Origin of the sequence: Lentzea sp. NPDC058436, assembly GCF_042721515.1 — a bacterium.
Classification (GTDB): Bacteria; Actinomycetota; Actinomycetes; order Mycobacteriales; family Pseudonocardiaceae; genus Lentzea.
In genome coordinates this window covers 53,876-108,811 of the sequence record NZ_JBHXLF010000009.1, presented here as the reverse complement: position 1 = coordinate 108,811, position 54,936 = coordinate 53,876, and the positions used below count along the sequence as shown (strand labels likewise).

The 54,936-nt window shown below is 68.8% G+C and carries 57 protein-coding genes, 1 tRNA gene and 1 pseudogene (2 of these 59 only partly in view); 28 read left to right on the top strand and 31 right to left on the bottom strand.

The window, feature by feature from the left end:
* On the bottom strand, positions 1-68 hold the beginning of the coding sequence (locus ACFWN2_RS28495) for a GntR family transcriptional regulator (RefSeq protein WP_382432482.1). 619 nt of this gene lie to the left of the window's left edge; 68 of the gene's 687 nt are visible here — the first part of the coding sequence; the start codon lies at positions 66-68; the stop codon falls past the left edge of the window.
* Positions 69-154: 86 nt separating this feature from the next.
* Here ACFWN2_RS28495 and ACFWN2_RS28490 point away from each other — a divergent pair, with 86 nt between their 5' ends.
* Positions 155-934, top strand: coding sequence for a LamB/YcsF family protein (locus ACFWN2_RS28490; protein WP_382432480.1), 780 nt, complete (start codon positions 155-157; stop codon positions 932-934).
* A 148-nt stretch (positions 935-1,082) separates the two neighbouring features.
* Here ACFWN2_RS28490 and ACFWN2_RS28485 read toward each other — a convergent pair whose 3' ends face one another.
* The 9 genes from ACFWN2_RS28485 to ACFWN2_RS28445 all read right to left on the bottom strand — a co-directional run bounded on the left by ACFWN2_RS28485 (position 1,083) and on the right by ACFWN2_RS28445 (position 14,958).
* Positions 1,083-1,982 carry an ROK family protein gene (locus tag ACFWN2_RS28485; protein ID WP_382432478.1) on the bottom strand — a complete coding sequence of 300 codons (900 nt, stop codon included), beginning with the start codon at positions 1,980-1,982 and terminating at the stop codon, positions 1,083-1,085.
* Between the two features lie 11 nt (positions 1,983-1,993).
* Entirely contained in the window at positions 1,994-4,159 is a 2,166-nt protein-coding gene (locus ACFWN2_RS28480; RefSeq protein WP_382432476.1) for a hypothetical protein, read from the bottom strand.
* A gap of 67 nt (positions 4,160-4,226) precedes the next feature.
* Positions 4,227-6,335 (bottom strand): pentapeptide repeat-containing protein, encoded by a 2,109-nt coding sequence (locus ACFWN2_RS28475; protein ID WP_382432474.1) that lies wholly within the window; start codon positions 6,333-6,335, stop codon positions 4,227-4,229.
* 4 nt (positions 6,336-6,339) lie between these two features.
* Positions 6,340-7,107: an amino acid ABC transporter ATP-binding protein gene (locus tag ACFWN2_RS28470; protein WP_382432472.1), complete on the bottom strand. Its 768-nt coding sequence runs from the start codon at positions 7,105-7,107 to the stop codon at positions 6,340-6,342.
* Positions 7,104-7,901, bottom strand: a complete 798-nt coding sequence (locus ACFWN2_RS28465; RefSeq protein WP_382432470.1) for an amino acid ABC transporter permease — start codon at positions 7,899-7,901, stop codon at positions 7,104-7,106. Before ACFWN2_RS28465 ends, ACFWN2_RS28470 begins: the two co-directional genes overlap by 4 nt.
* A 72-nt stretch (positions 7,902-7,973) precedes the next feature.
* Positions 7,974-8,792, bottom strand: a complete 819-nt coding sequence (locus ACFWN2_RS28460; protein ID WP_382432468.1) for a basic amino acid ABC transporter substrate-binding protein — start codon at positions 8,790-8,792, stop codon at positions 7,974-7,976.
* 241 nt (positions 8,793-9,033) lie between these two features.
* A complete protein-coding gene (locus ACFWN2_RS28455; protein WP_382432466.1) occupies positions 9,034-11,688 on the bottom strand; it encodes a glucosidase in 2,655 nt (884 codons plus the stop codon).
* A gap of 83 nt (positions 11,689-11,771) precedes the next feature.
* On the bottom strand, positions 11,772-13,469 hold the full coding sequence (locus ACFWN2_RS28450) for an ATP-binding protein (protein WP_382432464.1): 1,698 nt from the start codon (positions 13,467-13,469) through the stop codon (positions 11,772-11,774).
* Positions 13,470-13,539: 70 nt separating this feature from the next.
* Positions 13,540-14,958: a M20/M25/M40 family metallo-hydrolase gene (locus tag ACFWN2_RS28445; protein ID WP_382432462.1), complete on the bottom strand. Its 1,419-nt coding sequence runs from the start codon at positions 14,956-14,958 to the stop codon at positions 13,540-13,542.
* Positions 14,959-15,313: 355 nt separating this feature from the next.
* Between ACFWN2_RS28445 and pdhA the strand changes: the two genes are divergently transcribed.
* From pdhA to ACFWN2_RS28430, 3 genes are read left to right on the top strand one after another with little or no spacing between them, the layout of a single operon-like run.
* Positions 15,314-16,510: a pyruvate dehydrogenase (acetyl-transferring) E1 component subunit alpha gene (gene pdhA / locus ACFWN2_RS28440; RefSeq protein ID WP_382432460.1), complete on the top strand. Its 1,197-nt coding sequence runs from the start codon at positions 15,314-15,316 to the stop codon at positions 16,508-16,510.
* Positions 16,510-17,535 (top strand): alpha-ketoacid dehydrogenase subunit beta, encoded by a 1,026-nt coding sequence (locus tag ACFWN2_RS28435; protein WP_382432458.1) that lies wholly within the window; start codon positions 16,510-16,512, stop codon positions 17,533-17,535. The genes pdhA and ACFWN2_RS28435 overlap by 1 nt, the downstream gene beginning before the upstream one ends.
* A 14-nt stretch (positions 17,536-17,549) precedes the next feature.
* On the top strand, positions 17,550-18,953 hold the full coding sequence (locus tag ACFWN2_RS28430; RefSeq protein ID WP_382432456.1) for a dihydrolipoamide acetyltransferase family protein: 1,404 nt from the start codon (positions 17,550-17,552) through the stop codon (positions 18,951-18,953).
* 61 nt (positions 18,954-19,014) lie between these two features.
* Here ACFWN2_RS28430 and ACFWN2_RS28425 read toward each other — a convergent pair whose 3' ends face one another.
* On the bottom strand, positions 19,015-19,581 hold the full coding sequence (locus tag ACFWN2_RS28425) for a hypothetical protein (RefSeq protein WP_382432454.1): 567 nt from the start codon (positions 19,579-19,581) through the stop codon (positions 19,015-19,017).
* A gap of 272 nt (positions 19,582-19,853) precedes the next feature.
* Here ACFWN2_RS28425 and ACFWN2_RS28420 point away from each other — a divergent pair, with 272 nt between their 5' ends.
* Positions 19,854-20,774, top strand: a complete 921-nt coding sequence (locus tag ACFWN2_RS28420) for a MerR family transcriptional regulator (RefSeq protein WP_382432452.1) — start codon at positions 19,854-19,856, stop codon at positions 20,772-20,774.
* Between the two features lie 66 nt (positions 20,775-20,840).
* On the top strand, positions 20,841-21,167 hold the full coding sequence (locus ACFWN2_RS28415) for a hypothetical protein (protein ID WP_382432450.1): 327 nt from the start codon (positions 20,841-20,843) through the stop codon (positions 21,165-21,167).
* Here ACFWN2_RS28415 and ACFWN2_RS28410 read toward each other — a convergent pair.
* From ACFWN2_RS28410 to ACFWN2_RS28395, 4 genes are read right to left on the bottom strand one after another with little or no spacing between them, the layout of a single operon-like run.
* On the bottom strand, positions 21,164-21,553 hold the full coding sequence (locus ACFWN2_RS28410) for a hypothetical protein (protein WP_382432448.1): 390 nt from the start codon (positions 21,551-21,553) through the stop codon (positions 21,164-21,166). The two genes, ACFWN2_RS28415 and ACFWN2_RS28410, sit on opposite strands and share 4 nt — an antisense overlap.
* A gap of 23 nt (positions 21,554-21,576) precedes the next feature.
* Positions 21,577-21,981 carry a hypothetical protein gene (locus ACFWN2_RS28405; RefSeq protein ID WP_382432446.1) on the bottom strand — a complete coding sequence of 135 codons (405 nt, stop codon included), beginning with the start codon at positions 21,979-21,981 and terminating at the stop codon, positions 21,577-21,579.
* Positions 21,982-22,000: 19 nt separating this feature from the next.
* Entirely contained in the window at positions 22,001-23,215 is a 1,215-nt protein-coding gene (locus ACFWN2_RS28400) for an acyl-CoA dehydrogenase family protein (protein WP_382432444.1), read from the bottom strand.
* Positions 23,216-23,230: 15 nt separating this feature from the next.
* Positions 23,231-23,860, bottom strand: a complete 630-nt coding sequence (locus ACFWN2_RS28395; RefSeq protein ID WP_382432442.1) for an SCP2 sterol-binding domain-containing protein — start codon at positions 23,858-23,860, stop codon at positions 23,231-23,233.
* A 105-nt stretch (positions 23,861-23,965) separates the two neighbouring features.
* On the opposite strand from ACFWN2_RS28395, the gene ACFWN2_RS28390 reads away from it, so the two are divergent.
* Positions 23,966-24,601: a TetR/AcrR family transcriptional regulator gene (locus tag ACFWN2_RS28390; protein WP_382432440.1), complete on the top strand. Its 636-nt coding sequence runs from the start codon at positions 23,966-23,968 to the stop codon at positions 24,599-24,601.
* Here ACFWN2_RS28390 and ACFWN2_RS28385 read toward each other — a convergent pair.
* Both ACFWN2_RS28385 and ACFWN2_RS28380 read right to left on the bottom strand, forming a co-directional pair.
* Positions 24,590-25,351: a MaoC family dehydratase gene (locus tag ACFWN2_RS28385; RefSeq protein ID WP_382432438.1), complete on the bottom strand. Its 762-nt coding sequence runs from the start codon at positions 25,349-25,351 to the stop codon at positions 24,590-24,592. The two genes, ACFWN2_RS28390 and ACFWN2_RS28385, sit on opposite strands and share 12 nt — an antisense overlap.
* Entirely contained in the window at positions 25,351-26,592 is a 1,242-nt protein-coding gene (locus tag ACFWN2_RS28380) for a 3-oxoacyl-ACP reductase (protein ID WP_382432436.1), read from the bottom strand. The genes ACFWN2_RS28385 and ACFWN2_RS28380 overlap by 1 nt, the downstream gene beginning before the upstream one ends.
* A gap of 47 nt (positions 26,593-26,639) precedes the next feature.
* Here ACFWN2_RS28380 and ACFWN2_RS28375 point away from each other — a divergent pair, with 47 nt between their 5' ends.
* Together ACFWN2_RS28375 and ACFWN2_RS28370 are read left to right on the top strand one after the other, a co-directional pair.
* Positions 26,640-27,845 carry an acetyl-CoA C-acetyltransferase gene (locus ACFWN2_RS28375; RefSeq protein ID WP_382432434.1) on the top strand — a complete coding sequence of 402 codons (1,206 nt, stop codon included), beginning with the start codon at positions 26,640-26,642 and terminating at the stop codon, positions 27,843-27,845.
* Between the two features lie 80 nt (positions 27,846-27,925).
* Positions 27,926-28,186 carry a hypothetical protein gene (locus ACFWN2_RS28370; RefSeq protein WP_382432432.1) on the top strand — a complete coding sequence of 87 codons (261 nt, stop codon included), beginning with the start codon at positions 27,926-27,928 and terminating at the stop codon, positions 28,184-28,186.
* Here the strand turns inward: ACFWN2_RS28370 and ACFWN2_RS28365 are convergent.
* The 4 genes from ACFWN2_RS28365 to ACFWN2_RS28350 all read right to left on the bottom strand — a co-directional run bounded on the left by ACFWN2_RS28365 (position 28,183) and on the right by ACFWN2_RS28350 (position 29,433).
* A complete protein-coding gene (locus ACFWN2_RS28365) occupies positions 28,183-28,395 on the bottom strand; it encodes a hypothetical protein (protein WP_382432430.1) in 213 nt (70 codons plus the stop codon). The genes ACFWN2_RS28370 and ACFWN2_RS28365 overlap by 4 nt on opposite strands.
* A complete protein-coding gene (locus tag ACFWN2_RS28360) occupies positions 28,383-28,565 on the bottom strand; it encodes a hypothetical protein (protein ID WP_382432428.1) in 183 nt (60 codons plus the stop codon). The genes ACFWN2_RS28365 and ACFWN2_RS28360 overlap by 13 nt, the downstream gene beginning before the upstream one ends.
* 74 nt (positions 28,566-28,639) lie before the next feature.
* Positions 28,640-28,819 carry a hypothetical protein gene (locus tag ACFWN2_RS28355; RefSeq protein ID WP_382432426.1) on the bottom strand — a complete coding sequence of 60 codons (180 nt, stop codon included), beginning with the start codon at positions 28,817-28,819 and terminating at the stop codon, positions 28,640-28,642.
* Positions 28,819-29,433, bottom strand: coding sequence for an SIMPL domain-containing protein (locus tag ACFWN2_RS28350; RefSeq protein ID WP_382432424.1), 615 nt, complete (start codon positions 29,431-29,433; stop codon positions 28,819-28,821). Before ACFWN2_RS28350 ends, ACFWN2_RS28355 begins: the two co-directional genes overlap by 1 nt.
* 154 nt (positions 29,434-29,587) lie before the next feature.
* On the opposite strand from ACFWN2_RS28350, the gene ACFWN2_RS28345 reads away from it, so the two are divergent.
* From ACFWN2_RS28345 to ACFWN2_RS28325, 5 genes are all read left to right on the top strand, one after another.
* The gene (locus tag ACFWN2_RS28345; RefSeq protein ID WP_191297794.1) at positions 29,588-30,781 is read left to right on the top strand and encodes an ATP-binding protein; all 1,194 of its coding nucleotides are present in this window, start codon (positions 29,588-29,590) and stop codon (positions 30,779-30,781) included.
* 150 nt (positions 30,782-30,931) lie between these two features.
* Entirely contained in the window at positions 30,932-31,078 is a 147-nt protein-coding gene (locus tag ACFWN2_RS28340; RefSeq protein WP_382432422.1) for a hypothetical protein, read from the top strand.
* Between the two features lie 229 nt (positions 31,079-31,307).
* Entirely contained in the window at positions 31,308-32,159 is an 852-nt protein-coding gene (locus tag ACFWN2_RS28335; protein ID WP_382432420.1) for an NAD(P)-dependent oxidoreductase, read from the top strand.
* Between the two features lie 52 nt (positions 32,160-32,211).
* Entirely contained in the window at positions 32,212-33,579 is a 1,368-nt protein-coding gene (locus tag ACFWN2_RS28330; protein WP_382432418.1) for a S28 family serine protease, read from the top strand.
* A gap of 15 nt (positions 33,580-33,594) precedes the next feature.
* Positions 33,595-33,939 (top strand): NTP pyrophosphohydrolase, encoded by a 345-nt coding sequence (locus ACFWN2_RS28325; protein WP_382432416.1) that lies wholly within the window; start codon positions 33,595-33,597, stop codon positions 33,937-33,939.
* Here ACFWN2_RS28325 and ACFWN2_RS28320 read toward each other — a convergent pair.
* Together ACFWN2_RS28320 and ACFWN2_RS28315 are read right to left on the bottom strand one after the other, a co-directional pair.
* On the bottom strand, positions 33,929-34,702 hold the full coding sequence (locus tag ACFWN2_RS28320) for an HAD family hydrolase (protein WP_382432414.1): 774 nt from the start codon (positions 34,700-34,702) through the stop codon (positions 33,929-33,931). The two genes, ACFWN2_RS28325 and ACFWN2_RS28320, sit on opposite strands and share 11 nt — an antisense overlap.
* A gap of 7 nt (positions 34,703-34,709) precedes the next feature.
* Positions 34,710-35,378 carry a TetR/AcrR family transcriptional regulator gene (locus ACFWN2_RS28315; RefSeq protein ID WP_382432412.1) on the bottom strand — a complete coding sequence of 223 codons (669 nt, stop codon included), beginning with the start codon at positions 35,376-35,378 and terminating at the stop codon, positions 34,710-34,712.
* A 97-nt stretch (positions 35,379-35,475) separates the two neighbouring features.
* Here ACFWN2_RS28315 and ACFWN2_RS28310 point away from each other — a divergent pair, with 97 nt between their 5' ends.
* The gene (locus tag ACFWN2_RS28310) at positions 35,476-36,393 is read left to right on the top strand and encodes an SDR family oxidoreductase (protein WP_382432410.1); all 918 of its coding nucleotides are present in this window, start codon (positions 35,476-35,478) and stop codon (positions 36,391-36,393) included.
* A 26-nt stretch (positions 36,394-36,419) separates the two neighbouring features.
* Entirely contained in the window at positions 36,420-37,088 is a 669-nt protein-coding gene (locus ACFWN2_RS28305; RefSeq protein WP_382432408.1) for a dienelactone hydrolase family protein, read from the top strand.
* A gap of 4 nt (positions 37,089-37,092) precedes the next feature.
* Here ACFWN2_RS28305 and ACFWN2_RS28300 read toward each other — a convergent pair whose 3' ends face one another.
* A complete protein-coding gene (locus tag ACFWN2_RS28300; RefSeq protein WP_382432406.1) occupies positions 37,093-38,145 on the bottom strand; it encodes an NAD(P)-binding domain-containing protein in 1,053 nt (350 codons plus the stop codon).
* A gap of 116 nt (positions 38,146-38,261) precedes the next feature.
* On the opposite strand from ACFWN2_RS28300, the gene ACFWN2_RS28295 reads away from it, so the two are divergent.
* Genes ACFWN2_RS28295 through ACFWN2_RS28285 form a run of 3 tightly spaced genes read left to right on the top strand, consistent with a single transcriptional unit; the run spans position 38,262 to position 40,128 of the window.
* Entirely contained in the window at positions 38,262-38,780 is a 519-nt protein-coding gene (locus ACFWN2_RS28295) for a hypothetical protein (RefSeq protein ID WP_382432404.1), read from the top strand.
* Between the two features lie 22 nt (positions 38,781-38,802).
* On the top strand, positions 38,803-39,696 hold the full coding sequence (locus ACFWN2_RS28290; protein WP_382432402.1) for a pentapeptide repeat-containing protein: 894 nt from the start codon (positions 38,803-38,805) through the stop codon (positions 39,694-39,696).
* An 18-nt stretch (positions 39,697-39,714) separates the two neighbouring features.
* Complete coding sequence (locus ACFWN2_RS28285; RefSeq protein WP_382432400.1) at positions 39,715-40,128, top strand: DUF4259 domain-containing protein; 414 nt, start codon at positions 39,715-39,717, stop codon at positions 40,126-40,128.
* Positions 40,129-40,174: 46 nt separating this feature from the next.
* On the opposite strand, the gene ACFWN2_RS28280 is transcribed toward ACFWN2_RS28285, so the two are convergent.
* A complete protein-coding gene (locus ACFWN2_RS28280) occupies positions 40,175-40,402 on the bottom strand; it encodes a hypothetical protein (RefSeq protein ID WP_382432398.1) in 228 nt (75 codons plus the stop codon).
* A 444-nt stretch (positions 40,403-40,846) separates the two neighbouring features.
* On the opposite strand from ACFWN2_RS28280, the gene ACFWN2_RS28275 reads away from it, so the two are divergent.
* The 4 genes from ACFWN2_RS28275 (at position 40,847) to ACFWN2_RS28260 (ending at position 45,907) form a co-directional block, all read left to right on the top strand.
* Positions 40,847-42,661 carry an NHL domain-containing thioredoxin family protein gene (locus tag ACFWN2_RS28275; protein WP_382432396.1) on the top strand — a complete coding sequence of 605 codons (1,815 nt, stop codon included), beginning with the start codon at positions 40,847-40,849 and terminating at the stop codon, positions 42,659-42,661.
* 36 nt (positions 42,662-42,697) lie between these two features.
* Positions 42,698-42,991, top strand: a complete 294-nt coding sequence (locus ACFWN2_RS28270) for a GroES family chaperonin (protein WP_382432784.1) — start codon at positions 42,698-42,700, stop codon at positions 42,989-42,991.
* Between the two features lie 281 nt (positions 42,992-43,272).
* Positions 43,273-45,069: a VanW family protein gene (locus tag ACFWN2_RS28265; protein WP_382432782.1), complete on the top strand. Its 1,797-nt coding sequence runs from the start codon at positions 43,273-43,275 to the stop codon at positions 45,067-45,069.
* A gap of 46 nt (positions 45,070-45,115) precedes the next feature.
* The gene (locus ACFWN2_RS28260; RefSeq protein WP_382432394.1) at positions 45,116-45,907 is read left to right on the top strand and encodes a DUF1206 domain-containing protein; all 792 of its coding nucleotides are present in this window, start codon (positions 45,116-45,118) and stop codon (positions 45,905-45,907) included.
* Here ACFWN2_RS28260 and ACFWN2_RS28255 read toward each other — a convergent pair.
* Positions 45,871-46,317: a hypothetical protein gene (locus ACFWN2_RS28255; protein WP_382432392.1), complete on the bottom strand. Its 447-nt coding sequence runs from the start codon at positions 46,315-46,317 to the stop codon at positions 45,871-45,873. The two genes, ACFWN2_RS28260 and ACFWN2_RS28255, sit on opposite strands and share 37 nt — an antisense overlap.
* 172 nt (positions 46,318-46,489) lie before the next feature.
* On the opposite strand from ACFWN2_RS28255, the pseudogene ACFWN2_RS28250 reads away from it, so the two are divergent.
* A pseudogene (locus ACFWN2_RS28250) lies at positions 46,490-47,512 on the top strand (Cmx/CmrA family chloramphenicol efflux MFS transporter); the annotation flags it as partial.
* Between the two features lie 74 nt (positions 47,513-47,586).
* Here the strand turns inward: ACFWN2_RS28250 and ACFWN2_RS28245 are convergent.
* Together ACFWN2_RS28245 and ACFWN2_RS28240 are read right to left on the bottom strand one after the other, a co-directional pair.
* Positions 47,587-49,422, bottom strand: coding sequence for an acyl-CoA dehydrogenase (locus ACFWN2_RS28245; RefSeq protein ID WP_382432390.1), 1,836 nt, complete (start codon positions 49,420-49,422; stop codon positions 47,587-47,589).
* A gap of 151 nt (positions 49,423-49,573) precedes the next feature.
* Positions 49,574-50,608, bottom strand: a complete 1,035-nt coding sequence (locus ACFWN2_RS28240; protein WP_382432388.1) for an FAD-dependent oxidoreductase — start codon at positions 50,606-50,608, stop codon at positions 49,574-49,576.
* 81 nt (positions 50,609-50,689) lie between these two features.
* On the opposite strand from ACFWN2_RS28240, the gene ACFWN2_RS28235 reads away from it, so the two are divergent.
* Positions 50,690-51,265 (top strand): TetR/AcrR family transcriptional regulator, encoded by a 576-nt coding sequence (locus tag ACFWN2_RS28235; RefSeq protein WP_382432386.1) that lies wholly within the window; start codon positions 50,690-50,692, stop codon positions 51,263-51,265.
* Here the strand turns inward: ACFWN2_RS28235 and ACFWN2_RS28230 are convergent.
* The gene (locus ACFWN2_RS28230) at positions 51,227-51,865 is read right to left on the bottom strand and encodes a response regulator transcription factor (RefSeq protein ID WP_382432384.1); all 639 of its coding nucleotides are present in this window, start codon (positions 51,863-51,865) and stop codon (positions 51,227-51,229) included. The genes ACFWN2_RS28235 and ACFWN2_RS28230 overlap by 39 nt on opposite strands.
* 277 nt (positions 51,866-52,142) lie before the next feature.
* Between ACFWN2_RS28230 and ACFWN2_RS28225 the strand changes: the two genes are divergently transcribed.
* On the top strand, positions 52,143-53,651 hold the full coding sequence (locus tag ACFWN2_RS28225; RefSeq protein WP_382432382.1) for a sodium:solute symporter family protein: 1,509 nt from the start codon (positions 52,143-52,145) through the stop codon (positions 53,649-53,651).
* Here ACFWN2_RS28225 and ACFWN2_RS28220 read toward each other — a convergent pair.
* A complete protein-coding gene (locus ACFWN2_RS28220) occupies positions 53,611-53,973 on the bottom strand; it encodes a hypothetical protein (RefSeq protein WP_382432380.1) in 363 nt (120 codons plus the stop codon). The genes ACFWN2_RS28225 and ACFWN2_RS28220 overlap by 41 nt on opposite strands.
* A 118-nt stretch (positions 53,974-54,091) precedes the next feature.
* Here ACFWN2_RS28220 and ACFWN2_RS28215 point away from each other — a divergent pair, with 118 nt between their 5' ends.
* A complete protein-coding gene (locus ACFWN2_RS28215) occupies positions 54,092-54,508 on the top strand; it encodes a hypothetical protein (protein ID WP_382432378.1) in 417 nt (138 codons plus the stop codon).
* A gap of 35 nt (positions 54,509-54,543) precedes the next feature.
* Here ACFWN2_RS28215 and ACFWN2_RS28210 read toward each other — a convergent pair.
* Positions 54,544-54,617: transfer RNA gene (locus tag ACFWN2_RS28210), tRNA-Gly, on the bottom strand.
* Positions 54,618-54,690: 73 nt separating this feature from the next.
* Here ACFWN2_RS28210 and dcd point away from each other — a divergent pair.
* Positions 54,691-54,936, top strand: the 5' end (the start) of a protein-coding gene (dcd, locus tag ACFWN2_RS28205) for a dCTP deaminase (protein WP_382432376.1). The gene runs 336 nt beyond the window's last position; the window shows 246 of its 582 coding nt (coding positions 1-246); it begins with the start codon at positions 54,691-54,693; its stop codon lies off the right edge, out of view.

Below are 54,936 nucleotides of genomic sequence, written 5' to 3'. Positions count from 1 at the left end.
TGCGCTGTGCTGGCGCGCTCCAGGTCGGCCTTGCCCTGAGCCAGCGTCGACACCCACGTCTCGGTCACCTGAGAAGTCTATTTGCAGGATCGTTCGATTGCACTATCGTAGAATCGTTCAACAATCCTACAAGCCGGCACCGGGGAGGACGGCCATGGACCTGAACGCGGACCTGGGCGAGGGCTACGGCCACTGGACCCTGGGCGACGACAAGGCGCTGCTGTCCATCGTGACCAGCGCGAACATCGCGTGCGGCCACCACGCCGGCGACCCCGACACGATGCGCGAGACCTGCGCCCTCGCCGCGTCCGCGGGCGTGGCGATCGGCGCCCACGTGGGCTACCTCGACCTGCCGGGCTTCGGCCGCCGCTTCGTGGACGTGGCCCCGGACACCCTGACCAACGAGGTCCTGGCCCAGTTGGGCACCTTGTCGACGTTCGCCCGAGCCGCCGGCACCCGCGTCTCGTACGTGAAGCCGCACGGCGCCCTCTACAACGCCCTGTTCCGCCACGAGGCCCAGGCCGACGCCGTGGTGGACGCCGTCCGCCTGTTCGACCCGACGCTGGCCGTGCTGGGAGCGCCCGGCGCGGTGTGGCTGAAGCGCGCCTCGGTAGCAGGCTTGAGGGTGTGGCACGAAGCCTTCGCAGACCGCGCCTACACGGCATCGGGCGCACTGGTGCCACGCGGCGAACCTGGCGCCGTGCTGCGCGACCCGGCCGAGATCGCGGCCCGCTGCGTGCAGCTGGCGACGGAGGGGTGGGTCCGCAGCGTGTCCGGCCGCCCGGTCCGGATCCAGGCGGACTCGATCTGCGTGCACGGGGACACGCCGGGCGCGGTGGAGATCGCTCGAGCGGTCCGTTCGGCCATGGAGTCTGCGGGGGTGGCGGTGGGCCGCGTGGAGTCGCCGCTCCGCCACACGCGCCAGGCGGTCTGACGCCCGAGCGGCTGGCACCTCAAGGCCGGCCGCACCGGCGCTGCCGTCCTCGCAAGGCCGCACGGCCCCGCCACCTGACTCCGTCCTGCCCGACTCGGCCTACCTGCCCACCAACGCGCACCCCGAGCCCACTCAGGCCAAGCCCCGGTCAGCCGCTCTGACGCACCAGCGCCGCCGCCCCCACCAGCCCGGCCTCGCCACCCAACTCGGCAGCCCGCACCTCGAACCCCTCCAGGAACGACAACCCGGCGTACGCCTTCAAAGTCCGCCGCACCGGCTCGAACAGCAGCTCCCCGGCCTGCGCCACCCCGCCCCCGACGACCGCGAGCTCCAGATCGCACACCGCCGCGGCCCCGGCGATCGCCATCCCCACGGCACGACCCGCACGCTCGAACGCCACCTGCGGGATCTCCTCACCGGCCAGCGCGGCCGCGGCCAGCAGGGCGGCGTCCGCGTCGTCCGGCGCCTGCCAGCCGGCCCGCCGCGCCCAGTCCACCATCCGCGGCCCGCCCGCCACGGTCTCCGCGCACCCGCGCCCGCCACAGGTGCAGGGCTGGCCGTCGGGCTCCACCACGACGTGGCCGATGTGGCCGGCGTTGCCGGTGCGGCCGCCGAACGGGCGTCCGTCCAGCACCAGCCCGCCACCGACACCGGTCGACACGACCAGGCCGACCATGAACCTGCTGCCCTGGCCCGCGCCTCGCCAGTGCTCGCCCAGCGCCATGCACACGCCGTCGCCCGCCAGTTCCACCGGCACGTCCGGGAACAGCGACGCCACCGACGCGCGCAGCGGGAAGTTCTGCCACGTCGGCACGTTGATCGGGGAGACGGTGCCGGTCGTGGTGTTCACCGGGCCCGCCGAGGCGATGCCCACGCCCGCCACCGGGGAGCCCTCCACCACCGACGAGATCACCGAGACGACGGCGTCCCACGTGTCGGTGGACGGCGTCGGCACGCGGGAGGACCGCACCACCGCGCCGAACGGGTCCACCAGGGCGGCGGCGATCTTGGTGCCGCCGAAGTCCAGTGCCAGCACCAGATCAGTCACGATGAACCAGCTTAATCAGCCACTTCGAGGCTGATGGGCGCAGTGGTCCTGACGAGCGAGCCCGCCGTCACGCGCACCACGGCCGACCATCGGCCCGGCGTGGCCCACGGAGGTGCCGAGAAGCTGAAGTCCAACGGCAGACGACCCTGCGCCGGCAGCAAACCGCCCACGCAGAACGGGCCGACGAGCTCCCACGACGAGCGCGGCGACAGCAGCCGGGCCTGCACCGGCAGGTCACCGTGCGCGCCGGACGCCACGACGACCCTGACCAGCGACGACGAGCCCGGCCGCACGGTCACCGAACACGGTGTCGACGCCATCCACAGCACCTCGACGGGGTCGTCGGCGTCCCACTCCGGCACGGTCAGCAGCGCGACGTCGTACACCTCGAACGGCAGGCCCTCCAGCACGGCGCGCACCGGATAGCAGCCAGGAGTGCGTGGCGCCTCCAGCCGCACCTCGGCCGACACGTGACCGCCCGCTGGAATCGACACCGGCAGCGCCTCCCACGACGCCGACCACCCCGCCGGCAGCGAAAGCCGGACGACCCCCGAGAACTCCGGACCGTCCGACACGGCCACGACCCGCAGCCGCCCGGGACCGAGCACCTCCAGCCGGACGTTCGCGGGCAGCCCGCCCAACGGCGCCGGCTCGTGCAGCCAGTAGCGCGCGAACACCGGGGTCACCTCGGGCGCGACCGGACCCAGGTCAGGCCGTTCCGTCGAAGAGGGAGCCACGGAGGGCAACGTGCCGCACGACGGCGACCGCGAGCCGAGCACGCCCACCAGCGAAGAAGGGCCCAGGTGCCCCACGCCGTTCCACAGCACCACGGCCGTGGAGCCGACCATCTTCTCGCCGACCTCGCTGTGCCACACGCTGATCGGCCCGACGAGACGAGGTGCCTCCAACACAGGGCCGTCCACGGCGATGAGGGACGCGATCGGGTCGTACGACAGCACGTAATGAGTGGACGCGATCTCGGTGCCGTAGCCGCGCTTCCAGCCGTGGTCGACCTCGTCCTCGACCAACGAGTAGGTGCGCCATCCGCACCCAGGCACGTCACGCGCCAAGAACGTCACGGTGACGCCATCGACCAACGTCGGCAGCACGACCCCATCACACTCAACGTGCACGTTGCGCGCGCACGGCAGGTGCACGGACACGATGTCGGTGCAAGCGGAAGCCGCCGGGTTCCAGACGACCACCGAAGACTCCACAGTGGACGTCAGCGCCTTCAGAGACCGCGACACGACGTCGGACTGCAGGTCGAAGGCCTCTCGCGGGTGCGCGACGGCAGCGCGTGAGAGCGCGGCGACGGGGAACGCGGCCCCGGTCAGCCGAGACGCGTGCGACGCGAACACGGCAGCAGGCGAGTCGTCCTCCGAAGCGCGAGGCACGGGCACAGAGCCGCGAACGTAGTAGTCGCGCGGCAACGAACACACGACCCGAGGCCACGTATAGCGCGCGCTCCAGTCGTGATGGATCGCGGTCATCCACGGGTTCGGAGCATCACGAGCAACCCCGACCGGCAGCATCACGTGCGGCGCGGCAGCCCCGGACCGCAGCGCCAGGAACGACGAGTACACCGCCCGCTCGGCCTCGCCCAACGACGAACAGGCCAGCGGCGACCCCACCGGCAGGGCGGAGAGCACGGGCGGCACACCGACCACGTTGGACTCCGCCCCGACGACCTCGACCCGCCCCTCCGAGATCAGCCGCAACAACACCGGCCGGTGCTGCGGAAACGTGTCCCAGTAGGGCTGTAGCAACTCCACGGACGTCACCGCGAACCGGTAGGCCGGATCGGTCAGCGCCAGGTCCAGGTGTGCCCGCAGAGCCGAGAACGGCGCGTCGGCCGCAACGTGCCCCACGAGGTGCACCGTCCACCCCGGCGAGCCCACGACCAGCGGGAACGCGCAGGTCTCCTCGCCGGCCGAAGACCGCACCACGACCTGAGCGGGCACCACCGCACCAGGAGAGTGCTCCGAGACGTCAACGCAGAGCTCGTAGCCGAACGGCCCGAGCCCCAGCGAACCGCCGTGCCGCGGCGACCGCAGCCCGGGCCCGGACACGTGGGCGTGCACGGGGCCCACGAGCGCAGGCGAGCTCAGCCGCACCACCTGCAGCAGCGCGGTCCGAGGTCCGACGAACAGCTCGGTCGACTCGGCGGCGATCACCGGACGATCGCACCACTGTTCCGAACCGGGCGGAATTCCCCGATGGTGGCGAAAGCAGCGAAAGGATCTAGCGCTTCAACATCCGGGTGAGACCGGCCGCCACGGTCGTGGCCAGGATCCACCCCGTCACGATCAGCCCCGACGCGATCCACTGCGACGCACCCGGCGTCTGCCAGCGGTTCTTGTTGCCGAAGTCGACGATCGGCACCACCAGGTCGATCGTGTAGAGCCACGCGTTCCACGGCAGGTGGTCGTCGTCGTTGATCTCCACCAGCGGTCCCTTGAACTGGAACCACAGGCTGCCCACGACCCACGCCGCGATCAGCCACCCCAGCGCACGCGCCGGGCGGTAGCCGTAGCCGACCATCGACCGTTGCAGGAAGCTCCACAACAGCACCAACGGCCCGAAGAACCGCATGCCCTCGGCGACCGCCTTGTACCGCAGGCGCTGCTTCTCGATCAGCACGGTCGAGGCGTGCTCCTCGTTGCCGGCCGCGGTCAGCATCTCGGCGAACTGGTCGTACGGGCGCGGGTGGTAGCTGCGCCGCATCGCCTGCCGCAGCCAGCGCAGCCGTTGCTGCACCTGGTCGTCGTCGCGCAGGTCGATGGGGTACGCGAGAGAGTCGTACCGGAAGTCGTCGAGGTCGATGAAACCCGTGGCGTTCCAGAAGTTCTCGTTGTCGTCCAACGACGTGCACCGCGCCTGCCGCAGCGTCACGAGGCCCTTGGGCGGCGACACGACGTTGAGCATCAGCTCCTGCACCTGCATGCCCATGGCGTTCAACGCGTGGCTGTCGAGCTTGTACCCGAGGACGGCGCCGTTGAAGTTCGCCATACGGCCGATCACCGCGCGACGGCACCGCACGCCGCCGTGCGCGACGAACTCCTTGTCGCCGCGTGCGCAGATGAGGTCGCGGCCGATCGTGGCGCCGCCGATGTCGAGCGACGGCTTCTCGCGCGGCTGGTGCCGGTACGTGCCGGGCCTGGTCAGCCTGCTGCCGCGCAGGTCGAGGTTCGCGCCGACGGTGATGCCGCGCAGCTCCAGCCCACCGGAGACGTCCGACTCGCGCACCACGAAGTTGCTGCCGATCTGGGAGCGGTTGGCCAGCACGGCGTCGGCGGCCGGGTTGTCCACGGTGGCCCGTTCGAGCGTGATGCTGCCGCGCACGTGCGTGTCGACCATGCGCAGCTGGCCCTTGATCTTCACGCCGCGCCCGACGACGTCACCGCCGATCTCCGCGCCGTCGACGTGCAACGCGCGGCCCGAACCGGTCGGGTCGGTGCCCACGGCGGGAGGCGAGACAGCATCTAAAACAGCCTCTGCCACCGAGAACGTGCCGGCGATCTGCGCGCTCACCGCGCGCACGGTGCCCTTGCTGGAGAAGCCGCGGTCCAGTTCGAGATCACCCGACACGTGCACGCGGTCCAGGACGAGCGTGGCGGACGGGTCGGCGTGCGGGTCGTTGGTGTCCTTGAAGTCCGAGCCGCGGGAGAGCACCGCGCCGCTCAGGGACAACGTCGAGCTGATGCGCGCGTTGGACAGGAACACCACGCCGTGCGAGGTGAACGCGCCGAGCAGGTTGCCGCCGACCTGCATGCCGTTGCCGTTCAACGTGAACCCGTCGGCGTTCTGCAGCACCGCGCTGCCGAGGTTGACGTTGCCTCCGATGCGCGCGCCCGCGAGCCGCACCTCGCCCTCGGTGACGATCCCGAACCCGAGCACCGCGCCCGCGACCGTCAGCCGGTCACCGTGCAGGCACAGTCCGTCCGGCACGCTGAACCTGGTGCCCCGCAACAGGACCGAGCCCGCGATGTCGGCGTCGGTCAGGTCGGTCAGACCGGACACCGTGCAGTCGAGCAGCGAAACGTCGTTGCTGCTGTTCAGGTTCCGCGCCTGCAGCCCCGGCAGGTCGCAGTCGCTGAACGAGATGCCCGCCAGGTTGGCCTGCCGCAGGTCCGGCGCCGCCTCGAACTGGCAGCGCTCGAACTCCAGCACGTACGGCACGTCGACCGCGCGCAGGTCGAGCACGCCGGTGACCGACTGGTTCTCCACGCGGACGACGGGTGGGGTGCTCGGCTTGCGCCGAGGCAACCTCCACCCGCCACCACCGGAACTCTCGTTCTCCCCCAACAGCCCCCGCAGCACGTCCGCCGCGGCGACCTTCCCCCTCGCCATGCAGCTAGACCGGGTCGCTCGGGCCGTGGTGCGTCGGGTCGAGCACGCGCGCCAGGAACTCCTGGGTGCGCGCCTCCTGCGGGTTGCCGATCACCTCGGCCGCCGGGCCCTCCTCGACGATGTAGCCGCCGTCCATGAAGATCACCTTGTCGGCGACCTCGCGGGCGAACTGCATCTCGTGCGTCACGACCAGCATCGTCATGCCCTCGTCGGCGAGCTGGCGCATCACACCCAGCACGTCACCGACGAGCTCGGGGTCGAGCGCGGAGGTGGGCTCGTCGAACAGCATGACCTCGGGGTCCATCGACAGCGCGCGGGCGATCGCCACGCGCTGCTGCTGGCCGCCGGAGAGCTGCGCCGGCATCGAGTTGGCCTTCTCCTTCAGGCCGACCCGCTCCAGGTTGCGCAGGGCGATCTCCTGCGCCTCCTTCTCGCCGCGCTTGAGCACCTTGCGCTGCGCGACCGTGAGGTTCGCGAGGACGTTCAGGTGCGAGAACAGGTTGAACGACTGGAAGACCATGCCGATCTTCGTGCGCGCCCGGTCGATGTCGACGTCCGGGTCGGTCAGCTCGACGCCGTTGACGACGATCTTGCCGCCGTTCGGCTCCTCCAGCAGGTTCACGCAGCGCAGCAGGGTCGACTTGCCAGAACCCGACGGGCCGATGATGCAGACGACGTCACCGCTGTTGACGGTGGCGTCGATCCCCTTGAGAACGTCCAGCGAGCCGAACGACTTCTTCAGCCCGGTGATCTCGACACTGACTTCGCTCACAGGACGGACACCTTCTTTCCGCCGGAGCGGCGCTCCAGGTACCGGGACAGGTACCCGAGAGGCAACGTGATGATCAGGTAGCAGAGGCCGACGACGAGGATCGGGGTGAGCGACGGGCTGCGGCTCAGCGTCTCCCGCCCGAACTTCGTCAGCTCGTACTGGTCGCGGGCCAGTCCGATGATGTAGATCAGCGAGGAGTCCTTGGTCAGCAGGATCAGCTCGTTGGTCAGCGGCGGCAGGATGATCCGGAACGCCTGGGGGATCACGATGGTGATCATCGCGCGGCCCTGCGACATGCCGAGCGAACGGGCCGCCTCGATCTGGCCCTTCGGCACGGCCTGGATGCCGGCGCGGATGGTCTCGGCCATGTAGGCGGCGCCGACGATGCCGAGCGCCAGCATGACCGTGGAGTAGATGTCGAACTGGATCTGGAACGCGAGCGGCACGCCGAACGCGAGGCCGATGAACACCAGAAGTGCCGGAATACCGCGGAAGAACTCGATGTAGACGGTCGCGATCCAGCGGTACGGCGCGATCGACGAGAGCTTCATCAGCGCGAGCACGAGGCCCAGCGCGAGACCGAACGAGAAGCCGAGCGCCGTGTAGATGAGCGTGTTCTTCAACGCGATGGTGATGACGTTGGGGAACATGTCCCCCATCGTCTTGAAGTTGAAGAACGCCGTGCGGATCTGCTCCCAGTCGGCCAGGAACGCGATCACGACGGCGATGACGACGAGCAGCGTGTACTGCGAGTACCGGAAGTATTCGGCCCGCTTGCGCTTCGACAGCGCCATTCTGACTCCTAGCGGATGTGGTTCGGACGCGAACGGGGCGGCGTCGTCCGCCGCCCCGTCAGCTCGATGTCGCTACTTCTTCTCCGGCTTCTTGCCGAACCACTTCTCGTAGATCTTGTCGTACTCGCCGTCGTCCTTGGCCTTCTTCAGGACGGCGTTGACCTTCTCCGCCAGGGCGGTGTTGCCCTTCTTGATGCCGATGCCGTACTGCTCGTTCGTGTTGAACTCGGCCGACACGACGGTGTCCGGGAACTCCTTGGCGTAGTCCAGGAGCACGCCGTTGTCGTTGATCGCGGCGTCGACGGCACCGGTGCGAACGGCGGTCTCCATCAGCGGGAGGTCCTCGAACTGGATGACCTCGTAGCCGTTGGCGGCCTTGTTCTCGTTGGCGTAGATCTCACCGGTGGTGTCCTGCTGGACGCCGATCTTCTTGCCCTTGAGGTCCGCCAGAGCCTTGATCGGCGAGTCCTTCTTGACCAGCAGCGCCTGCGTGGCCTCGAAGTACGGGTCGGAGAAGTCGATCGCCTGCTTGCGCTCTTCCTTGATCGTCATACCGGCGGCCGCGAGGTCGCACTGGTTGGCGTTGAAGCTCGCGCCGGACGTGATCGTCTCGAACTGGGTGTCGAAGATCTCCTGCGTGACACCGAGGTCCTTGGCGATCAGGTCCACCAGGTCGACGTCGAAGCCGACCGTCTTGTCGCCGTCCGTGTACTGGAACGGCTTGTAGGACAGGTGGGTGCAGGTGACGAGCTTGCCTTCCTTGACAAGCTTGATGCCACCGTCGGTGGTGCCTCCACCGCTGTTGGTGCTCGTCGCGCAACCGGCGAGCGCGGTCAGCGCTAGGGCCGCTGCGGGCAGCAGGGCGAGCACGTGCCTGGGTCGACGAGCCACTGCGTCACTCCTCGTAACTGTCGCGGACGAGTGAACGGGATCCTGCCACTCGGGTGACGTGGTGGACAGCACGTGCGTGTTACAGGCCACTCCCTTGCAACGATCCTGCGTCAAATCGCCCTTTTGATCGCAAAATCTTGCGCAGTTTGGCCCAGATCACACAACTTCTTCACGTATTGCACACGAATGATTACGATACGCGAGTGTTTCCTTGATCAGGATTTGATCACGACGGTGCTGGTCAGCGTGTTCTTTCGGTCATCAGACCGGCCACGAGAGCGGTCCAGCCCGTCTGGTGCGTCGCGCCGAGACCCTCGCCGGTGTCACCGTCGAAGTACTCGCTGAAGGTGACGTGACTGCGCCAAAGAGGTGATTCCGAGGCCTCGATCCGCTTGCCGTCCGACGGCCTGCGCCCGTCGTGGTCGAGCAGGAACAGCCCGACGAGGCGGTCCGACAGCTCGTCCGCCACCTGGCCCGCCGTGACCCAGCGCCCCGAGTGCGTCGGCATCTCGACCTGGAACATGCCGTCGTGGAACGCGCAGACCGTCCGCAACGCCTCCACCAGCAACGCGTTGGTGGGCAACCAGATCGGCCCGCGCCAGTTGGAGTTGCCACCGAACATCGGCGTGTGCGACTCGCCTGGCTCGTAACCCATGCGGTGGTCCTGGCCCGCGACCTTGACCTCCAGGCCCTCGCGGTGGGCGGCGCTGAGCGAGCGGATCCCGTGCGGCGACAGGAACTCCTGCTCGTCGAGCATCCTGTGCAGCACGCGCTTGAGCCTGCCCTCGTCGAGCAACGACACGAACGCGCCGCGCTCGTAGTGGAAGGTGATGAACTGCCGCAGCTCGGGCCGGCGCTTGAGCAGGTGCTCCAACCGGCTCGTGAACCCGTGCAGGTCGCTGAGCACCCACGGCTCCAAGACCGCCGACGCGAGCAACGGGATGAGACCGACCATCGACCGCACGCGCACCGGTTCGGACTCGACCTCACCATCGGCGCGGCGCCGTGAGACCCGGTCGTAGCAGAAGCCGTCCTCGTCGTGCCAGATCCCGCCGCCGTGCGACCCGAAGTGCGTGAACGCCTCCGCGATCGACAGGAAGTGCTCGACGAACTTGGTGGCAACGTCCTCATAGGACTCGTCGTCGCGCGCCAGCTCCAGCGCGATCTGCATGAGGTGCAGGCTGTACGCGGCCATCCACGACGTGGCGTCGGACTGCTCCAGCCGCCACTCGCCCAGCATCGGCTCCGACCGGTTGACCGGCCCGATGTTGTCCATGCCGAGGAACCCGCCCTCGAACAGGTAGCTGCCGTCGGCGTCCTTGCGGTTGACCCACCACGAGAAGTTGAGCAGCAGCTTGTGGAAGATCTTGGCGAGGAACCCGCGGTCCCTGCTGCCGTCGGCGCGGTAGACCTGCAACGCCGCCCACGCGTGCACCGGCGGGTTCACGTCGCCGAACTCCCACTCGTAGGCGGGAATCTGGCCGTTGGGGTGCATCATCCACTCACGGCAGAACAGCAGCAGCTGCTCCTTCGCGAACGCCGGGTCGACCAGCGTGAACGGGATGGTGTGGAACGCCAGGTCCCACGCCGCGAACCAGGGGTACTCCCACTCGTCCGGCATGGAGATGACGTCGGCGACGTCGAGGTGCCGCCAGTGCACGTTGCGCGCCCTGGCCGTTCTCCTGCTGGACGGCGCCTCCGGCTTGGTCGGGTCGCCGTCGAGCCAGTCGCGCGTGCGGAACCGGTAGTGCTGCTTCGTCCACATGAGACCCGCGAGCGCACGCCGCAGCACGTGCTTCTCCTCGCGGCCGACCCGCGGCGCGATGGCGTCGTGGAACTCGTCGGCCTCGACCTTCCTGGCCGCCACGGTGTCGGTGAAGCTCGACCCGAACGGGTCCAGGTGCCCGTCGCCGCCGACGAGCCGCAGCCGGATCGTCACCGTCTCACCGGGTTCGACCGGGTCGAACGAGTACCAGGCGGCGAACTTCGTGCCCGCCGTCCCCGCGTCGTCCGGCCCGACCACCTGGCACGAGCTGGTGCTGCCGCCCACCACGTACTCGCAGATGCCGTCCTTGGTCCACGGCGACGGGTTGCGGTCGGCCCCGAAGAGCGCGACCTCGTTGCTCTCGTTGTCCGTCATGAGCATCGACGGCGAACCGTCCAGGTGCAGCGTGTACCGGCCGAGGTTGCCGTGGTCAGCCGTGACCCTGCGCCCGGCCGTGGTGCTCGCGACGAGCTGACACGGCCGCTGGTCCCGCCCCCACGCCCACGTGTTGCGGAACCACAGCTGCGGCAGCAGGTGCAGCGGAGCGTCCTCGGGCCCGTGGTTGGTGGCGCTGATCTCGACGCAGATGTCGTCCGTGTCGGCCTTCGCGTAGGAGACCTGGATGTCGAAGAACCGGTTCTCGTCGAGCACCCCGGTGTCGCTGAGTTCAGGCTCGCGGTTCTCCCGCCCGGCACTGCGCGCCATCTCCCGCAGCCGCTCGTACGGGAACTCCTTCTGCGGGTACCGGTAGACCACCTGCATCCAGGAGTGCGTGGGCGTCCCGTCGGTCACCCACCAGTGCTCCTTGACGTCCTCGCCGTGGTTGCCCTCTTCGTTGGTGAGGCCGAAGTACCGCTCCTTGAGGAACGGGTCCCTGCCGTTCCACAGCGCCACCGAGAAGTTCAGGAACCCGTGCACGTCGCAGATGCCGGCGATGCCGTCCTCGCCCCACCGGTACGCGCGCGACCGGGCGTGGTCGAAGGGGAACGAGGCCCACGCGTCACCCTCGGGCGAGTAGTCCTCGCGGACCGTGCCCCACTGGCGACCCGACAGGTACGGCCCCCACAGCCGCCACGGCGAGGTCGGGGTGTCCGACTCCGCGAGGCGCGCCCGTTCCGCTTCTTCGACCATCAGGCCAGTGTGGGACACCTGGTCGGACAAGCGGTCGGGGCCACGTCTCGGCTGAGTCCTTCCTCACTAAAAGACGGGTGGAGTCAGGGGGTCCCCGTCCACAGGTATCGGCGCTTGGGACTGCGTTGTGCCCCTTCGGCGCGAACGAGGCCCTTCTCGGTCAGTTCCTCGAGTCGTGCGAGCACTGTCGGGCGCGAGTACCCGGTTGCCGCGATGAGCTCTCGCGCACTTGCCGAACCCAGAGTGCGCAGCACCTCGGCGACATCAGCCGGAGGTGGCGTGATCGTGAAGAGGTCCGGGGTTTCGGCCGAGGCTCCCAGGGAGTAGGTGGCATACCGGCGTCCACCCGTGCGAACAGCAAGGCCCTTGTTCACCAGATCGCGCAGCACGGCCGTCGCGTCTGCCTGGCTCGCTCCGAACTGCCTGAGAGCCGCGTTGCTGATCGGTCGACCGTGGTGCATCGTCGCGAGAGCGAGTTCGTGCAGCTGTGTGAGCCCTGGTTCGCGCATTCGCGCGAGCCACTGACGGGTTGCCGGATCGAGCAGTTCCGACCGGCTGAACTCGACCTCGAACCGGTTCGCGAAGTTGCGGAAGATCGGTCGTGCCAGGCCGGACCGCTGGAGATCCTTGATCATGGACGGGATGCCGGACGCCCTGTTCTCGGCGACGAGCCGGTCGCTCAGCGGCAGGTAGGTGTCGGACAACAGCGAGGCGAGGAACGAGTTGCGCGACGAACTGACCCCCTCGCTGCCGAGGTCTTCGAGGACGACCGGTCCGAAGAGACCCCCTGGGCTCCGCACGAGCAGCCGATCAGGGTGCAGTTCGATCTGCACCTGGGTGCCGCGGGTACCGCCGCTGTAGTCCCGGTGCAGCAGGGCGTTGACCACTGCTTCCCGCACGGCCTCCATCGGGTAGTCGAGCTGTTCGCGGCGTCCGCTGCTGTCGACGTGGCTGCGAACGCGCATGTGCCTGCGCAGCACCGACATCGTCTCCGACACGAGTTCCGGGATCGGGCCGCGGACCACCGGGTTGTCGTCGAACCGCGGGCCGTTCTCATCGCCGCCGTAGACCACGACCGACACGGTCAACTGGGGAAGATGTTGCTGTGGATAGGTACCGAAGCTCAGCAATCCGCCGAGTGACGGCACCAGCGTTCCGTTGTCGGCTCGGACCAGCACCCGCAGGCGCTCCAAGGCCGTGATCTCGTCCATGTCGCGGAAGGGACGGGACGTTTGGCGCACGCGCTCGATGGTGCGGCCGTAGGAGACGCGGTCGAGGTCGCCGATCACAGCGTCTGTGACGGCTTCGAGGTCGTAGCGGGGCTGGCCGCGGTTGGCGATGGCCAGGCCGATCTCCGCCTGGGTCATCCTGCGATCGCCATCGCCGACCCGCACGTACGAGCCGGTGGCGATGCCTTTGGAGTCCACGTAGCACGGACGGTGGTCAGAAGGCAGCGGATCGATCTCCGCCAGAACGACCGGCATGCTCTCGAACTCGACGACGTCCACCGCGATGCGCAGTGGCGGGTGGAGGCAGTCGCTCGCGAGTGCGGCCAGGTCATCCCGCAGCTTCGCCGCGTCACCGAGTCGGACTGGACGGAAACCGTCGTTCTCGTCCAGTCCGAGCACCAGCGTGCCGCCGTTGGTGTTGGCGAACGCCGAAAGGCTTTCGGTGACGCTCTTCGGCAGACCTCCTGCCGCCGACTTCACCTCGACATCGCTCATCTCCGCGCCGGCACGACGCAGGCGTTCGACCAGTGTCCGCAATGCCGAGGCTTCCAAGCACGCTCCAACTCTCAACTCTCAAAGCGGGACCTGAGAGTATCTTAGAGTAGTTGAGAGTAGCTGAGCGTCAGGCCTGCTTCGCGTGCGAGTCGAGGACCAGCGCGATCGCCTCGGTGACCCGGGCCGCGTGCGCCAGGTGCAGCCACTCGTCCGGCACGTGGCAGTTCGAGTCGGGCCCGATCACACCGGTGACCACGAACTGCGCCTCCGGGTAAGCCTCGTGCAGCAGCCCCATGAACGGGATCGAGCCGCCCAGCGACACGGTCCGCCACGGCGCACCGAAGATCTCCTTGCCCGCCTCGTCCAGCACCGCGGACAACCAGGGCGCCAGCTCGGGCGCGTTCCAGCCGTCGGCCGACTCGACGCGGGAGAGCTCCACGGTCGCGTTGTACGGCACGTCGGTGGTGAGCTTCGCGCGCACGGCCTCCAACGCGGCCGAGGCGGAGGCCGTCGGCGGCAGGCGGAACGAGAGCACGAGCGAGGTGTACGGCCGCAGCACGTTGCCCGCGTCGTCGGGCAGGGGCAGGCCCTCGGCGCCGGTGACGGACAGGGTCGGCCGCCAGCCGGAGTTCAGCGCGAGCTCGACCTCGTCCGAGGACATCGGCTGCAGGTCGCCGACGCGCGGCACGGGGTCCCACAGCGCGCCCGGCGCGGCCTCGACGGCTTCGCGCACCTCGGCCAGCCGGCCCGCCGGGATCTCGACGTGCATCTCCGGCACGAGGATCTCGCCGGTCTCCGAGTTCTCGATGCGGTCGAGCAGGATCCGCGCGATCCGGAACGACGACGGCACGATGCCCGACGCCATGCCCGAGTGCAGACCGCCGTCCAGCACCCGCACGGTGGCCGTGACCTGCACGAGGCCGCGCAGCGACGTCGTCAGCCACATGCGGTCGTAGTCGGAGCCGCCCGAGTCCAGGCAGACGACGAGCGACACCCGGCCGAGCCGGTCGGAGAGGTGCTCCAGGTAGGCGGGCAGATCGGGCGAACCCGACTCCTCACCGGTTTCCAGCAGCACGACGCAACGGGCGTGCGAACCGCCGGCCGCGCGCACGGCCTCGATAGCGGCGATTGCGGCATATCCGGAGTAACCGTCATCCGCTGCGCCACGGCCGTAGAGACGTCCGTCACGCAGCACCGGGGTCCACGGACCCAGTCCCTCGCCCCAGCCGCCCACCGGCGGCTGCTTGTCGAGGTGTCCGTAGAGCAACACCGTGTCGTCGCCCGAGTTACCGGCCGCGGGCACGTCCACGACGAGCAGCGGCGTGCGTCCCGCCAGTTGGACGACGTCCAGCGACGCTCCAGGCAGGTTCCGGGAGGCGATCCACGCCTTCACGTGGTCGATCGCGGCCGCCAACTCTCCGTGTTCTTCCCAGGCGGGGTCGAACGCGGGAGAGATCGCCGGCACGGCGACGAGCTGAGACAGGCTCGGGACGATGTCGTCGTCCCAGAGCGTCCTGACGGTGCTGGTCACAACTGAGCGGTCCACCTCTCGATCCTGTCACGACTCCGCCTCTGCTCGCGTCCGTAACCTCGTGTGAAAGGCCGCCCTCTAAGTTAACGATCGGTAACCGGGACAGCGGTGTCCGTTAATCGGACGACAACTGTCGGACGGCAAAAGGTCGAACATCCGACAGTTGTCGCTGATCAGAACGTTGACTGGTGTGTTACGAAGTGGGACGGGTCTCACCAACTCTGGCGAGGCCGTGTCAGGATGTGGTCGTAAGCCACCGTCACCGTCGACGGCTGCCTCCGGCCCTACAGGGTTGGCGGCGACCGCCGACGTCGCCGCACGAGGTCGTCACGAGCGATCAGGCGGTCGGAGTAGACAGAGGAGAAGGCGCATGTCGTCCCCTGAGCAATGGACGCACCCTGAGCCGGACGCAGCGCCGGCCGCCACTGCCGCAAAACCGACAGCGGAACAGGTGATCGCAGGCTTGCGAGCGACTGACGAGGGCGGCGCCGACCTGGTGCAGCTCCTCACCCCGGAGGGTGAGCGGGTCAGCCACCCCGACTTCGACATCGACATCACGCCGGAGGAGCTGCGCGGTCTGTACCGCGACATGGTCCTGATCCGGCGGGTCGACCGCGAGGCGAACGCGTTGCAGCGCAAGGGTCAGCTCGGCATCTGGGTGCCGTTGCTGGGCCAGGAGGCCGCGCAGATCGGCGCCGGCCGCGCGATGCGCCAGACGGACATGGCCTTCCCGAGCTACCGCGAGCACGGCATCGCGTGGACGCGCGGGATCAACCCGACGGAGCTGCTCGGCATCTTCCGCGGCACCGACCAGGGCACGTGGGACCCGGTCGAGAAGCGCTTCCACCCCTACACGATCGTCATCGGCAACCAGGTCCTCAACGCGGCCGGGTACGCGATGGGCCAGAAGTTCGACGGCAAGGTCGGCGACGACGAGGGAGAAGCCACCATGTGCTTCTTCGGCGACGGCGCGACCAGCCAGGGTGACGTGCACGAGGGCTTCGTGTGGGCCGCGGTCTACGACGCGCCGCTCGTCTTCTTCTGCCAGAACAACCAGTGGGCCATCTCCGAGCCGACCGAACGCCAGTCGCGCCTGCCGCTGTACCAGCGCGCACGCGGCTACGGCTTCCCCGGCATCCGCGTCGACGGCAACGACGTCCTCGCGACGCTCGCCGTGACGAAGTGGGCGCTCGACGAGTGCCGCCACGGCAACGGCCCGATCCTGATCGAGGCGTTCACCTACCGGATGGACGCGCACACCACCTCCGACGACCCCAGCCGCTACCGGCTGTCGGACGAGCTGGAGATGTGGAAGCTCAAGGACCCGATCGAGCGCGTGAAGGTCTACCTGGTCCGCCAGCAGTGGGCCGACAGCGAGTTCTTCGAGGGCATCGAGGCCGAGGCCGACGCGCTGGGCGAGGAGCTGCGGGAGTTCTGCACGAACATGCCCGACCCGCCTGCTGAACGGATCTTCAGCAACGTGTACGCCGAGGGGAACCCCAACCTCGAAGCGCAGCGCGACGAATTCCTCGACTACGTCTCGGGTTTTGCTGGAGGTGAGCACTGATGGCTGCTCCGACCATGGACCGTTCCTCTGCGGCGGCCCCGGCCTCCCCGGTGCAGACGCTCACGATCTCCAAGGCGCTCAACCTGGGCCTGCGGGCGGCGATGGAAGCCAACCCCAAGGTCATCATGATGGGCGAGGACATCGGCAAGCTCGGCGGTGTCTTCCGCATCACCGACGGGCTGCAGAAGGACTTCGGTGAGCAGCGCGTGCTCGACACGCCGCTCGCGGAGTCCGGCATCATCGGCACCGCGGTCGGCCTCGCGATCCGCGGCTACCGCCCGGTGTGCGAGATCCAGTTCGACGGCTTCATCTTCCCCGGCTTCGACCAGATCGTGTCGCAGGTCGCGAAGCTGCACTACCGCACGCAGGGCAAGATCAAGATGCCCATCGTGATCCGCGTGCCGTTCGGCGGCGGCATCGGTGCGGTCGAGCACCACTCGGAGTCGCCGGAGTCGTACTTCGCGCACACCGCGGGCCTCAAGGTCATCTCGTGCTCGAACCCGTCCGACGCGTACTGGATGATCCAGCAGGCGATCGACTGCGACGACCCGGTGCTGTTCTTCGAGCCGAAGCGCCGTTACTACGAGAAGGGCGAGGTCGACACCACGGCCCAGCCCGGCAAGCTCTTCGAGTCGCGCGTGCTGCGTCCCGGCACGGACGCGACGCTGGTGGCGTACGGCCCGATGGTGCGCACTTCTCTCGACGCCGCCAACGCGGCCGCCGAGGACGGCACGTCGCTGGAGGTCATCGACCTGCGCACGTTGTCGCCGCTCGACCTGGCGCCCGTGTTCGAGTCGGTGCGCCGCACCGGCCGGCTGGTCGTCGTGTCCGAGGCGCCGTCCGAGTCCTCGATCGCCAGCGAGATTGCAGCCAAGGTCCAGCAGGAGTGCTTCTACTCCCTGCAGGCACCGGTGCTGCGGGTGACCGGTTTCGACACCCCGTACCCGCCGTCGAAGCTCGAGGAGGAGTTCCTCCCCGACCTCGACCGGGTGCTGCACGCCGTCGACCGCTCTCTCGCCTGGTAAGGGGACAACCGGAAATGCCGCAGTACAAGCAATTCCCCTTGCCCGACACGGCAGAGGGGCTGACCGAGGCCGAGATCCTCACCTGGCACGTCAAGCCCGGTGACACCGTCACGGTCAACCAGATCATCGTCGAGATCGAGACGGCCAAGGCCGCCGTCGAGCTGCCCTGCCCGTGGGCAGGCGTCGTGACGGAGCTGCTGGCAGAGCCCGGCCAGACCGTCGAGGTCGGCGTCCCGATCATCACGATCGACACCGACCCCGGTGGCGCGGCCGCACCTGCCGCCCCCGCTCCCGCCGCGGCTTCGGCCGAGGCGAACGGCACCTCGTCCGGCAAGATCGGCGAGGAGATGCCGGGCGGGCGCATCGCGACGCTCGTCGGCTACGGCCCGAAGTCCGGTGCCGCGAAGCGCCGCGCCCGCAAGGACGCCGGCGCACCCGCGGCTGCTCCGGCCGCGGCGGTCGTGGCTCCTCCGGCACCCGCTCCCGTTGCGGCGCCGGTGGTCCAGGCTCCGGTGGTCCAAGCTCCGGCTCCGGTGGCTCCCGGTGGTTACGTGCCGCTGGCCAAGCCGCCGGTGCGCAAGCTGGCCAAGGACCTGGGCGTCGACCTCCACGCACTGGCGGGTTCCGGCCCCGGCGGCGTGATCACCCGCGAGGACGTCGAAACCGCGGTGGCCGCCCCGGTGGCAGCCGCTCCGGCAGCGTCCTATGTGGACAACGGCACGCGCGAGCGCCGGGTGCCCATCAAGGGCGTCCGCAAGGCGACCGCGCAGGCGATGGTCGACAGCGCGTTCACCGCACCGCACGTCACCGAGTTCCTGACGGTCGACGTGACCCCGATGATGGAACTGCGCGCGAAGCTCAAGAACGCGCCGGAGTTCCGCGGCGTGAAGCTGACCCCGCTGGCGTTCTGCGCCAAGGCGATCATCCTCGCGGCCCGCCGCACGCCGGACGTCAACGCCACCTGGGACGCCGCGGCCAACGAGATCGTCTACAAGGACTACGTCCACCTGGGCATCGCGGCGGCGACGCCACGCGGCCTGGTGGTCCCGAAGGTCCGCGACGCAGACCGCATGTCCCTCAAGGAACTCGCGGTGGCACTGGACGAGCTCGCCACGGTCGCCCGCGAGGGCAAGACGTCCCCGGCCGACATGATGAACGGCACCATCACGATCACCAACGTCGGCGTCTTCGGCGTCGACACCGGCACGCCGATCCTCAACCCCGGTGAGTCCGCGATCCTCGCGCTCGGCGCGATCCGCGACATGCCGTGGGTGGTCGACGGCGAGATCAAGATCCGCAAGATCTGCCAGCTCGCGCTGTCGTTCGACCACCGCGTGGTCGACGGGCAGCAGGGTTCGCAGTTCCTGGCGGACGTCGGCGCGCTGCTGGCGGAGCCGGGTATCGCGATGACCTACTGAGGTTCGTTGTGGGTGTTCTCCTCCTGGTGGACGGAGAACACCCACGACCTCGGTCCGACCTCTAGTCGATCTTTCCTTCGACGGCTTCCATCCGCAGGCCCAGGCTCGCGATGCCGACAACCGTGACCTTGCCGGCCGGCTCGCACACGTTGCCCAGCCAGCCGTAGTTCTGCATGTGGGCTTCAGCGCACGTGGTCCGGGTGCTGCTGCTGAACGTCATCGCCTCCATCCGCAGGCCCAGGCCGACCGTGCCGATCTCCGCGGTCCTGCCGTCGTTCACGCACTTCGGGGGATTCCACCCCTGGTTCTGAACGTGTGCCTGCACGCAGGTCACCCCACCCGTCGCCGAGGGGGCGACCCGGAGAGCTTCGAGCCTGAGGCCGTTGCCGGTCGTACCCGCGAAGGCCCAGTTGCTGTCGTCGTCGCACATCCAGGGCTGCCAGCCGACGTCCTGGACGTGGCCGCTGAAGCAGACCGACGGAGTAGCGCTTTCGGCCACCTCAGGCGGCAGGTCCGCGACGACGCCGTCGCTGATGCCGGCCTGCCGCACCGCTTCGTCCACGGTGGTCGCCGGGCCTGACACCTCGGCACTCGCAGTCGTGGCCCCGGCGCCGAGCAACGCGGCCACGAGCCCGATACAGCTGATGACGGTTTTCGACGCATGCGAAACAGAACGCATTGATTCCCCCAGAACCAATCAGCAGGTCGGCGCACGTCGAACAGGACCTTCAGCGAAGGCCGTGAATCGATGATTGCCCCCCAGGCGATACCGACGCGATCCACGGTTCCACAGGTCGTGCGGCTCCGTCACTAGGTCGTTCGGTCCAAACCGGCTGTTCAGCCACCCGTTCGGTTATTCAGGTTGACCCTCCAGCAACTGGAGGGTTCACAGTAGGTCCTGTGACGCGCTACCAGATCGGCGAGCTGGCCAGGATGACCGGACTCACCGTCCGCACCATCAGGTTCTACTCCGATTCGGGCCTCATCCCGCCCGCGGACAGGACCACCGGCGGCTACCGCACCTACGACACCGACGCGGTGGCCAGGCTGAAGCTCGTCCGCACCCTCAGAGATCTGGGTGTGGACCTGCCCACGGCCGGCAGGGTGCTGGCTCGCGAGGTGTCGGTGACCGACGTGGCGCGTGCACATGCGGAAGCGATCGACGCGCAGATGAAGACGTTGCGGCTCAGGCGGGCCGTGCTGCGCGCCGTCGCCAAAGGAGGGGAGATGGAACTGATGAACGAGTTGGCACGGATGTCGGACGAGGAGCGGCAGCGCATCCTCGACGACTTCTTCGAGGAGGTGTTCGGGCCCTACGAGCTGGATCCGCAGTTCGAGCAGCACATGCGGTCCGTGCGGATCGAGCTGCCGGACGACCCGTCGACCGAGCAGTTGGAGGCATGGGTCGAGCTCGCGAAGCTCGTGCAGGACCCGGAATTCCGCGCCGCGGTCAAGCGGATGTCCCAGCAGCACGAGGAACAGCGTCGCAACGGCGCGGACATGGGTCCGCCTGCCGAAGGTCAGATGGAGGCGTTCAACTTCGCGATCGCCCAGGCGCGCGAAGCGATCGACGCCGGCATCGCGCCGGAGTCCGCTGCGGCACAAGAGGTCGTGGCCCGCGTGAACGCCAACTGGGCGGAGGCGCTCGGCCTGCCGGACGACGGGAGTCTCGTGGCGAAGCTGCGCGAGCTCTCCGACTTCGCGGACCCGCGCGCCGAGCGGTACTGGGTGCTGATCGCGAAGGTCAACGGCTGGCCCGCCATGCCGGACCACTCGCGTGAGCGCGCCTGGCTGCGCGAAGCCGGCCAGCCGTTCGGCTGAGCCTCTGCGTGAACGGGAACCAGCTGGGCGCCCAGCTCGTTCCTGTAGCAACGAAGGGGGTTCGTTGTGTCAGCACTGTTCGAAATCCTGGGGAGCGTTTTCGGCGAGGCGTTCGGCCCCAGCGGCGAAGACCACACACGAGGCGACGGCGACGTCTTCCTCGACGGCGAGTGGCACGAGGGCGAGCTGTACTTCGGCCCCACCAAGATCATCTGGGACGAGCGGATCGTCTTCAGCGACGCCGAGGGTCGCGTCGAGCAGATCATCGACCAGGACCCGCCGCACCCGAACTTCGTGGTGCTGCACTTCCGCCGCTCTCACGACACGGTGCTCCTGGCCGTGCACCGCCGCGAACTCACGCGAGTGCGCGCGGTCCTGACGCTGCCGCTCTAAACCGTTTCCTCGTCGGTCCGGCGAATCCCGGCGTAGATGAGCGCGCCCGCCGCGAAGAACAGGGCGAGGCCCGCCCCTCCGCGCTGGTTCGCCGCCGGGGTGAGAGACCCCTCGGCCAGCACCGCGATCGCGAAGAGCACAGCGCCGCCGAAGAACGCGACCGCGGCCACCACACCCGCCCACGCCGGCCGGACCAGCCCGGCGAAGCTGTACCCGCCCTGGGCCATCACCCGAGTGATCAGCATGAGCACCACGGAGAGCACCACCAGCACGACGTTCGCCGCGCGCGGCAACAACGGGCTGCCGGTCACGAACCCGAACACGACGACAAGAGCGTTGACGAAGATCACGAAGAGCGAGGCCCACTGCAGTCGCGACGGTCCCATGCCTCACGACCCTAGGACCATCATCATCTCCTGGCAGCCGCCGGTCGCCGGATCATCAGCAACGCCAACAGGTTCACGTGCATGGCCAACGCGATCGCCGTGGTGAGGCGCGGACCGTAGGACTCGGTGTCGTCGATCGGCTGGGCGGTGACGATCGTGTGGACCGCCAAGGCGACGCAGCCGAGCGTGATCGCTCCGGTGATCACGCGCACCCACCTCGGCGAAGACGGGAACTGCGGCGCGGTCCAGCGGCCGGTCTCACGGCGGTCCAGCACCGCGAAGGCCAAGCCCAGCAGCAGGGCGTGGATCATCGAGACCGACACCAGCCACTCGGGCACCGCCGGCCCGTCCGGCACGAACGTCGAGGCGACGATCGCCGCGCAGAGGACCGCACCGATCGCCGCCAGGCCTTTGACCACGCTCCACATGGTGATCAGGATAAAACGGTCACTTGATCTGCATGCCCGAAATCATCCGGGACACCACCAGCCGCTGGATCTCCGAAGTCCCCTCGAAGATGGTGAAGATCTTGGCATCGCGGTGCATCCGCTCCACCGGGTGCTCACGCGTGTACCCGGCGCCACCCAGGATGTGGATCGCCCGCTCCGTGGCCCACACCGACACCTCGGAGGCCTTCAGCTTCGACATCGAGCCCTCGCCCGCGGTGAACGGCACGTTGTTGCGCCCCATCCACGCCGCCCGCCACACCAGCAGCCGCGACGCGTCGATCTCCATCCGCATGTTCGCGAGGTCGAACGCGATCGACTGGTTCTCGATGATCTTGCGGCCGAACGCCTCGCGGTCCTTCGCGTACTCCAGCGCGTAGTCGTAGGCGGCGCGGGCGACGCCCACGGCCATGGCGCCGACGGTCGGACGTGTGGTCTCGAACGTCGCCATCGCGGCCTGGCCGCCTGCGCGAAGTCCCTCACGTGCCCGCGCGAGCCGGGCTTCCAGCCGTTCGCGTCCGCCGAGCACGCAACGGCCTGGCACGCGCACGTCGTCCAGGAACACGTCCGCGGTGTGCGAGGCGCGCATGCCGTGCTTCTTGATCTTGCCCGGCGACGACAACCCCGGCGTGCCGGGAGGAACGATGAACCCGGCCTGGCCGCGCGAGCCCAGAGAGGCGTCCACGACGGCCGTGACCACGTGCACGTTCGCGATGCCGCCGTTGGTGGCCCACGCCTTCTGGCCGTTGAGCACCCACTCGTCGGTCGCCTCGTCGTAACGGGCGCGGGTGCGGTAGCCGGCGACGTCCGAGCCCGCCTGGGGTTCGGAGGCGCAGAAGGCGGCCAGCTTCGGGTCCGACTCGTCGCCGAAGCACTCCGGCACCCACTCGGCCAGCTGCTCGGGCTCGCCGCCCGCGAAGATGCCCGCGACGGCCAGACCGGTGCCCATCAGCGCCAACGCGATGCCCGCGTCGCCCCAGAAGAGCTCCTCGGTGGCGATCGGCAGCGAAAGCCCGATGGGGTCGGCGAACCAGGTCGCGAGGGACTCGAAGCCGTAGAGGCCGATCTTCGCCGCCTCCTGGATCACCGGCCACGGCGTTTCCTCGCGCTCGTCCCACTCCGAGGCCGCCGGCCTGATCACGTCGCGAGCGAAACCGTGCACCCAGTCGCGCAGGTCGGTCTGGTCTTCGTTCAGCTCGAGCGAGAAGCCACCCACTGCAAAACCTCTCCGTCAGGCCTTCGGGATGTTGAACAGGCTCATGAACCCGGCCGCGAACCCCAGGTCGCCCTTCACCTTCAGCTTGCCCGTCATGAACAGCACGGGTGCTGAGGCGTTGCCGGTCGCGAGCTTCAGGAAGTCGGCGGGCGTCAGCGTCACGATGGCGCGGGCCTCGCGCGTCACGCCCTTGTTGATGGTGCACTCGGCGTTCTCGATGATGGCCTCGTACACGTCTTCCAGCACGTGGAAGTGCACGACGGCCTTAGTGGCACCGGCCCGGTCCGCCCGGAAGTGGACCTCCATGCGCCGGAACACCTCGTCCAGCACGCGCACGCGCAGGGCGTCGTCGGCCACGACGGCCTCGATCTGGTCCTTCGAGGCGCGCGAGATGATGCGGGCGAAGTTGGACGGGTCCATCTTCGACAGGTCGAGGTCCGCGCCGCCGTCCGCCAGCCTGCCCAACGCCCTGAGCAGCGCCGCGAAGTCGTCCTTGCCCAGCTTCTTCGGGTCGATGCCGCGGGCGATGACGTCGATGTTCACGTCTTTCAGCGCGGGGTCGTCCGGCGAGGTCTGCTCCAGCGTGCTGATGAGCTCGGCCGGGCTGAGCTTCGCGATCGCCTCGGTGGTGAGGTCGAGCGTCATGGTGGGACACCTCCTGGTACCTACTCGCGAGTAAGACTACTGATGAGTAGATAGGGCGGCAAGCCGATCGGATAATCTTGCCGCTTCGAACCGAGGGGTAGTGAGATGCGCACAGAAGGTCGAGCCAAGCGCTTGCCACGCGCGGTGCGTGAGCGCCAGATCATGGACGCCGCCGTGGACGTGTTCTCGCGGCTCGGCTTCCACTCGGCCTCCATGGACGAGATCTCCGAGGTCGCGGGCATTTCGAAGCCGATGCTCTACGCCTACCTCGGCTCGAAGGAGGAGCTGTTCGCGACGTGCATCCGGCGCGAGGCCACTCGCATGATGGAGGCCATCGCGACGGGCGTGGAGCCCGACCAGGAACCCGACGTGCAGCTGTGGAGCGGCCTGCGGGCGTTCTTCGGGTTCGTCGGTGAGAACCGGGCGAGCTGGCAGGTGCTGCACCGGCAGGCGTCCACTCAGGGCGGTCCGTTCGCGGTGGAGCTCACGGACATGCGCAGCCGGGCGGTGTCGCTGGTCGCGGCCCTGCTCACGCAGTCCACGAAGGCTCCCGCGACCAAGCTGGAGGCGGAGTCGCTGGCCGCCGCGCTGGTCGGAGCCGGTGAGTCGCTCGCGGACTGGTGGCTCGACCATCCCGAGGAACCCGCCGGCGTCGTCGCGGCCCGCCTCATGAACCTCGTCTGGATGGGCTTCGGCGACCTGGTCGACGGCAACGTCTGGCATCCACCGTCACGACGCTGAGCCGAGCAGGTGGGGTCCCCTGCCCCACACGGCGAACTCCCAGCCGTCAGCGCCCTCGGCAGCCGAGAACTCGACGCGACCGGGGATGAACAGCGGCTTCTTGAACCGGACGTCGACCGTCACGGCCTCGGGCAGCCGTCCTTCCAGCGCGGCCACGCAACGGGCTTTGGTCCACATCCCGTGCGCGATCGCCCGCGGGAAGCCGAACAGCTTGGCGCCCAACGGGTGCAGGTGGATCGGGTTGCGGTCGCCGGACGCCGCGCCGTAGCGCCGCCCGATGTCCGCGGGCACCCGCCACACCGCCGAGCCCGCCGGCCGTTCCAGCTCCTCGCCCGAGCCGGACGAGCCGCCGGTGCGTCGCAGGTAGGTCGAAACCCCTTCCCAGGCACCGGAAACCGACGTCACCACGTCCACCTGCGTGCCCTGCGGGTGCGGCCGCAGATCGCGCGCGGACACCGTGATCTCCAACGGCTCGCCGGCCGTCAGCGCACGCGACTGCGTGATCCGGTTCGCGACGTGCACGAGACCCGGCAGCGGGAACGGGAACCCGTTGCCGGACATCAGCTTCATCTGCAGCGGAAAACCCAGCACGTGCGGGTAGGTCAACGGCAGTGCGTCGCGCAAACCGAAGCCGCACGCCGCGTTGTAGGCCGCGAGGTGCTTCAACGACACGTCGACCGATGCCGAAACCGGTTGGGTGGCAAGCGTTTCCCCGCGCCGGAACGACGTGAGGGCGGCACGCAGCAGCATCAGGCCCCCAGCAGCATCTGGCCGCACACCCGCACGACGTTCCCGTTCACACCACCGGATCCCGGCGACGCGAACCACGCCACGGTCTCCGCCACGTCGACCGGCAACCCGCCCTGCGACAGGCTGTTCATCCGCCGCCCGACCTCCCGCGTCGCGAACGGCACCGCGGCGGTCATCTTCGTCTCGATGAAACCGGGCGCCACGGCGTTGATCGTGGCGCCACGAGCGGCGAGAACGGGCGCGAGCGTCTGCACCATGCCGATCACGCCCGCCTTGGACGTGGCGTAGTTGGTCTGGCCGACGTTGCCCGCGATGCCGGCGATCGACGACACCCCGATGATCCGCCCGCCGCGGCGCAGCACGCCGTCGTGCAGCAACGCGTCGTTGATCCGCTCCTGGCAGGCGAGGTTGACCTCCAGCACGGAGTCCCACTGCGAGGAGTCCATGCGCGCCAACGACTTGTCGCGCGTGATGCCCGCGTTGTGCACGACGACGTCCACGCCGCTGTGCCGTTCCAGCAGGTACGAGGTCAGCCGCGCGGGATCGCCGGTGATGTCGAGCTGCAACGCCGAGCCGCCGATGGCGTTCGCGACCTTCGACAGTTCGTCCCCTGCCGCGGGCACGTCGAGGCACACCACGTGCGCGCCGTCGCGGGCCAGGGTCGTGGCGATCGCCTCACCGATGCCCCGCGAGGCACCCGTGACCAGCGCGACCTTGCCTTCCAACGTGCCTGGGCCGGCGTTCGCGGAGACGTGGACCACCTGCCCCGACACGTACGCGGACCGTCCGGACAGGAAGAACCGCAGCGTCGACTCGACCCCGTCCTCGGCGCCGTCCGCCACGTACACGAGGTTCGCCGTGCCGCCTCGGCGCAGCTCCTTGCCGACCGACCGCACGAACCCTTCGAGCGCCCGTTGCGCCACGGAGTCCGGCGACCGTCCGATCACGACGACCCGGCCGCACGGCCCGAGTTGCGTGATCGCCGGGTGGAAGAACTCGTGCAGCTGCCGCAGGTCGGAGACGGTGGAGATCTCGGACGCGTCGAACACCAGCGCGCCGTACGGAGCCGACCCTGTTTCCAGCTGCTTCAGAAAGGGCAGCCGGGTGGCGCCACCGACGAGCACCGGCGTGGCGAGCGCGGCGTCGCGGCGCAGTGGATACGGGTTCGGCAGGCCCAGCCTGCGCACGAGCTGACGACCGAGCCCCGACGTTGCGAACTTCTGGTACCTGTCCACGCACAACAACCTACTAGCTAGTAAGTCTACTCGCTAGTAGGTACTATGTCGGCATGCGAGTAGCGATCATCGGCGGCAACCGCATCCCGTTCGCCCGCTCGAACGGCCCGTACGCCACCGCGTCGAACCAGGACATGTTCACGGCGGTGCTCGACGGCCTGGTCAGCCGCTTCGGCCTGCAGGGCGAACGCCTCGGCGAGGTGGTCGCGGGCGCCGTGCTCAAGCACTCGCGCGACTTCAACCTCGTCCGCGAGTCCGTCCTGGGCAGCAGGCTCAGCCCGGAGACGCCCGCGTACGACCTCCAGCAGGCGTGCGGCACCGGTCTGCAGGCGATCATCGCCGTCGCCAACAAGATCGCGCTCGGCCAGATCGAGGCGGGCATCGCCGGCGGCGTCGACACGACCAGCGACGCACCGATCGGCGTGAACGAGAACTTCCGCAAGCTCCTGCTGGAGTTCAACCGCACGCGCAAGATCAGCCTGCTCGCGAAACTGCGTCCCGGCCACGTCGTCCCGCACCTGCCGCGCAACGGCGAACCGCGCACCGGCATGTCCATGGGCGAGCACGCGGCCATCACCGCAGCCCAGTACGACGTGAGTCGCGAGGACCAGGACGAGCTCACTGCGCGCAGCCACCGCAACCTCGCCCGCGCCTACGACGAGGGCTTCTTCGACGACCTGGTCACGCCGTACCTCGGCCTGACCCGCGACCAGAACCTCCGCCCGGACAGCAGCGCCGAGAAGCTCGCGAAGCTCAAGCCCGTCTTCGGCGACACGATGACCGCGGGCAACTCGACCCCGCTGTCCGACGGCGCCTCCGCGGTCCTGCTCGCCACCGAGGAGTGGGCTGCCGCGCGCAACCTCCCGGTCCTGGCCTACCTGACGTTCGCCGAGACCGCCGCCGTCGACTACGTGCACGGCGACGAGGGCCTGCTCATGGCCCCCGTGCACGCCGCACCGCGCATGCTCGACAAGGCGGGCCTCACGCTGCAGGACTTCGACTTCTACGAGGTCCACGAGGCGTTCGCGTCCCAGGTGCTGGCGACCCTGAAGGCCTGGGAGAAGGAGCTCGGCGAGATCGACAGGACCAGGCTGAACGTCAACGGCTCGTCACTCGCGGCGGGCCACCCGTTCGCCGCCACCGGCGCCCGCATCGTGGCGACCCTGGCGAAGCTGTTGCACCAGAAGGGAAGTGGACGCGGTTTCGTGTCCATTTGCGCGGCGGGTGGTCAGGGAATCACTGCGATTCTGGAACGGTGACGCACTAAGGCTTGCCGAAGTCGAGGGTCTCTCATGCACACTCACTGGACCGCGGCGTGGCGGTACGGGGGGTGGCGCGCATGCACGACCTGCAGATCGATCCCGAACAAGACCCGGTGCTGGCCCGAGCGCTCTTCGGCACGATGCGCGACGAATGGCGGCCGGCCGCGGACGCGATGAAGTCGGCGCGCGAGTGGGAACGCCGCGCCTACATCACGTTGACGCTGGCAGCGGCCGCCCGGCGCCGCGTCGAGTGGCTCAAGCGCTGGCTCAGGGCACGTCCGGACGACCGCGACGCCGTCGCCGTGCACCACGCCATGGAGTCGCTCACCGAGAACTAGCGATCGTGCTCGGTGTCGAGCTGCTTGAGGTGCCGTGGAGACGTGGGCGACTCCTGCGCGTCCATGCCCCAGCCGAGCAACCGGATCGGCCCGGCCACCGGCATCGGCCCGACGACCGCGGGCGCCTCGACGACGGGACGTTCGAGCTCGATCAGCCCGATGTCGCCGTAGTCGCCCTTGTGCACGCTCGCGACCGCTACGACGCCCACTGCGGCGCGATCAGCCCGCCACCGCAGCCGTGCCCGTCGTCGTCGTGCCCGAGATCAGCGATCCACGTGTGCTCCCCGGTCGCCGTCTCCCCGCCGATGATCGCGTGAGCAGGCGCGATGGACGCCATGACCGCTGCCCCGACGACCATGCCGATCAACAAGTTCCGCATGGATCAGCACGCTATGGACCGGCGCCGTCACCGCGGATCACGCCGAGGCATGATCCGCGCGTCAGACCTCAGAACTACACGCCTCCGGAACACGAAGACGAGTTGTCGTAGGTGCCGTTCGGCTTGGCGCGGTACTGATAACGCCCCTCCGCGCGCCCACGCCGCACCCGCCGCCCGAGCAGCACGAACGTCGTGAAGAGGCACAGCAGGAGCAGCACGACCCCACCGATGCCCAGAACCAGCGCGGTCTCCATCAGTCGAGCAACGACCACGCGGCCGTGCACGACGCGGACACGGTGATCTGCTGCGCCTTGAGGTTCAGCTGGTCCACCATCCCGGCGGGCCCGGCCATCTCGAACGACGCCGCGCCGCTCATCATCCGCGGCTGGTAGTGCGCGCCACCGTCCGTGTCGCCGATCCGCAGCAACGGCCCGAGCCGCCGCCCCAGGGCAGACGCGTACCCCTCGGCGCGACGCAATGCATCGGCGACGGCCTCTCGTTGCGCCTCACGGATCGCCTCGGTGTCGTCGACCAGAGCCCACGACGGGCCGTTGATCCAGGACGGCTCTGCCTGGACGAGTTCGCCGAGCAGCGCGTCGAGGCGGTCGAGGTCCTTCACCCAGATCACGTACTGCTGCGACGCGCGGCTGCCGACGCGCTGGTTGTTGTCCCAGTTGTCGTGCGCGGACAGCTGCCGCGAACGCACCTCGAACTCCTCGAGCAGCGGCTCGATGACGGAAATGCGCTGGTTGAGCGTGCTCACCGCCTCGGAGCGTTCGGCGCCGAGAGCCTCGAACGTCACGTCCACCTGGGCGCGGTCGGCGGTGCGCTCGACCTCGCCGGTCCCCTTCGTCACGACTTCAGCCACGTGGGCCAGCCAACCTGCACCGTCCACCATCCGCAACTATTCAGCTCTATTGCTCAATCACTAGATAAACGTAGACAGAGGCATCCGGCCGCATTTCGACGCGAGTCTGCGCGTCTCTAGGGCGGTCTCTAGAAACGCGGATACGGTGCGAGCCATGGACCCGGTGCGCAACCCGTTCGCTCCCGGTGCAGGCCAGCGGCCTCCTGAGCTCGCCGGCCGGGACAAAGAGGTCGGTGCGTTCGAGGTGGTGCTCGAACGCGTGGCCCGCGGCCGTCCCGAACGCAGCCTCGTGCTGACGGGGCTGCGGGGTGTCGGCAAGACCGTGCTGCTCGGTGAGCTGCGGTCGATGGCCGTCAAACGCGGCTGGGGCGCCGGCAAGGTCGAGGCCAGGCCCGACGCCGACCTGAGAAGGCCCTTGAGCGCCGCGTTGCACCGGGCGATCCGGGATCTCGCGGTCCGGCACCGCGCGCCGGACCGGGTCGAGGCCATCCTCGGGATCCTGAAGGCGTTCGCGCTGAGGGCCGCACCGGACGGCGCCAAGCTGCGCGACCGCTGGCAGCCGGGCATCGACGTGCCCGCGGCGAGCGGCAGGGCCGACTCCGGTGACATCGAGATCGACCTCGTCGAGCTGTTCACCGACGTCGCCGAGCTCGCGCAGGACGTCGGCACGGGCGTCGCGCTGCTCATCGACGAGATGCAGGACCTCAAGCCCGACGACATCAGCGCGTTGTGCGCGGCCTGCCACGAGCTGTCGCAGATCGGCGCGCCGCTGGTCGTCGTCGGCGCCGGCCTGCCGCACCTGCCCGCCGTGCTGTCCGCGAGCAAGTCGTACTCGGAACGCCTCTTCCGCTACGTCCGGATCGACCGGCTCAGCCGCGAGGACGCTGACCGCGCCGTGCTGGCCCCGGTCGAACGCGAGGACGCGGGCATCACCGACGAGGCGCTCGACGCGTTGTTCGACGCGTCCGGCGGCTACCCGTACTTCATCCAGGCCTACGGCAAGGCCGCCTGGGACGCCGCTCCTGCCGACCCGATCACCGCGCTGGACGTCTCCGTGGCAGCTCCGGAGGCCGACGCGGAGCTGGCCGTGGGCTTCTTCGGCTCCCGATACGAGCGTGCGACGCCCGCTGAACGCGAGTATCTCCGGTCGATGGCCGAGTTGACCGACGGAAAGGATGCGGGCGTCAACACCGCCCAGGTCGCCGACCACCTGGGTCGCAAGCCCTCGTCGCTGTCGCCCGCGCGGGACTCGCTCATCAAGAAAGGCCTGGTCTACAGCGCGGAACGGGGTCAGATCGCGTTCACCGTGCCCCACTTCGGGCGCTTCCTGCTGGGCCGCGAGGAGTAGCCGACCGTTGTCCGGTCGTTCACGTTGTCAGCCGATGATTCATCGGCATGTGCCCCACCTCACCGGATAATCGCGTGCACTTACGCCTGGGAAGGTGCATACTTGAGTCACCAGCCCAGCAAGACCTCACAGAGGGAAGTGCAGACCCAGATGAACTTCGCAGCGAAGCTCCGCGCCCGCCGTGCCGAGGCGCGCAAGCAGAAGGCCGTGGCTCGCGCGATCGACATGGCGACCACCCCGTCCATGCGTCACGAGCTGATGGCGATCGCCCAGGCTCAGGTCACCACCCTCCGCTGACCTACCGACCCGGCACTCGCGCGGCGCCCCGTTGCGAGTGCCTCCCCAAACGGGAACCCCTGGAGCACCTCCCGCGCTCCAGGGGTTTCATTCTGTTAAACGTGATCCACGCCACAGTATGATGGCGTTGTAACAGCGCGCGTCGGTCCGCCGATGTCACTGTTGACCTCGCGGTGCTGTCGGACCCCCGACCTGGCAGCACCGCGAGGTTTCTTGTTTGCTGGGGGACATGAAGATCGCCGTGCTCGGCACCGGCCTCATGGGTGCCCCCATCGCAGCCAACCTCGCCGCGGCCGGACACGACGTCCGCGTCTGGAACCGCACGCGCGCCAAGGCCGAACCGCTCGCCGCGAAGGGCGCCACCGTCACCGACAGCCCCGCCGACGCGGTGGAGGGCGTCGAGGTGGTGCTGACGGTGCTCAACGACGGTCCCGCGGTCACCTCCGCCATCGAGGCCGCCGCGCCGTCACTGCCGCACGACGCCGTGTGGATCCAGGCGTCCACGGTCGGCATCGACGCCACCGAGGACCACATCGCGCTCGCCCGCTCACTCGGGCTGGAGTTCGTGGACGCCCCCGTGCTCGGCAGCACGAAGCCGGCGGCCGAGGGCAAGCTCGTCGTGCTCGCGTCCGGCGCCGAGGAACTGCGTGAGCGCGTGCAGCTCGTGTTCGACGTGATCGGCGCACGGACGATGTGGGTCGGCGAAGCCGGTGCGTCGTCGAAGCTGAAGCTCGTCGCGAACAGCTGGGTGCTCGCCCTGACCGCGGCCGTCGGGGAGGCCGTGTCGCTGGCCGAGGCGTCCGGGCTCGACCCGAAGCTGTTCCTGGAGGCCGTGTCCGGCGGCGCGATCGACACCCCGTACCTGCAGACGAAGGGCGGCGCGATCATCGCCCGCTCGTTCGAGCCCGCGTTCACCGCGGAGAACGCGCTCAAGGACGCCCGTCTCGTCGCCGAGGCGGCGGAACGGGCGAACGTGCGGCTGGACGTCGCCCAGGCCTCCGCCGAACGTCTCAAGCGCGCGGTCGACGGCGGGCACGGTGACGAGGACATGGCGGCGTCCTACTTCGCCAGCTACGAATAAGCCCGACGATCGGCCGGTCCGGCGGGGCGTGCGGGCTCAATAGTTTGGCCGGGTGAACAGACTCGTACGCTCCCTGCTGGCGTTCGGCCTGGCATCGGCACAGGTCGTGGCGACAGCCGCAGTCGTGTCCGCCGCTCCCGACATCAAGGACCGCATCGCCGCCATCCCCGGCGTGCGGATCATCAGCGAGGGGACGTCCGGCACCGCGCGGACGTTCGTCATCGGCATCCAGCAGCCCGCCGACCACCGCAAGCCGCGCGGGCTGCAGTTCGAGCAGCGCTTCTCGTTGCTGCACAAGGCTGAGTCGAAGCCGATGGTGCTGCACACCAGCGGCTACAACCTGTCCGGCCCGAGCCCGTCCGAGCCCACCAGGCTCGTCGACGGCAACCAGATCAGCGTCGAGCAGCGGTTCTTCCCGCCGTCGCGCCCCGCCCCGGCCGACTGGGACGACCTGAACATCTGGCAGGCCGCCAACGACCACCACCGGATCGTGCTGGCGTTCAAGAAGATCTACGGCGCCAAGTGGCTCTCGACGGGGGCCAGCAAGGGCGGCATGACGTCGATCTACCACCGCCGCTACTTCCCGCGCGACGTCGACGCGACCATCGCGTACGTGGCGCCGAACGACGTGGTGAACGACCGCGACGTCTACGGCGAGTTCATCCGCAAGGTCGGCAACGACCCGACGTGCAACCGACGGCTCGAAGGCGTGCAACGGCAGATCCTGCAGAACCGCGACGAGTTCGTCTCACGGCTGGAAGCGCGCGGCTACACGTACAAGCAGTTCGGCAACGCGCACAAGGCGTTGGAGATCCTGGTCCTGGACACGCCGTTCACGTTCTGGCAGTACGGCACCCAGGAGCAGTGCGCGCTGGTTCCTGGCGCCGGCGCCTCGGTGGACGACCTGTGGAAGTTCATCGACTCGACCGTGGGCTGGGACTTCTACACCGACGCGGGCGTCGCGCCCTACACGGCGTACTACTACCAGGCGGGCACGCAGCTCGGCTGGCCGGAGGCGGACGAGTCGGCCGTGCGCGACCTGCTGCGCTACCCCGGTTCGTCGGTGCCGCGTTCGATGGTGTCGCCGGACATCAAGTTCCCGCGCTTCGACCGTTCCGCGATGCGCGACATCGACTCGTGGGTGCGCTACCAGGGCTCGCGGCTGCTGTTCGTGAACGGCCAGAACGACCCGTGGAGTGCGGAACCGTTCCGGCTCGGCTGGGGCACGCGTGACTCGTTGTCGTACACGGTCCCCGCCGGCAACCACGGCGCGAACATCGCCAAGCTGCCCGAGAAGGAACGTGCCGCCGCGACGGCCGCCGTGCTGCGCTGGGCCGGTGTGTCCGCGGCTCCCGTTGGGGCGCTTGCCGTGGACGAGGGCCCGGACTCGCTGGACGCGCTGCGGGCCCGCCGGGGCTGAGGCACGCTGGGAGACGTGAAGCCGTTGCTCGTGGTCGACGCAGCCAACGTCGTGGGATCGGTCCCCGACGGGTGGTGGCGCGACAGGGCGGGCGCGGCCGAACGCCTCCGCGACGCCCTGCGCGGCCGTGACGAGGAGGTCGTCCTCGTCGTGGAAGGCAAGGCGCGCAACGTTTCCTCGATCGACGACGTCCGTGTCGTCGCCGCTCCCGGTGATGGCGACGACACGATCGTTGACGTCGTGCGGGCTGAAGGAGCAGGCCGTCAGGTGACGGTGGTGACCGCCGATCGCGAGCTGCGGCAGCGGGTGACGGCGCTGGGTGCCGAGGTGGCCGGTCCCACCTCGGTGCCTAGATCCTGAAGAGCCTTTCGAGGACCTGCGCGACCCCGTCCTCGGTGTTCGGCGGCGCGTGGTTGGTGCAGGCCTGCTTCACGAGCGGGTGTGCGTTGCCCATCGCGTACGCCGTGCCTGCCCACCCGAGCACCGACAGGTCGTTCGGCATGTCCCCGAACGCGACGACCTCGTGCTTGCCGATTCCCCTTGTGTTGCACAGGGATTCGAGCGTGGCGGCCTTCGAGACGCCCGGCGGGCTGATCTCCAGCAGCCCGAGCCCGCCCGAGTGCGTGACGGAGACGTGCTGCCCGACGGCTTCCCGCGCGATCTCCATCATCGCGTCCACCTCGGCGTCCGGCGCCCACGCGAGCATCTGCACGACCTGCTGCGCCTCCGCGAAGACGTGTTCGAGCAGCTCCAGCGTCCTGTGTGGATTCTTCGGCCCGAAACCCTGGAAACCGGGCTCGGACAACACTTCCATGCCGGTCTCGACCGCGATCCCGACGTCGGGGATCACCTCGGCCAACGCCTCCGACACCTTGCGCACGACGTCCAGCGGCACCGTCTGCGCGTGAGTGACCTCGCGGTTCGTGAGGTCGTAGATCATCGCGCCGTTGGAGCAGATGGCCGTGCCGGTCAGTTCGAGGTTCTGCACGAACCGCGGCGGCCTGGCCGTGACGACCACGACGTCCGCGTCGACGGCGTGGAGCGTGGCGCGGGTGCGGTCGCTCAGCACCCCGCCGGGTTGCAGCAGCGTGCCGTCGAGGTCGGTCGCGATCAACCTGATCATCGGCCGATTATCGGGGCTGGCGCTCGCGGGCGAGAAGACCCGAAGCGGTCACTTCGGCGGTGCGGCGCACGACGTCCGCGAAGTCGACGCACATCACGGCCAGCGCCGGATCGGCGGCGTAGGCGTCGAGGACCGCCTGCGGGGGACGGCTGCCCGGCCAGGCTGCGACCGCCGTCAGCATGACCGTCTGCATCAGGGTGACGGCGTCCGCGTCGCCCAGTTCGGGCAGGTGCCGTCCGGTGAAGCGGACGAGCGTCTCCAGGTACCCGTGGACGGCCCGCTTGTGCTGCAACGCCGTCTCGGCGGAGATGTTGCGCTCCAGCACCGTGGACTGGGCGCTGATCAGGTCGCACAGCACCGGCCGGCGGGTCAGCGAGGTGGCCAGCAGTTCGGCCAGCCGTTCTCCGCGTTCCCAGGTCGGGCCGCCCGGGATCTCCGCGGACTCCAGTTCGGTGATCCAGTCCGCGATCTCCGCCTCCAGCAGTGCCAGCAGCACCGCCTCCCGCGACTCGAAGTAGCGCAGGACGTTGGCCTTGGCCAGGCAGACCCGGCGGCTGAGCGCGGTGAGGGTCACCTCGGCGACCGGCATCTCGGTGAGCATCGCGGCCGCGGTGGCGAGGATCTGCCGCCGCCGCTCGTTGCGCTGCTCGTCGGTGCGCGCCCGCTGGAAGCTCATGTCACGCATGTTACAGACCGTCGGTACTTTACTAAGAGACCGGCGGTCCGTTATGTTGGCGACATAAGAGACCGGCGGTATCTAACGAGGGGCAACGATGTACCAGGTTTCTGACCAGCACGGAAAGCGCGTCGTCGTCACCGGCGCGAACAGCGGCACCGGCAAGGAGGCGGCGAAGCGCCTGGCGGGAGCAGGGGCGGACGTCGTGCTCGCCGTGCGCACCGAGGCCAAGGGCGAACAGGCCGCGGCGGAGATCCGGGCCGCACATCCCGGCGCTCTGGTCGAGGTCCGGCGGCTCGACCTGGCCGACCAGGCGTCGGTGCGCACGTTCGCCGACGACCTGGTCGCCGACGGCAGGCCGTTGGACGTGCTGGTCAACAACGCGGGCGTGATGAACGTGCCCGCGCGGACCGAGACCGTCGACGGCTTCGAACTCCAGTTCGCCAGCAACTTCCTCGGCCCGTTCGCCCTGACCGTCCGGCTGCTGCCGTTGCTGCTGGCCGCGCCCGCGCCTCGTGTGGTGACGATGAGCAGCGGCGCCGCGTACCGCGGGCGGATCGACTTCGACGACCTCCAGGGACGCCGCCGGTACAGCCCGACGCTGACCTACTCCCGCACGAAGCTCGCCGACCTGCTGATGACGCTGCACCTCGCGGACCTGGCGGCCGAACGCGGCTGGCCGTTGCTGTCGGTCGCCGCGCACCCCGGCTACACCCGCACCAACCTGATGACCTCCGGCCCGCACCTCAACGGCGGCAAGCCCGGTCTCGTCGAGTCGATCGGCTATCGGGTCATCCCCTCGCAGGGCGTCGAGCAGGGCACCGAACCGCTGCTGTACGCGGCCGCCGACCCCGGTGCCGTCGCCGGCGGCTACTACGGGCCGCGCTGGGCGCTCGTGGGTCCGACCAGGCCCGCCTCGACGCCCAGGACCGCGCGGGACAAGGCCGTGGCCGCACGCCTGTGGGCCGAGGCCGAGCGCCTGACCGGCACGTCGGTGGAGGTCGCCGGTCGTTGATCGCGATCCTCGGGCAGGATCGACGCATGACCCATCGAGTTGACGAGATGCCGTTGCCGATCTGGCTGCCGGAGTCCGGCTCCGGCCCCGGCATCGTGCTGGTCCAGGAGATCTTCGGCCTGGACGGCTACCTGGAGGGCGTCGCGGAGAAGCTGGCCGCGCTCGGCTACGTCGTGGCCGTGCCCGAGCTGTTCCACCGCTTCCAGCCGGGCTGGGTGGGCGAGCACGACGAGGCGGGCATCCAGCGGTCGATGGAGGTCGTCGGCAACCTCGACTTCCCGCTCGCCGTGCAGGACGTCGTCGCCTCGATCCAGTACCTGCGCGGCCTGCCCGAGGTCACGGGCGGTGTCGGCGTGCTCGGCTTCTGCCTCGGCGGCACCCTCGCGTACGCGGCCGCCGTCGCCTCCGACCCGGACACCACCGTGTCGTTCTACGGCTCGGGCGTGCCGGACCAGATCGGCGCGCTGGGTCAGGTCTCGTGCCCGATCCTGTTCCACTTCGGCACCGAGGACGAGTTCATCACCGGCTACCAGCAGGTCGTGGACGCGGCCGAGGAGCACGAGAACGCCGAGATCCACCTGGAACCCGCCGGGCACGCGTTCCTCAACCACCTCGGTCCCTGGTACGACCAGGCCGCCGCCGACCGGGCGTGGGACCTCACCGCGCTGTTCCTCAAGCGCACCCTGCCCGCCTGACGCATCAGGCGATGCACGGCACCGCGAGCTGCTGCGAGAAGAACCTCTCCAGCGGCTTGCGGTGCAACCGGCGTTCGACGGCGATCAGCTCGTTGCGCCGGTAATGCCTCACCTGCGTGCTCGTGACGACGAACCCGTTGCGTTCGGTCGTGGGCATCTCGTCGTAGAGCAGCGCGTGTTGTCCTTGCGTCACAACGACGTCCGCCAGTCCGTCCGGGATCTCGCCGGCCCGCGTCGCGATCGTCGCCGCCAGCGCGTCCGGGCGGTTGCGCAGCCTGCGGTGGGGCCATGGAACCCCGTGGTGCTCGGCCTCCAGCGACCTGTGCAACGCCCTGGCGGCGTGCCGGATCGCCTTGATCGAGTCGCCGGTGAGCACGTGCACGCCGGGCGCGTCGAGTGCCGTGTCCCTGCGAAACCCGGTGCACGCGATGACGTCGTCGTACCGCAGCTCGCCGGTCCCGTCGATCGTCGCGACGAACTCGTCGCCCTCCTTGACGATCCGCTGCACCTCGCGCCCGACGACGTGCGTGAGCCGCGTCGTGGAGGCGATGTTGTCCGCCGTCTCGAACGCGCTGTGCCCGCGTCCGACGATCAGCACCCGCCTCCCCGCGTACGCCGTCGGATCGGTGCTGGCGGTCCCGTACGTCTCGGCGTGCTCGATGCCGGGAATGCCCGGCACGTGCGGCTTCTTGCCGGTCGCGACGACGACGTGCCGTGCGCCGTGGTCGCCCAGGTCGGTGACCGGGGTGTTGTAGCGGATGTTCAACGGCCGCGCGAAGTCCTCCAGGTACCGCACGAGGTCGTCCGCGTCGGGAAAGGAACGCTTGCTGTAGCGCGCGAACGGCACGCCGTCGAACAGCGAGTTGTCGTCCGTCGACAGGACGCGGTGCCGGGGGAACCTCCGGAAGAAGCCCGCAGGCTCCGGCCCCGCCTCGACGATCACGTAGTCGCGGCCCGCACCGTGCAGGAAGCGCCCCATCTGCAAGCCCGCCGGACCCGCACCGACCACCAGGTACTCCACCATCACGCACCTCCCGGCGTCCTTTACGCCGTTCACGGCGAAAAGGTTCAGACGGGCGGTCTGCGTCCATCATGAACGCTACCGGCGAGTTCCGGCCGACCTTCCCGCTCTGCGGACGCGCCGGACGAGCGGCACGCCGTTACGCTGGGTCCATGAGGCTCATCGCGGTGTCGGCACTGACGCTGCTGCTGGCCGCCTGCACCTCCCAGGCCGCACCAGCCCCACCCAGGACGACCGAACCGACGGGCGAGTCCACCACCATGCCGCCGACCCCGCCGAGGCAGGAGCCGTTCGAGATCACCACGGACGTCAAGGGCGTCCGCGAGTGGCAGAACTCCCCGGAGGAGATGGGCTTCGTCTACCGCGTGCAGCCCATCGACTTCACGCTCACCCCGCGCAACACCGGCAGCACACCGCAGTCGGACGCCCGGCTGCGTTTCGTCGTCGAGGACATGGACGGCGAAGGCGACCTGACCGTCGGTGGCGAGGGCTGGGAGTGCGAGGGCGGGCGCGACATCGCGTGCACCTCGACCGGCGTCGCCGAGCCCGGTGGCACGTGGGCCCCGCTCACGATGACGATGCGGCACACCAAGGGCGGGCAGACCCGCGTCGTCGTGCACTGGGGAGACGTCACCCCCAGCGTGATCTTCAGATACGACACCAGCACCTGACCTCCGCCACTACTCTCGCGCCGTGGCTGATCGCGAACTCCGCTCGATCCGGACGCACATCAGCGCGGTGGTGCTGATCGGCCTGACGGTCTTCGCCGTCGCCGCCGCCCTCCTCTGGCTGGCGCTGGGCCTCCCGACCGCCCTGAACACCCGAGTCGACATCATCAAGATCGCGCTGTCGGTCGTCGCCGGCGTGGGTGGCGTGGTCGCCCTGGTCGTGGCCTACCGCAAACAACGCATCAGCGAGTCGGCCGAGAAGCGCGAACACGCGAAGGTCCTCAACGAGCGCTTCGCCACCGCCTGCAACCAGATCGGCCACGACAAGCCCACCGTGCGACTCGCGGGCCTCTACGCGATGGCCTCGCTCGCCGACGAGTGGACCGAGCAACGCCAGACGTGCATCGACGTGTTGTGCGCGTACCTCCGCATCCCGTACGAGCCGTCGCTCGACTCCGAGTGGGACCACGACGAGGAGACCGAGGTGCGCCTGTCGGTCACCAGCCTGATCACCGCACACCTCCGCGACGGCGCCCCGGTGAGCTGGCAGGGCCACGACTTCCACCTGACCAGGGCCGTCCTGCGCGCGGCGGACTTCGCCGGCGTGCACGTGAGCGGAGGCAACCTGGTGCTCAGCCTGGCGCGCTTCCCCGGCGGCTGGGTGTCGTTCGACGGCATGAGGGTGAGCGGCGGCGAGGTGTGGTTCGGCGGCGCGACCTTCGGCGGCGCACGGGTCACGTTCCACGACGCGCGGTTCACCGGCGGCCGCGTGAAGTTCGAGGGCGCCGAGTTCAACGCCGGCGAGGTCTCGTTCAGGGGCGCGAGGTTCGCAGGCGGCGAGGTGGACCTCTCGGAGGCCGTCGTCAAGGTGGCGCCGATTTTCGACGAAGGCGAGAAGCCAGGACTGAAGCTGCCGTAATTGTCAGGGGTGCCTGCCATGATCACCGGCATGGGCACCTGGGACGTCGGACACTTCGACAACGACACCGCCGCGGACTTCTCCGGCAAGCTGGACGCGGCAGCGGAAGCGGAACGCGAGAGCATCATCCGCACCGCGCTGACCAGCACGATCGAGTCCGACGAGTTCCTCGACAGCTACGAGGCCTGCCAGGCCGTGGCCTCGGCCGCGCTGATCGCCGCACAGTTGCCGGGCGGCACTCCGGTCACCACGGCGTACGGCCCGGACAATCCGTTGCCGGTGTTCCCCGCAGACCTGCGAGCGCTCGCCGTTCAGGCGCTCGACCGGGTGCTGGCTCCGGAGTCCGAGCTCGTCGAGCTGTGGGACGAGACCGAGTACGGGCCGCAGTGGCGGCAGAGCGTGGCCGACCTGAAGGCCGTTCTTCTCACCTGATCAACGCTGGCGGGTGGGGCCGGGGTCGGGTGCCAGGCGTCGCACCTCATGCCTGCGGAGGCTCCGGGTTCTGCCCGGCTTGGCCCGTCGCGTTCGGCTCTGCCTGGTCGCTGTGGCTGAGTTCGAAGATCCGGAAGAGGACAACTTTGATCTTCCCACGATTCAACAACAGCACGGCCATGACCACCGCTAGTGCGAAGGCGTACGGAAGAGCTTGCGTCGCAAAATCCCAGAACGGATCTGGCGACGACTGCTGACTTACCTGGCCCCGCATCGTTGGCCTCCTGGGCAGAGAATATGACATTGCATGTGCTATATCTGGCCATGCTGAATAAGCCCTTGAAGGGCGGCGGGCAGGTTGCAGGAGGAACTGGAACAGGCGCCATGAAGTGCGCATCTCGTCAGTGGACATCGAGTGTCGGCTTGCGATTCGCGCGGCAACACTCCGCTTGTCCCGGTGGTGACAGAGCCTCCGTCCTCGTGGTCATCCCTGCGTTACGACCTAGGTGGATTAAACAGGGTCTTCGCGGGGGGAAACGTAGGGTCGAAAGACCTATTGTGAGGAGCAAGTCGTGAGATCGCCGACGCTTTTACCGGCGTCTTCACTTGGATTCTTCATCGGCTGAAATAAAAGTCGGGACTAAAGTCCCTGCGCTGTTCGGGGGTCCACGATGTGGACGCCGGAACAGCGCAACCGTCCACAGTGTTGGATACGGCCGTGAGCACCCCCAAGCGCCGTGCCCGTGTCCGTGCCCCTGAGCTGGTAGGACGCGGCTGGCTGAACACCGGCGGCGAGCAGATCAGGCTCACCGACCTGCGCGGCAAGATCGTGCTGCTCGACTTCTGGACGTTCTGCTGCATCAACTGCCTGCACGTCCTCGACGAGCTGCGTCCCCTGGAGAAGGAGTTCGAGGACGTCCTGGTGACGATCGGCGTGCACTCGCCGAAGTTCGTCCACGAGGCCGACCCCGAGGCGCTGAGGGCCGCCGTCGAACGCTACGGGGTGCACCACCCGGTCCTCGACGACCCGGAGCTCACCACCTGGCAGAACTACGCCGTGAAGGCGTGGCCGACGCTGAACCTGATCGACCCCGAGGGTTACGTCGTCCACGTCGCCGCGGGTGAGGGCCACGTCGAGGCGCTGCGCACGATCATCAAGGAACTCGTCGAGGAGCACGACGAGAAGGGCACGCTGCACCGCGGCACCGGTCCGTACCAGGCGCCGGAGCCGGAGAACACCACGCTCCGCTTCCCCGCCAAGGCGATCGTCACGCCGCGGAACACGATCCTCGTCAGCGACTCCGCCCACCACAGCATCGTCGAGCTCGAAGCGGACGGCGAGACCGTCATCCGCCGCATCGGCACCGGTGAGCGCGGCCGCCAGGACGGAGCAACACCGACCTTCTCCGAGCCCGCCGGCCTCGCGCTCGTCCCCGGCACCAACCAGGTCGTCGTCGCGGACACCGTGAACCACCTCCTCCGCGGCCTCGACCTCGACACCGGCGAGGTCACGACCCTCGCGGGCACCGGTGAGCAGTGGCGTGACGGCGAGACCGACGGGCCCGCCGACAAGATCGAGCTGACGAGCCCGTGGGACGTCGCCTGGTGGAACGGCGGTGTCGCCATCGCCATGGCCGGCAACCACACGCTGAGCTTCTTCGACCCCGAGGCCAACACGGTCCGCAGGCTCGCCGGCACCACCGTCGAGGGCATCAACGACGGACCGGCGGACCAGGCGTTCTTCGCGCAGACGTCCGGGCTCGCGGCGGACGGCGACCGGCTGTGGATGGTCGACTCCGAGACGAGCGCGCTGCGCTACCTGGAGAACGGCGAGGTCACCACGGTCGTCGGCAAGGGGCTGTTCGCGTTCGGGCACAAGGACGGCGCCGCGGACGAGGCCCTGCTGCAGCACCCGCTGGGCGTCACGGTCCTGAACGACCACTCGGTCGTCATCAGCGACACCTACAACAACGCGATCCGGCGCTTCGACCCCGAGACCGCCGAGCTGACCACGATCGCCACGGACGTCGCCGAGCCGTCCGACGCGCTCGTGGTCGACGACGAGCTCGTCGTGGTCGCGTCGGCCGCGCACCGGCTCGAACGGTTCGCCGCCTCCGCCGTCAAGATCGACGGCGCTGCCCACGAGGTGAAGCGCCCGTCCACCGACATCAGGGCCGGTGAGTTCGAGCTCGCCGTCGTCTTCACCCCGCCCAAAGGCACCAAACTGGACGAAAGGTACGGTCCCTCAACGCGTCTGGAGATCACCAGCTCACCCCCGGAGCTGATTCTCGACGGCGCGGGGGTCACCACCGAACTGGTACGCGCGTTGCGGATCAACGATCAGGTCACGAACGGCGTGCTGCACGTCGTCGCGCAGGCCGCGAGTTGTAGTGACGATCCGGCCGAGGAACACCCCGTCTGCCGTCTGACCAGGCAGGACTGGGGAGTGCCCGTTCGAGTGGTTGCCGATGCACCCACCAGGCTCCCGTTGCTCATGGGCGGCATGGACGAGGAGGGTCGGCAGGGCACGTAGACTCTGCTGGTGCCTGATGTCAAGCTCGAGATCCAGATGCTGTACGACCGTGTGATGGTCCGCATCTCGCCCGAGGACGGCGAGCGGCGTTCCAGCGGTGGCATCGTGATCCCCGCTACGGCCCAGATGGCGAAGCGGTTGGCGTGGGGTGACGTGTTCGGAGTCGGTACCAGCGTGCGCCACGTGAAGGTCGGCGACCGGGTGATGTTCAACCCGGAAGATCAGCTTGAGGTCGAGGTGCAGGGCACCACGTATCTCGTGATGAGGGAACGCGATCTGCACGCGGTTGCGACTGAGCCGACCGACCACGGTACTGGGTTGTACCTGTGAGTCGCCGGTTCGTGAACTGCGCCTGATAGCTGCACACATACGCCACCTCAGGAGACAGGGCAACGGGGAGAGCTGTGCCGTACGACGCTGACAAGACGAGAGCGATGCCTCCGGTGGGTCCCGGCGGCACGTCCTCCGAGCAGACGACCAAGATCACTCCGGTCCAGGTGGACGTCTCGACCGAGGCGTGGCCGTCTGAGGAGCCGGACTCGAACGAGCCGACCATCACCGCGGCCCTGCCCGGTGTCGGCTTCCCGGCGGGCGACGCCGCCACCGAGTACATGAAGCCGGTGCCGCCGCCCGAACCGCAGCCGCAGCCCCAGCCGCAGGAGACCGGCGTCTACGGGCCCGTGATGATCGAGCCGGGCGAGGACGAGGCGCAGCCGAAGTTCAACCGGAAGAAGGCGCTGATCGTGGCCGCGGCCGTGGTCGGCGCGTTCGGCCTGCTCTACGGCCTGGACATCCTCGTGTCGAGCGGCAACGTGCCGCGCGGCGTGACGGTGGCGGGCGTCGACGTCGGCGGTATGAACCACGGCGACGCCGAGAAGAAGCTCCGCGACGAGATCGGCCCGCGCCTGAGCAAGCCCGTCGCGCTCAAGGCAGGCGACGTGACCGCCGAGCTCGACCCGAAGGCAGCGGGTCTGGAGCTCGACTGGAACGCCACGATCGACCGCGCCGGCAGCCAGCCGCTCAGCCCGTTCACGCGCGTCACCTCGTTCTTCACCAGCCGTGAGGTCGGCGTCGCGACGAAGGCCGACGACGCGAAGGTCTCCGGCGCGCTCGAAGCCCTGCGCCCCAAGCTCGACCACGACCCGATCGAGGGCACCATCAAGTTCGAGGGCGCGAACCCCGTCGCCGTCGAGCCGCACGACGGCCAGAAGCTCAAGGCCGAGGACGCCGCGAGCGCGGTCGTCGCGAACTGGGCCTCCGGCAGCCCCGTCGACGTCCCGATGGACTTCACCCCGGTCAAGACGACCAAGGAGGGCGTCGAGAAGGCGCTCAACGAGGTCGTGAAGACCGCGGTGTCCGGCCCCGTCGTGATCAAGGGCGAGGGCAAGGACGCGACGCTCACGCCCGAGCAGATCGGCGCCACGCTGGCGTTCGCGCCCGGTGACGGCGGCGCGCTGAACGTCACGCCGAACAAGGACAAGCTCGCCGAGTTCACGACGCCGCAGCTCAAGGACACGATCAAGGAGGGCAAGGACGCCGAGATCGTCTTCGAGGGCGGCAAGCCCACGGTGAAGCCCTCGGTGGACGGCCTCGACCTCGACTGGGACAAGAACCTCCAGCCCTACTTCGACACGGTCAAGAAGAAGGACGCGCGCGAGGTCAAGTTCGAGTACAAGCACACGCCCGCGAAGGTCACCACCGAGCAGGCGAACAAGATGGGCATCAAGGAGGTCATCGGCGAGTTCTCGACCGGTGGCTTCGCCCCCGCCTCCGGCGTCAACATCCGGGTCGTGGCCGAGAAGGTCAACGGCGCGATCGTGAAGCCGAAGGAGACGTTCAGCCTCAACAAGTACACGGGTCCGCGCGGTACCGCGCAGGGCTACGTCGAGGCGGGCATCATCGAGAACGGCATCCCCGGCATGGCGGTCGGCGGTGGCATCTCGCAGTTCGCGACCACGTTGTACAACTCGTACTACTACGCGGGCATGAAGGACGCGGGCCACCGGGAGCACAGCTACTGGATCACGCGGTACCCGAAGGGCCGCGAGGCCACCGTGTTCATGGACAACGCGGGCAACAGCCTGATCGACATCGCGTTCACGAACCCGGACGACACGGGCGTCGCCATCCAGACGATCTGGACCGGCTCGTCGATCACCATCAAGCTCTGGGGCACCAAGAACTACGACGTCACCGGCTCCACCAGCGGCGAGTTCAACCCGACCCAGCCGCAGGAGAAGAAGGTCAACAAGGCCGGCTGCGCCCCGAGCAACGGCGCCCCCGGCTTCTCGGTGACCGACACCCGCACGATCACGGACCGCCGCAACGGCCAGTCGCGCAACGAGTCGCGCACGGTCAAGTACGACCCGCAGTTCAAGATCATCTGCGAGCCGCCGCCCGGCGGCTGAGGAAATTTCGGATTCACAGTGGCCACGCGCGGGTATTCACCCGTTCGTGGCCACTGTTGCGCATGAGGCGCGAAGACACCCCGTCGTTCAGACGCTGGGGCGCGCGGGGATGGTGTTGTACGGGGTCGTGCACGTCCTGGTGGCGTGGCTCGCGATCCAGGTCGCGTTCGGAGACTCCGAACAGGCCGACTCGAAGGGTGCGCTCGGCGACATCGCCGCGGCCGGCGCCTGGTCGTTGTGGTTGCTCGGGATCGGCTTGGCCTTCTTCGCGCTGTGGCAGGTGCTGCAGGCGTGCGTGGGCTTCAACTACATCCCGAAGAAGCGCAAGCGCATCGCGAAGCGCGTCGGTGCCGGCGCCCGCGCCATCACCGCCACCGGTATCGCGTTCGGTGCGTTCAAGCTCGCGACGGGGTCTGGTGGTCCCAGTGACCAGAACCAGCAGCAGAAGGAACTCACGGCGCAGTTGCTCGCGCTGCCCGGCGGTCAGTTCATCGTCGGTGCGGTCGCCATCGGCATCCTCGTCATCGCCGTGATCATCGCCCGCAAGGGTGTGAAGCTGTCCTTCGAGGAGGACCTCGACAAGTCCCGCTCGCCCAAGTGGATCCAGCCCGTCGGCCGGATCGGCTGGCTGGGCAAGGGAATCGCGTACGGCGTGATCGGCGTTCTCGTCGGGCTCGCCGCCATCAACGCGGACCCCGAGCAGTCCGGCGGCATGGACAAGGCCCTGAAGACGTTGGCAGCGCAGCCCTACGGCATGTTCCTGCTGTCCGCCGTGGCGATCGGCATCGCGGCGTTCGGCGTCTACTGCTTCGCGGCGGCGCGCGCCCTCAAGGAGTGATGGCGGTCCGCGGCCTCCTGGGCCTCGACCGTCATGGAGGACAGCACCTGCCCCGACGCGATGTAGAAGACGTTGGGGCTGCTGGTGTCCGGCCCCCAGCCGGGGCCGCCTCGCAGCAACAGGAGGTCGCCGGGACTCGGGTTCATCCCCTCGAACCACGAGTCCTGCGCGACCTCCGTGCGTTCCCACACGATCGCGGCCTTGGTGCCGCTCTTCGCTCGTTGGTAGACCTGCGCGACCCTCGCCAGTTCGGCCGTCGGCGACGCCTCCCGCAGCTCGTCCATGTGCTCCCGGTACCCGGACCACAGAGCGTCCTGACGCGCCTTCCGGTTCTTCAGGCGTCGTAAAACGATCGTCGCGAGCGCCACTACGCCCACGACCGCGCACAGAATCAGCAGGTACAGGAACACTCGGCAATCTTTGATTCCGAACGAGGGCCTGTCAACTGACAACGAAATCAAGCTGCATGATGGGACTCGGTCACGCTAGCGTGCCTGTCATGTCGAGTCCTGAGGCATCCAGGGTCGGATCTGCGGTCTAGCCGTCAGCCCCGAAAACCCTTCATCCCTCCGGAGCTCCTCCGTGCCTTTTTCGCTGTACTTGCTCGCCCTGGCCGTGTTCGCCATGGGCACCTCCGAGTTCATGCTCGCCGGGCTGCTGCCGTCCATCGCGGCCGAGTTCGGCGTACCGGTGGGCACCGCCGGTCTGCTCACCTCCGCGTTCGCCGCGGGCATGGCCGTCGGCGCGCCCCTGATGGCCGTGCTCGCCCGCAACTGGCCTCCGCGCCGAAGCCTGTTCGGGTTCGTCGTCGTGTTCCTGGCAGCCCACGTCGCCGGCGCTCTCACGACGAGCTTCCCGGTGTTGCTGGCCTCCCGTGTGGTCGCCGCACTCGCCAACGCCGGATTCCTCGCCGTGGCACTGACAACGGCCGCCGCGCTCGTGCCGCCGCAACGGCGTGGGCGCGCGCTCGCCGTGCTGCTGTCCGGTACGACCGTGGCAACCGTGGCCGGCGTACCGGGAGGGGCGTTGCTCGGTACCGCACTGGGTTGGCGCGCAACGTTCTTCGCGGTCGCCGTGCTCTGCGTGCCGGCGGCTGTCGGTGTCCTCAAAGGAATTCCGGCCCGGCGCGAGCGGGTCGAGCCACCCGCGTTGCGCCCGGAGCTCGCTGAGCTCACCAAGCCGCGGCTGGTGGTGGTCATCGTGCTCGCGGTGCTGGTGAACGCGGTGACGTTCGGCCACTTCACGTTCCTGGCCCCGGTGGTGACGAACGCGGGCCTGAGCGAGTGGTGGGTGCCGGTCGCACTGGTGCTGTTCGGCGCCGGTTCGTTCCTCGGCGTCACCGTCGGCGGCAGGCTGGCCGACTCGTCACCGCGCCCGGTCGTGGCGCTCGGCGGACCGCTGGCCGTCGTCGGCTGGCTGAGCCTCGACGTGCTGGGCCGCGAGCCGATCACGTTGCTGGCATTGGTGTTCGTGCTCGGCGCGTTGTCCTTCGCGGTCGGCAGCACGTTGATCGCGCGCGTCCTGCACCACGCGCCGGGCGCGCCCACGATGGCGGGCTCCTACGCGACGGCGGCGTTCAACGTGGGTGCCGCGGTGGGGCCGATGTTCTTCTGACGCAACGAAAAACGGGCCCGTGCACCTCGGGCAGGAGGTGCACGGACCCGTCGTTCTGAGGCGTTTTAGAAAACGCTCTCGTCGATGTCCATGAGCGCGTTGTCGGTGGACTCCGCGATCTTGCGGCGCGAGGTGAGCTCCGGCAGCACGTTCTTCGCGAAGAACGACGCCACGGCGATCTTGCCCTCGTAGAACGCCTTGTCCTTGGCCGACGGCGTGCCGCCGAGCTTCTCCAGCGCGACCTCGGCCTGGCGCAGCAGCAGCCAGCCGACGAGCACGTCACCCGCGGTCATCAGCAGGCGGACCGAGTTCTGGCCGACCTTGTAGAGGTTGCGCACGTCCTCCTGCGAGGTGGTCAGGAAGCCGACCAGCGCGCCGAGCATGCCCTGCAGGTCCTCAAGACCCTGCTTGAGCAGCGCCCGCTCCTCCTTCAGACGACCGTTGCCGCCCTCGTTGTCGAGGAACGACTGGATCTCGCCGTTGATGAACGCGAGCGCCTGGCCCTTGTCACGGATGATCTTCCGGAAGAAGAAGTCCAGCGACTGGATGGCCGTGGTGCCCTCGTACAGCGAGTCGATCTTCGCGTCGCGGATGTACTGCTCGATCGGGTACTCCTGCAGGAAGCCCGAGCCGCCCAGCGTCTGCAGCGACTGCGCCAGCTGCTCGTACGCGCGCTCCGAGCCGACGCCCTTGACGATCGGCAGCAGCAGGTCGTTGACCTGGGCCGCGAGCTTGGCGTCGTCGCCGCCGAGCATCACCTTGTCCTGGAACGTCGCGGTGTACAGGTACACGGCGCGCAGGCCCTCGGCGTACGCCTTCTGCAGCATCAGGCTGCGGCGGACGTCCGGGTGGTTGGTGATGGTGACGCGCGGCGCGGTCTTGTCCGTCATGCGCGTCAGGTCGGCGCTCTGCACGCGCTCCTTGGCGTAGGACAGCGCGTTCAGGTACCCGGTCGACAGCGTCGCGATGGCCTTGGTGCCGACCATCATGCGGGCGTACTCGATGACGTCGAACATCTGCGCGATGCCGTCGTGCACCTCGCCGAGCAGCCAGCCCTGGGCGGGCACGCCGTGCTGGCCGAAGGTCAGCTCGCACGTGGTGGACGCCTTGAGGCCCATCTTGTGCTCGACGTTGGTCACGAAGGCGCCGTTGCGCTCGCCCAGGTCACCGGACTCCGGGTCGAAGTGGAACTTCGGCACCAGGAAGAGCGACAGGCCCTTGGTGCCCGGCCGCGCCTCGACGCCGTCGCCCTCGGGACGCGCGAGCACCATGTGCATGATGTTCTCGGTCAGGTCCTGGTCGGCGGACGTGATGAAGCGCTTCACGCCGTCGATGTGCCAGGAGCCGTCCGCCTGCTTGATCGCCTTGGTGCGACCGGCACCGACGTCGGAACCGGCGTCCGGCTCGGTCAGCACCATGGTGGCGCCCCAGCCGCGGTCGATCATCAGCTGCGCCCAGTGCTTGTCGCGCGCGGTGCCGTTGTTGTGCACGACCGTCGCGAAGCTCGGGCCCGCCAGGTACATGTAGACGGCCGGGTTCGCGCCGAGCAGCAGCTCGGACGCGGCCCACATGACCGACCGCGGGGTGCCGAAGCCGCCCAGCTCGTCCGGCAGGAAAAGGCGGTACCACTCGCCGTCCCACACGGCCTGGTACGACTTCTTCAGCGACTCCGGCAGGGTCGCCGAGTGCGTCGCCGGGTCGAACACCGGGGGGTTGCGGTCGGAATCGGCGAAGGAGTCGCCGAGGACGCCCTCCGCGAGGTTCTTGATCTCGGCCAGCACGCTGCGCGCGGTGTCCTCGTCGGACTGCTCGAACGGCCCCGTGCCGAGGTGGTCCTGCACGTTGAAGACCTCGAAGAGGTTGAACTCGAGGTCCCGGACGTTGCTCTTGTAGTGGCCCATCTCGTCAGCTCACTCCTCAGGGTCGCGGCGGGGTCGCCTACTGACCGGTAACAACAGAGTATTACTCGACAGTAACCCCGGCAAGGCCGACCACCCAGTGGTGGCGAACCAGACACTCCTCGTTCACACCTGAATCGGGCATGAGAGCCGGTCAGACGCGTGCCGGGCGCTCGCGGACCATCTCGAGCAGCGCGGGGTTCGTGCGCTCGGCGAAGCCCACGCTCCGGGGCAACATGACCGATTCGTAGGCCGGCACCCCGTCTCGGACACCGTGCTCCGCGATCGCGAGCGCCAGTTCGGCCGCGTCCTGCATCGCGAGGTTCGCGCCGACGCCCAGCGGTGGCTGAAGGTGGGCGGCGTCGCCGAGCAGCGTGACGCCGGGCGTGTGCGTCCACGTGTGCGGCACCGGCAGCGAGTACAGCGGCCGGTGGATCAGCTCGCCTTCGAGGAACGCCAGCAGTGAGGGGTGCCAGCCGGCGAACAGGTCGAGCAGTTCGGCGTTGGAGGGCTTCCAATTCTCGTCCGCTCGCACGCACGCGTAGGCGCGGATGTGATCGCCGCTGTTGCGCTGCGCCCAGAGCATCAGGCCGTCGTCGTCCGCGACCATCGTGCCCTGGCCGGTGAGGTCGAGCAGTGCCTCGTCGCGGTCGTGCCGGGTCTCGACGAACAGCACGCCGGTGTACCGGGGCACGGCGGGCGAGACGGCGGGGCGGACCCGAGACCAGGCACCGTCCGCGCCGATGACCAGGTCGAACGCTTCCGTCGAGCCGTCGAGGAACGTGACCTCGCCGGGGCGTGCCGAGCCGATGCCCCGGCCCCAGCGCACGGTTCCCTGTGCGAGCGAGCCGAGGAGCAGGTCGCGGAGCTGGCCTCGGTCGATCTCGGGCCGGAAGTCGCCCTCCGGCGGCTCGTGCTCGATCAACTCGGCCGTGGCGTGGTCGACCTTGCGCTGCTCCTGCCCCTCGAACCGGGCGAGCGCCCGCCACTCGTCGAAGAGACCCGCGGCGCGGACCGCCTCCTGACCGCTGTCGGCGTGCAGGTCGATGGTGCCGCCCTGCTGACGGGCCTCCGGCGAGCTCTCCCGCTCGAAGACGGTGACGTGCTCGAAGCCGTGCAGCTGGAGGACTCGGGCACAGGTGAGGCCGCCGATGCCGGCCCCTGCGATGGCGATGCGCGGTGTGGTCATGTCTCCAGGAAAGCGCATCGACTCAAAAAGTGCAACCACTACACTTTTGAACCTGCTCAACTCTTGCGGTACGATCGTGGGGTGACCGAGCTCGGCCGCCGCGAGCGGAAGAAGCTGCAGACCCGCCAGTCGATCGCCGAGGCGGCGCTGCGGCTGTTCCTCGACCGCGGTTTCGACGACGTGGGCGTGAAGGAGATCGCCGACACGGCGGACGTGTCGGTCACGACGCTGTTCAAGCACTTCCCGAGCAAGGAGGCGCTGCTCTTCGACGAGGACGAGGAGCAGGAGTCGGAGCTGGTCCAGGTCGTGCGCAACCGCGAGGGCCGGTCGATCCCGATGGCGCTGCGCGACCACTTCGTGCGCGCGGCGCGGGTGCACGCCGACCACCCGCAGTTCGAGGTCTTCCAGCGGCTGGTGCTGGAGACCCCGGCGCTGCGGTCGTACGGGCACGGGATGTGGACGCGCCACCAGGACGCGCTGGCCCGCGCCATCGCGGAGGAGACCGGTGCGCCGCCGGACGACGTCAGGTGCGCGGCGCTGGCCCGCTTCGCGCTGGACGCGAGGGACGTGATCTTCGACCGGCCGGACCGCGAACGCGCGGCCGACGAGGTGTTCGGCTTACTCGAGCACGGATGGGCGGCCGATCAGCAGTCCTGACCGGTAGGCGAGCGAGACCGCGTGCGTGCGGTCCCGTGCGCTGAGCTTGCGCAGGATGCCCTTCACGTGGGTGCGCACGGTCTCGACGGACAGCACCAGCTCGTCGGCGACCTGCCGGTTCTCCAGGCCGTCCGCGATCAGCGTGAGCACCTCGTACTCGCGCTTGGTCAGCGTCGGCCGTTCGCTCGACCTGAGGTCGGGGTGCACGTAGCCACGTGAACGGCACGTTTCGGCTATCACCCGCACGATCTGCTCCGGCTGGGCGCTGCGCGACACGACGCCGCGCACCCCCGCCTCCAGCGCGGTCGTGACGTAGTTCACGTGCGAGTGGGCGTCGCGGGCGAGCCCGATGACGAGCAGGGCGGGGTCGCGCTCGACCAGCAGCCGCGCCAGGTGGCCGACCGGATCGAGCACGGAGTCGACGAGCAGCACGTCGGGCCGCAGTCGTTCGTGCAGGCGAACGGCAGCGTTCAGGTCGCCCGTCGACCCGAGCCAGCGCAGCCCGGGAGTCCTTCTGACCAGGGCGGACAGGCCTTCGCGGTAGAGCGGCACAGGATCGATCAGCGCGACGCCGGGAGCAGGCCGGCTTGGCGGGAGCATCAGCACCTCCTTCGTGCATCCGAAGGGGTGACGACATTCCCCCGTCCGCGTGACGCGGAATAGGACCGGGAACAGGACCGGAAATGACAATGCGCCAAGACGGTTCGCATGTATGAACAAGGGTCACGAATGTGATTCAAGACCGGCGAAACCCTTCCGCCGCGGGGCAACAGTCTCGTAAGACCTACGTCACATATCCCGTGCGGATGTGCCAGGTTCCGCCGCCATGAGGCCTGGTGCTCTCGCGGGCACACGTGTGTGCACGCAAGGAGGTCACATGGGCACCCTCGATTGGATCGTGGTTGTCGGCTATTTCTTCGTGATGGTCGCGATCGGGCTCTGGTCGCGTGGGCGGGTCCAGAACATCGCCGACTTCTTCACGGCCGGCGGCAAGATGCCGTGGTGGTTGTCCGGCATCTCGCACCACATGTCGGGCTACAGCGCGGTCATGTTCGTGGCGTTCGCCTCCGAGGCCTACCGGCTCGGCCTCACCGTCTACGTGTGGTGGTCGCTGACGATCGGCATCGGCGTCGGCATCGGTGCGTTCCTGTTCGCGCCGAGGTGGAACCGGTTGCGCTCGAAGCACGACGTCAAGTCGCCGCTCGAGTACCTGGCCAAGCGCTACAACGTGCCGACCCAGCAGGTCATGGCCTACGCCGGCGCGCTGCTCAAGGTCGTCGACATCGCCGCCAAGTGGGCGGCCGTCGCGATCCTGCTCCGCGGCTTCGCGGGTGTCCCGATCACCTGGGGCATCGTCATCATCGGCCTGGTCACGATGGTCTACTCCGTGCTCGGCGGCCTGTGGGCCGACGCGCTCACCGACTTCGGCCAGTTCATCATCCAGGCGGCAGCGGGCTTCGCGATGTTCTTCGCCGTCGCCGGCACCCTCGGCTGGAGCTTCCCCGTGACGATCTGGGACAAGCTCCCGGAGAGCCACAGCGACCCGCTCGCGGGCCCGTACACGTCGACGTTCCTCATGGCGCTCTTCCTGATCAAGACGCTGGAGTACAACGGCGGCATGTGGAACCTGGCGCAGCGCTACATGGCCGCGCCGTCCGGCTTCGCGGCCAAGCGGTCCGCACTGCTCTCGTCGGCGCTGTGGCTCGTGTGGCCGCTCGTCCTGTTCTTCCCGATGTGGGCGGCGCCGCTGATCGTGCCGGGCCTCGAAGGAGCCCAGGCGGAGAACGCTTACATCGAGATGGGCAAGCAGATGCTGCCCGCCGGCATGATCGGCCTGGTACTGGCGGGCTTCTTCTCGCACACCATGGCCATGGTGTCGTCGGACGCGAACGTCATCGCGGCCGTGATCAACCGCGACATGCTGCCCCACCTGTGGAAGAAGGTGAAGACGTTCTCCGCGGACAACCAGCTGCTGCTGGCCCGCATCACGACGTTCTCCTTCATCGGCATAAGCATGATCATCGCCATCGCCTCGGGAGGCCAGGGCTTCGTGCTCAAGGTGGTCGTCGACCTGGTCGCCGCCACCATGGGCCCGATCGCGATCCCGCTGATGCTCGGCCTGCTCCCGTGGTTCCGCAAGGTCGGCTCCACGGCGGCGATCGCCTCGGTCGTCGGCGGCCTCGGCATGTGGGCGTTCCTCTACGTCGAGCAGTTGAACAAGGCGGCCTGGGTCACCAAGGGCGTGCTCGTCTCGTGGCCACTGCTGCTCTCGCTGGTGCTCTACCTGGCGATCGGCTTCCTCAAGAAGGAGCCCTCCACCGAGCGCGACGCACTGCTGGACTCGCTCAGCTCCGACGAACCGGAACCGGAGAAGGTGAAGGCGTAAGCCTTTCGTTCCGCATGATCCTCGCGGCGGCGCACCCGAACAGGGTCGCCGCCGCGAGCCACACGTAGGGCATCGGCGTACCGGTGTAAGTCTGAGCCGTGCTCGCCAGCGCCAGGGTCGCCCCCGCGACCAGCCCGGTCGTGTGCGTCACGGGGAACGCGCTCTTCAACACCGTGACCACAGCAACGGGCACCAACAGGAAGCCGTAGGCCAGCACCCGCGTCAGCAGGTTGGCGTGATCGGAGATCTCATACCGCAGCGCGGGCAACGCCAGCACCGCGAGAACCACGCCCACGGCGAGCCCGATCACCAGACTCTTCACGCTCTGTCCTTGCCAGGAACGCGTCATGCGCTTCTAGACGTGTGTGTGGTGCATCGGTTGTCGTGGCGTGCGTCATCGTCACGAGACACTTGTCGCTCGCCCATGCACAGTGGAACGCATGGGTATGTGGTCTCCCGCAGACGACGCGGAACTCGCCACCGGCTGGCGACTCTGGCTGGAGCTCAGTGACCGCGTCTGGCCGGACCCCTCCTGGGACGGCACCCCGGCAGACGCCATCCGCCAGGTGCGCGCCCTGCTCGCCGTGTGCGAAGAGATCCGCCTCTCCTACCTGGGCGAGACCTCGCGCCCCTCCGTGGCCCTGATGCAACTACTGCAGTCCATCTCGTTCGTGGCCTCGTTCTCCGTGGACCTGTGGCACGACGACACACACCCCCTGGACGTAGAACGCGCCGAGTTGCTGCACGGCGACCTCGCGTCGTTCGCGGACCACGTGGCGGGGGTGCGGGCGGCGCTCGCGCACGGCGGCGGCTGGGTGGAGTTGGACCGCCGCCCGTGGGGCCTGCCGGTCGACTGAAACGACGAAGGCCCTCCGCGTGGAGGGCCTTCGAGTGGAGCGGGTGACGGGAATCGAACCCGCCTCTACAGCTTGGGAAGCTGTCGTTCTACCAATGAACTACACCCGCGTGAGCAAGCTCGTCGCCGATCATACACAGGCGGGCAACGCGACCCGCGGCCGTCTTCGGTTAGCCTGTCCGGGTGCTGCTGAGTGACCAGGATCTGCGCAAAGAGGTCGAGTCCGGCCGTCTCGCCCTCGACCCCTTCGACGTCGAGATGCTCCAGCCGTCGAGCATCGACGTGCGGCTGGACCGGTTCTTCCGGGTCTTCAACAACACGAAGTACACCCACATCGATCCCGCGCAGCAGCAGGACGACCTCACGAGTCTGATCGAGACGCCGGCGGACGAGCAGTTCGTGTTGCACCCCGGCGAGTTCGTGCTCGGG

What these genes read in the sequence shown, in the direction of transcription:
- ACFWN2_RS28360 (WP_382432428.1), bottom strand. Translation starts at nt 28,565, where the DNA reads ATGCGGAACTTGTTGATCGGCATGGTCGTCGGGGCAGCGGTCATGGCG.
- ACFWN2_RS28475 (WP_382432474.1), bottom strand. Translation starts at nt 6,335, where the DNA reads ATGGCGAGGGGGAAGGTCGCCGCGGCGGACGTGCTGCGGGGGCTGTTG.
- ACFWN2_RS28455 (WP_382432466.1), bottom strand. Translation starts at nt 11,688, where the DNA reads ATGGTCGAAGAAGCGGAACGGGCGCGCCTCGCGGAGTCGGACACCCCG.
- ACFWN2_RS28215 (WP_382432378.1), top strand. Translation starts at nt 54,092, where the DNA reads ATGGGTATGTGGTCTCCCGCAGACGACGCGGAACTCGCCACCGGCTGG.
- ACFWN2_RS28345 (WP_191297794.1), top strand. Translation starts at nt 29,588, where the DNA reads ATGGACCCGGTGCGCAACCCGTTCGCTCCCGGTGCAGGCCAGCGGCCT.
- ACFWN2_RS28340 (WP_382432422.1), top strand. Translation starts at nt 30,932, where the DNA reads ATGAACTTCGCAGCGAAGCTCCGCGCCCGCCGTGCCGAGGCGCGCAAG.
- ACFWN2_RS28315 (WP_382432412.1), bottom strand. Translation starts at nt 35,378, where the DNA reads ATGAGCTTCCAGCGGGCGCGCACCGACGAGCAGCGCAACGAGCGGCGG.
- ACFWN2_RS28305 (WP_382432408.1), top strand. Translation starts at nt 36,420, where the DNA reads ATGACCCATCGAGTTGACGAGATGCCGTTGCCGATCTGGCTGCCGGAG.
- ACFWN2_RS28390 (WP_382432440.1), top strand. Translation starts at nt 23,966, where the DNA reads ATGCGCACAGAAGGTCGAGCCAAGCGCTTGCCACGCGCGGTGCGTGAG.
- ACFWN2_RS28280 (WP_382432398.1), bottom strand. Translation starts at nt 40,402, where the DNA reads ATGCGGGGCCAGGTAAGTCAGCAGTCGTCGCCAGATCCGTTCTGGGAT.
- ACFWN2_RS28395 (WP_382432442.1), bottom strand. Translation starts at nt 23,860, where the DNA reads ATGACGCTCGACCTCACCACCGAGGCGATCGCGAAGCTCAGCCCGGCC.
- ACFWN2_RS28320 (WP_382432414.1), bottom strand. Translation starts at nt 34,702, where the DNA reads ATGATCAGGTTGATCGCGACCGACCTCGACGGCACGCTGCTGCAACCC.
- ACFWN2_RS28435 (WP_382432458.1), top strand. Translation starts at nt 16,510, where the DNA reads ATGGCTGCTCCGACCATGGACCGTTCCTCTGCGGCGGCCCCGGCCTCC.
- ACFWN2_RS28240 (WP_382432388.1), bottom strand. Translation starts at nt 50,608, where the DNA reads ATGACCACACCGCGCATCGCCATCGCAGGGGCCGGCATCGGCGGCCTC.
- ACFWN2_RS28335 (WP_382432420.1), top strand. Translation starts at nt 31,308, where the DNA reads ATGAAGATCGCCGTGCTCGGCACCGGCCTCATGGGTGCCCCCATCGCA.
- ACFWN2_RS28310 (WP_382432410.1), top strand. Translation starts at nt 35,476, where the DNA reads ATGTACCAGGTTTCTGACCAGCACGGAAAGCGCGTCGTCGTCACCGGC.
- ACFWN2_RS28355 (WP_382432426.1), bottom strand. Translation starts at nt 28,819, where the DNA reads ATGGAGACCGCGCTGGTTCTGGGCATCGGTGGGGTCGTGCTGCTCCTG.
- ACFWN2_RS28375 (WP_382432434.1), top strand. Translation starts at nt 26,640, where the DNA reads ATGCGAGTAGCGATCATCGGCGGCAACCGCATCCCGTTCGCCCGCTCG.
- ACFWN2_RS28410 (WP_382432448.1), bottom strand. Translation starts at nt 21,553, where the DNA reads ATGGGACCGTCGCGACTGCAGTGGGCCTCGCTCTTCGTGATCTTCGTC.
- pdhA (WP_382432460.1), top strand. Translation starts at nt 15,314, where the DNA reads ATGTCGTCCCCTGAGCAATGGACGCACCCTGAGCCGGACGCAGCGCCG.
- ACFWN2_RS28465 (WP_382432470.1), bottom strand. Translation starts at nt 7,901, where the DNA reads ATGGCGCTGTCGAAGCGCAAGCGGGCCGAATACTTCCGGTACTCGCAG.
- ACFWN2_RS28285 (WP_382432400.1), top strand. Translation starts at nt 39,715, where the DNA reads ATGATCACCGGCATGGGCACCTGGGACGTCGGACACTTCGACAACGAC.
- ACFWN2_RS28245 (WP_382432390.1), bottom strand. Translation starts at nt 49,422, where the DNA reads ATGGGCCACTACAAGAGCAACGTCCGGGACCTCGAGTTCAACCTCTTC.
- ACFWN2_RS28295 (WP_382432404.1), top strand. Translation starts at nt 38,262, where the DNA reads ATGAGGCTCATCGCGGTGTCGGCACTGACGCTGCTGCTGGCCGCCTGC.
- ACFWN2_RS28370 (WP_382432432.1), top strand. Translation starts at nt 27,926, where the DNA reads ATGCACGACCTGCAGATCGATCCCGAACAAGACCCGGTGCTGGCCCGA.
- ACFWN2_RS28265 (WP_382432782.1), top strand. Translation starts at nt 43,273, where the DNA reads ATGAAGCCGGTGCCGCCGCCCGAACCGCAGCCGCAGCCCCAGCCGCAG.
- ACFWN2_RS28490 (WP_382432480.1), top strand. Translation starts at nt 155, where the DNA reads ATGGACCTGAACGCGGACCTGGGCGAGGGCTACGGCCACTGGACCCTG.
- ACFWN2_RS28405 (WP_382432446.1), bottom strand. Translation starts at nt 21,981, where the DNA reads ATGTGGAGCGTGGTCAAAGGCCTGGCGGCGATCGGTGCGGTCCTCTGC.
- ACFWN2_RS28385 (WP_382432438.1), bottom strand. Translation starts at nt 25,351, where the DNA reads ATGCTGCTGCGTGCCGCCCTCACGTCGTTCCGGCGCGGGGAAACGCTT.
- ACFWN2_RS28430 (WP_382432456.1), top strand. Translation starts at nt 17,550, where the DNA reads ATGCCGCAGTACAAGCAATTCCCCTTGCCCGACACGGCAGAGGGGCTG.
- ACFWN2_RS28225 (WP_382432382.1), top strand. Translation starts at nt 52,143, where the DNA reads ATGGGCACCCTCGATTGGATCGTGGTTGTCGGCTATTTCTTCGTGATG.
- ACFWN2_RS28230 (WP_382432384.1), bottom strand. Translation starts at nt 51,865, where the DNA reads ATGCTCCCGCCAAGCCGGCCTGCTCCCGGCGTCGCGCTGATCGATCCT.
- ACFWN2_RS28270 (WP_382432784.1), top strand. Translation starts at nt 42,698, where the DNA reads ATGCTGTACGACCGTGTGATGGTCCGCATCTCGCCCGAGGACGGCGAG.